General features: G+C 41.5%; 56 protein-coding genes, 5 tRNA genes, 1 pseudogene and 1 other annotated feature (1 of these 63 running past the window's edge). Of the genes and pseudogenes, 17 read left to right on the top strand and 45 right to left on the bottom strand.

All coding sequences use genetic code 11. The annotated features are described in order from the left end of the window. Window positions 1–326: 326 nt before the first annotated feature. The 3 genes from QT711_RS08875 to QT711_RS08885 all read right to left on the bottom strand — a co-directional run bounded on the left by QT711_RS08875 (window position 327) and on the right by QT711_RS08885 (window position 3,405). Window positions 327–1,523, bottom strand: a complete 1,197-nt coding sequence (locus QT711_RS08875) for a class I SAM-dependent rRNA methyltransferase (RefSeq protein ID WP_317943564.1) — start codon at window positions 1,521–1,523, stop codon at window positions 327–329. A 205-nt stretch (window positions 1,524–1,728) separates the two neighbouring features. Further along, window positions 1,729–2,325 (bottom strand): hypothetical protein, encoded by a 597-nt coding sequence (locus tag QT711_RS08880; RefSeq protein ID WP_317943566.1) that lies wholly within the window; start codon window positions 2,323–2,325, stop codon window positions 1,729–1,731. A 354-nt stretch (window positions 2,326–2,679) separates the two neighbouring features. Next, window positions 2,680–3,405 carry a MerR family transcriptional regulator gene (locus tag QT711_RS08885; RefSeq protein WP_317943568.1) on the bottom strand — a complete coding sequence of 242 codons (726 nt, stop codon included), beginning with the start codon at window positions 3,403–3,405 and terminating at the stop codon, window positions 2,680–2,682. Between the two features lie 134 nt (window positions 3,406–3,539). On the opposite strand from QT711_RS08885, the gene QT711_RS08890 reads away from it, so the two are divergent. Together QT711_RS08890 and QT711_RS08895 are read left to right on the top strand one after the other, a co-directional pair. Further along, complete coding sequence (locus QT711_RS08890) at window positions 3,540–3,920, top strand: BlaI/MecI/CopY family transcriptional regulator (protein WP_317943569.1); 381 nt, start codon at window positions 3,540–3,542, stop codon at window positions 3,918–3,920. Next, window positions 3,917–5,536 carry a M56 family metallopeptidase gene (locus QT711_RS08895; protein ID WP_317943570.1) on the top strand — a complete coding sequence of 540 codons (1,620 nt, stop codon included), beginning with the start codon at window positions 3,917–3,919 and terminating at the stop codon, window positions 5,534–5,536. Before QT711_RS08890 ends, QT711_RS08895 begins: the two co-directional genes overlap by 4 nt. A gap of 71 nt (window positions 5,537–5,607) precedes the next feature. Here the strand turns inward: QT711_RS08895 and QT711_RS08900 are convergent, their stop codons facing one another. Beyond that, the gene (locus QT711_RS08900; RefSeq protein ID WP_317943572.1) at window positions 5,608–6,414 is read right to left on the bottom strand and encodes a hypothetical protein; all 807 of its coding nucleotides are present in this window, start codon (window positions 6,412–6,414) and stop codon (window positions 5,608–5,610) included. Window positions 6,415–6,514: 100 nt separating this feature from the next. Beyond that, complete coding sequence (locus QT711_RS08905; RefSeq protein ID WP_317943574.1) at window positions 6,515–6,937, bottom strand: GyrI-like domain-containing protein; 423 nt, start codon at window positions 6,935–6,937, stop codon at window positions 6,515–6,517. A 115-nt stretch (window positions 6,938–7,052) separates the two neighbouring features. Here QT711_RS08905 and QT711_RS08910 point away from each other — a divergent pair, with 115 nt between their 5' ends. Both QT711_RS08910 and QT711_RS08915 read left to right on the top strand, forming a co-directional pair. Then, the gene (locus tag QT711_RS08910; RefSeq protein ID WP_317943575.1) at window positions 7,053–7,376 is read left to right on the top strand and encodes a YbjQ family protein; all 324 of its coding nucleotides are present in this window, start codon (window positions 7,053–7,055) and stop codon (window positions 7,374–7,376) included. Between the two features lie 60 nt (window positions 7,377–7,436). After that, window positions 7,437–7,718, top strand: coding sequence for a hypothetical protein (locus tag QT711_RS08915; protein ID WP_317943577.1), 282 nt, complete (start codon window positions 7,437–7,439; stop codon window positions 7,716–7,718). Between the two features lie 42 nt (window positions 7,719–7,760). Here the strand turns inward: QT711_RS08915 and QT711_RS08920 are convergent, their stop codons facing one another. Both QT711_RS08920 and QT711_RS08925 read right to left on the bottom strand, forming a co-directional pair. Continuing rightward, window positions 7,761–8,504 carry a GyrI-like domain-containing protein gene (locus QT711_RS08920; protein ID WP_317943579.1) on the bottom strand — a complete coding sequence of 248 codons (744 nt, stop codon included), beginning with the start codon at window positions 8,502–8,504 and terminating at the stop codon, window positions 7,761–7,763. A 105-nt stretch (window positions 8,505–8,609) separates the two neighbouring features. After that, a complete protein-coding gene (locus QT711_RS08925; protein ID WP_317943581.1) occupies window positions 8,610–9,491 on the bottom strand; it encodes a DMT family transporter in 882 nt (293 codons plus the stop codon). 758 nt (window positions 9,492–10,249) lie between these two features. Here QT711_RS08925 and QT711_RS08930 point away from each other — a divergent pair. Beyond that, window positions 10,250–10,996, top strand: coding sequence for a DUF3888 domain-containing protein (locus QT711_RS08930; RefSeq protein ID WP_317943583.1), 747 nt, complete (start codon window positions 10,250–10,252; stop codon window positions 10,994–10,996). 38 nt (window positions 10,997–11,034) lie between these two features. Here QT711_RS08930 and QT711_RS08935 read toward each other — a convergent pair whose 3' ends face one another. The 7 genes and pseudogenes from QT711_RS08935 to QT711_RS08970 all read right to left on the bottom strand — a co-directional run bounded on the left by QT711_RS08935 (window position 11,035) and on the right by QT711_RS08970 (window position 18,945). After that, complete coding sequence (locus tag QT711_RS08935; RefSeq protein ID WP_317943584.1) at window positions 11,035–12,492, bottom strand: carbon starvation CstA family protein; 1,458 nt, start codon at window positions 12,490–12,492, stop codon at window positions 11,035–11,037. Window positions 12,493–12,625: 133 nt separating this feature from the next. After that, a complete protein-coding gene (locus QT711_RS08940; protein WP_317943586.1) occupies window positions 12,626–13,357 on the bottom strand; it encodes a LytR/AlgR family response regulator transcription factor in 732 nt (243 codons plus the stop codon). After that, window positions 13,354–15,099, bottom strand: a complete 1,746-nt coding sequence (locus QT711_RS08945) for a sensor histidine kinase (RefSeq protein ID WP_317943588.1) — start codon at window positions 15,097–15,099, stop codon at window positions 13,354–13,356. Before QT711_RS08945 ends, QT711_RS08940 begins: the two co-directional genes overlap by 4 nt. 145 nt (window positions 15,100–15,244) lie before the next feature. Further along, complete coding sequence (locus QT711_RS08950) at window positions 15,245–16,252, bottom strand: NAD(P)H-dependent flavin oxidoreductase (protein WP_317943590.1); 1,008 nt, start codon at window positions 16,250–16,252, stop codon at window positions 15,245–15,247. Between the two features lie 18 nt (window positions 16,253–16,270). Next, window positions 16,271–16,638: pseudogene (locus QT711_RS19590) on the bottom strand (DUF5412 family protein). A 9-nt stretch (window positions 16,639–16,647) separates the two neighbouring features. Then, entirely contained in the window at window positions 16,648–17,796 is a 1,149-nt protein-coding gene (locus QT711_RS08965) for a PstS family phosphate ABC transporter substrate-binding protein (RefSeq protein ID WP_317943596.1), read from the bottom strand. Window positions 17,797–17,967: 171 nt separating this feature from the next. Continuing rightward, window positions 17,968–18,945 (bottom strand): aromatic ring-hydroxylating dioxygenase subunit alpha, encoded by a 978-nt coding sequence (locus QT711_RS08970; protein WP_317943791.1) that lies wholly within the window; start codon window positions 18,943–18,945, stop codon window positions 17,968–17,970. Window positions 18,946–19,132: 187 nt separating this feature from the next. Between QT711_RS08970 and QT711_RS08975 the strand changes: the two genes are divergently transcribed. Beyond that, the gene (locus QT711_RS08975; RefSeq protein ID WP_317943598.1) at window positions 19,133–20,470 is read left to right on the top strand and encodes a uracil-xanthine permease family protein; all 1,338 of its coding nucleotides are present in this window, start codon (window positions 19,133–19,135) and stop codon (window positions 20,468–20,470) included. Between the two features lie 260 nt (window positions 20,471–20,730). Here the strand turns inward: QT711_RS08975 and QT711_RS08980 are convergent, their stop codons facing one another. Beyond that, entirely contained in the window at window positions 20,731–20,925 is a 195-nt protein-coding gene (locus tag QT711_RS08980; RefSeq protein WP_317943600.1) for a YwbE family protein, read from the bottom strand. Next, on the bottom strand, window positions 20,925–21,533 hold the full coding sequence (locus QT711_RS08985) for a class I SAM-dependent methyltransferase (protein WP_317943602.1): 609 nt from the start codon (window positions 21,531–21,533) through the stop codon (window positions 20,925–20,927). Before QT711_RS08985 ends, QT711_RS08980 begins: the two co-directional genes overlap by 1 nt. 157 nt (window positions 21,534–21,690) lie before the next feature. Between QT711_RS08985 and QT711_RS08990 the strand changes: the two genes are divergently transcribed. The 3 genes from QT711_RS08990 (at window position 21,691) to QT711_RS09000 (ending at window position 24,617) form a co-directional block, all read left to right on the top strand. Beyond that, the gene (locus QT711_RS08990) at window positions 21,691–22,161 is read left to right on the top strand and encodes a hypothetical protein (protein ID WP_317943604.1); all 471 of its coding nucleotides are present in this window, start codon (window positions 21,691–21,693) and stop codon (window positions 22,159–22,161) included. A gap of 301 nt (window positions 22,162–22,462) precedes the next feature. Continuing rightward, window positions 22,463–23,029, top strand: a complete 567-nt coding sequence (locus tag QT711_RS08995) for an RNA polymerase sigma factor (protein WP_317943605.1) — start codon at window positions 22,463–22,465, stop codon at window positions 23,027–23,029. Further along, complete coding sequence (locus QT711_RS09000) at window positions 23,007–24,617, top strand: DUF4179 domain-containing protein (RefSeq protein ID WP_317943607.1); 1,611 nt, start codon at window positions 23,007–23,009, stop codon at window positions 24,615–24,617. The genes QT711_RS08995 and QT711_RS09000 overlap by 23 nt, the downstream gene beginning before the upstream one ends. A 95-nt stretch (window positions 24,618–24,712) precedes the next feature. On the opposite strand, the gene QT711_RS09005 is transcribed toward QT711_RS09000, so the two are convergent. The 6 genes from QT711_RS09005 to QT711_RS09030 all read right to left on the bottom strand — a co-directional run bounded on the left by QT711_RS09005 (window position 24,713) and on the right by QT711_RS09030 (window position 29,864). Continuing rightward, window positions 24,713–25,111 (bottom strand): hypothetical protein, encoded by a 399-nt coding sequence (locus QT711_RS09005; protein WP_317943609.1) that lies wholly within the window; start codon window positions 25,109–25,111, stop codon window positions 24,713–24,715. A 170-nt stretch (window positions 25,112–25,281) separates the two neighbouring features. Beyond that, window positions 25,282–26,175 carry a S16 family serine protease gene (locus QT711_RS09010; protein ID WP_317943610.1) on the bottom strand — a complete coding sequence of 298 codons (894 nt, stop codon included), beginning with the start codon at window positions 26,173–26,175 and terminating at the stop codon, window positions 25,282–25,284. A gap of 105 nt (window positions 26,176–26,280) precedes the next feature. Next, window positions 26,281–26,604 (bottom strand): RNHCP domain-containing protein, encoded by a 324-nt coding sequence (locus QT711_RS09015; protein ID WP_317943611.1) that lies wholly within the window; start codon window positions 26,602–26,604, stop codon window positions 26,281–26,283. Window positions 26,605–26,685: 81 nt separating this feature from the next. Further along, window positions 26,686–26,859, bottom strand: a sequence feature (16S ribosomal RNA rRNA prediction is too short). Window positions 26,860–26,967: 108 nt separating this feature from the next. Then, complete coding sequence (locus tag QT711_RS09020; RefSeq protein WP_317943613.1) at window positions 26,968–27,123, bottom strand: hypothetical protein; 156 nt, start codon at window positions 27,121–27,123, stop codon at window positions 26,968–26,970. Between the two features lie 99 nt (window positions 27,124–27,222). Beyond that, window positions 27,223–28,248, bottom strand: coding sequence for a hypothetical protein (locus tag QT711_RS09025; protein WP_317943615.1), 1,026 nt, complete (start codon window positions 28,246–28,248; stop codon window positions 27,223–27,225). 41 nt (window positions 28,249–28,289) lie between these two features. Further along, the gene (locus tag QT711_RS09030) at window positions 28,290–29,864 is read right to left on the bottom strand and encodes an amidohydrolase (RefSeq protein WP_317943616.1); all 1,575 of its coding nucleotides are present in this window, start codon (window positions 29,862–29,864) and stop codon (window positions 28,290–28,292) included. A gap of 109 nt (window positions 29,865–29,973) precedes the next feature. Here QT711_RS09030 and QT711_RS09035 point away from each other — a divergent pair, with 109 nt between their 5' ends. From QT711_RS09035 to pstA, 5 genes are all read left to right on the top strand, one after another. Then, window positions 29,974–30,414: a YtoQ family protein gene (locus QT711_RS09035; protein WP_317943618.1), complete on the top strand. Its 441-nt coding sequence runs from the start codon at window positions 29,974–29,976 to the stop codon at window positions 30,412–30,414. A 1,203-nt stretch (window positions 30,415–31,617) separates the two neighbouring features. Next, window positions 31,618–32,427: a phosphate ABC transporter ATP-binding protein PstB gene (gene pstB / locus QT711_RS09040; RefSeq protein ID WP_317943793.1), complete on the top strand. Its 810-nt coding sequence runs from the start codon at window positions 31,618–31,620 to the stop codon at window positions 32,425–32,427. A 252-nt stretch (window positions 32,428–32,679) separates the two neighbouring features. Further along, window positions 32,680–33,687, top strand: coding sequence for a PstS family phosphate ABC transporter substrate-binding protein (locus tag QT711_RS09045; RefSeq protein ID WP_317943619.1), 1,008 nt, complete (start codon window positions 32,680–32,682; stop codon window positions 33,685–33,687). Between the two features lie 75 nt (window positions 33,688–33,762). Then, window positions 33,763–34,713 carry a phosphate ABC transporter permease subunit PstC gene (gene pstC / locus QT711_RS09050; protein WP_317943795.1) on the top strand — a complete coding sequence of 317 codons (951 nt, stop codon included), beginning with the start codon at window positions 33,763–33,765 and terminating at the stop codon, window positions 34,711–34,713. A gap of 1 nt (window position 34,714) precedes the next feature. Continuing rightward, on the top strand, window positions 34,715–35,599 hold the full coding sequence (gene pstA / locus QT711_RS09055) for a phosphate ABC transporter permease PstA (protein WP_317943620.1): 885 nt from the start codon (window positions 34,715–34,717) through the stop codon (window positions 35,597–35,599). 102 nt (window positions 35,600–35,701) lie between these two features. On the opposite strand, the gene glmM is transcribed toward pstA, so the two are convergent. From glmM to QT711_RS09115, 12 genes are all read right to left on the bottom strand, one after another. Continuing rightward, window positions 35,702–37,054 (bottom strand): phosphoglucosamine mutase, encoded by a 1,353-nt coding sequence (gene glmM, locus QT711_RS09060; protein ID WP_317943621.1) that lies wholly within the window; start codon window positions 37,052–37,054, stop codon window positions 35,702–35,704. Between the two features lie 44 nt (window positions 37,055–37,098). Beyond that, window positions 37,099–38,370: a CdaR family protein gene (locus tag QT711_RS09065; RefSeq protein ID WP_317943622.1), complete on the bottom strand. Its 1,272-nt coding sequence runs from the start codon at window positions 38,368–38,370 to the stop codon at window positions 37,099–37,101. Further along, window positions 38,360–39,196 carry a diadenylate cyclase CdaA gene (gene cdaA / locus QT711_RS09070; RefSeq protein WP_317943624.1) on the bottom strand — a complete coding sequence of 279 codons (837 nt, stop codon included), beginning with the start codon at window positions 39,194–39,196 and terminating at the stop codon, window positions 38,360–38,362. The genes QT711_RS09065 and cdaA overlap by 11 nt, the downstream gene beginning before the upstream one ends. 213 nt (window positions 39,197–39,409) lie before the next feature. Then, the gene (locus tag QT711_RS09075; RefSeq protein ID WP_317943625.1) at window positions 39,410–40,042 is read right to left on the bottom strand and encodes an anti-sigma factor; all 633 of its coding nucleotides are present in this window, start codon (window positions 40,040–40,042) and stop codon (window positions 39,410–39,412) included. 13 nt (window positions 40,043–40,055) lie between these two features. After that, window positions 40,056–40,619, bottom strand: coding sequence for an RNA polymerase sigma factor SigW (sigW, locus tag QT711_RS09080; protein WP_317943626.1), 564 nt, complete (start codon window positions 40,617–40,619; stop codon window positions 40,056–40,058). A gap of 639 nt (window positions 40,620–41,258) precedes the next feature. Then, complete coding sequence (rocF, locus tag QT711_RS09085; protein ID WP_317943628.1) at window positions 41,259–42,164, bottom strand: arginase; 906 nt, start codon at window positions 42,162–42,164, stop codon at window positions 41,259–41,261. A gap of 75 nt (window positions 42,165–42,239) precedes the next feature. Next, a complete protein-coding gene (locus tag QT711_RS09090) occupies window positions 42,240–44,339 on the bottom strand; it encodes a sensor domain-containing protein (RefSeq protein ID WP_317943629.1) in 2,100 nt (699 codons plus the stop codon). Window positions 44,340–44,992: 653 nt separating this feature from the next. Further along, window positions 44,993–45,067, bottom strand: a tRNA-Gln gene (locus tag QT711_RS09095). A gap of 54 nt (window positions 45,068–45,121) precedes the next feature. Then, window positions 45,122–45,206, bottom strand: a tRNA-Tyr gene (locus QT711_RS09100). Between the two features lie 122 nt (window positions 45,207–45,328). Then, a tRNA-Glu gene (locus tag QT711_RS09105) sits at window positions 45,329–45,403 on the bottom strand. Window positions 45,404–45,521: 118 nt separating this feature from the next. Then, window positions 45,522–45,594: transfer RNA gene (locus tag QT711_RS09110), tRNA-Thr, on the bottom strand. A gap of 9 nt (window positions 45,595–45,603) precedes the next feature. Beyond that, window positions 45,604–45,678: transfer RNA gene (locus tag QT711_RS09115), tRNA-Asn, on the bottom strand. Between the two features lie 190 nt (window positions 45,679–45,868). Here QT711_RS09115 and QT711_RS09120 point away from each other — a divergent pair. Next, window positions 45,869–46,534, top strand: coding sequence for a polysaccharide deacetylase family protein (locus QT711_RS09120; protein WP_317943630.1), 666 nt, complete (start codon window positions 45,869–45,871; stop codon window positions 46,532–46,534). Window positions 46,535–46,790: 256 nt separating this feature from the next. Here the strand turns inward: QT711_RS09120 and QT711_RS09125 are convergent, their stop codons facing one another. Then, complete coding sequence (locus tag QT711_RS09125) at window positions 46,791–47,471, bottom strand: KinB-signaling pathway activation protein (protein WP_317943631.1); 681 nt, start codon at window positions 47,469–47,471, stop codon at window positions 46,791–46,793. A gap of 110 nt (window positions 47,472–47,581) precedes the next feature. Here QT711_RS09125 and gerD point away from each other — a divergent pair, with 110 nt between their 5' ends. Then, window positions 47,582–48,217, top strand: a complete 636-nt coding sequence (gene gerD, locus QT711_RS09130; RefSeq protein WP_317943633.1) for a spore germination lipoprotein GerD — start codon at window positions 47,582–47,584, stop codon at window positions 48,215–48,217. A gap of 19 nt (window positions 48,218–48,236) precedes the next feature. Here gerD and QT711_RS09135 read toward each other — a convergent pair whose 3' ends face one another. The 6 genes from QT711_RS09135 to QT711_RS09160 form a co-directional block, all read right to left on the bottom strand. Then, a complete protein-coding gene (locus QT711_RS09135) occupies window positions 48,237–49,298 on the bottom strand; it encodes a P-loop NTPase (protein ID WP_317943635.1) in 1,062 nt (353 codons plus the stop codon). Between the two features lie 75 nt (window positions 49,299–49,373). Next, window positions 49,374–50,087: an N-acetylmuramoyl-L-alanine amidase gene (locus QT711_RS09140; RefSeq protein ID WP_317943637.1), complete on the bottom strand. Its 714-nt coding sequence runs from the start codon at window positions 50,085–50,087 to the stop codon at window positions 49,374–49,376. A 282-nt stretch (window positions 50,088–50,369) separates the two neighbouring features. Then, window positions 50,370–50,666 carry a rhodanese-like domain-containing protein gene (locus QT711_RS09145; protein WP_317943639.1) on the bottom strand — a complete coding sequence of 99 codons (297 nt, stop codon included), beginning with the start codon at window positions 50,664–50,666 and terminating at the stop codon, window positions 50,370–50,372. 295 nt (window positions 50,667–50,961) lie between these two features. Then, window positions 50,962–52,017, bottom strand: coding sequence for an LLM class flavin-dependent oxidoreductase (locus QT711_RS09150; protein WP_317943641.1), 1,056 nt, complete (start codon window positions 52,015–52,017; stop codon window positions 50,962–50,964). Window positions 52,018–52,019: 2 nt separating this feature from the next. Then, window positions 52,020–52,964, bottom strand: a complete 945-nt coding sequence (locus QT711_RS09155; protein ID WP_317943643.1) for a ring-cleaving dioxygenase — start codon at window positions 52,962–52,964, stop codon at window positions 52,020–52,022. A 52-nt stretch (window positions 52,965–53,016) separates the two neighbouring features. Next, window positions 53,017–53,457, bottom strand: coding sequence for a MarR family winged helix-turn-helix transcriptional regulator (locus QT711_RS09160; protein ID WP_317943645.1), 441 nt, complete (start codon window positions 53,455–53,457; stop codon window positions 53,017–53,019). A 587-nt stretch (window positions 53,458–54,044) separates the two neighbouring features. Here QT711_RS09160 and QT711_RS09165 point away from each other — a divergent pair. Beyond that, window positions 54,045–54,905: a nuclease-related domain-containing protein gene (locus tag QT711_RS09165; protein WP_317943647.1), complete on the top strand. Its 861-nt coding sequence runs from the start codon at window positions 54,045–54,047 to the stop codon at window positions 54,903–54,905. A gap of 426 nt (window positions 54,906–55,331) precedes the next feature. Here QT711_RS09165 and rpsI read toward each other — a convergent pair whose 3' ends face one another. From rpsI to QT711_RS09185, 4 genes are all read right to left on the bottom strand, one after another. After that, window positions 55,332–55,724, bottom strand: a complete 393-nt coding sequence (gene rpsI / locus QT711_RS09170; protein WP_317943648.1) for a 30S ribosomal protein S9 — start codon at window positions 55,722–55,724, stop codon at window positions 55,332–55,334. A gap of 19 nt (window positions 55,725–55,743) precedes the next feature. Then, window positions 55,744–56,181, bottom strand: coding sequence for a 50S ribosomal protein L13 (gene rplM, locus QT711_RS09175; protein ID WP_317943650.1), 438 nt, complete (start codon window positions 56,179–56,181; stop codon window positions 55,744–55,746). A 169-nt stretch (window positions 56,182–56,350) separates the two neighbouring features. Beyond that, window positions 56,351–57,097 (bottom strand): tRNA pseudouridine(38-40) synthase TruA, encoded by a 747-nt coding sequence (gene truA / locus QT711_RS09180; protein WP_317943651.1) that lies wholly within the window; start codon window positions 57,095–57,097, stop codon window positions 56,351–56,353. Further along, on the bottom strand, window positions 57,098–57,671 hold the 3' portion of the coding sequence (locus QT711_RS09185) for an energy-coupling factor transporter transmembrane component T family protein (RefSeq protein ID WP_317943653.1). 230 nt of this gene lie beyond the right edge of the window; the window shows 574 of its 804 coding nt (coding positions 231–804); its start codon lies beyond the right edge, outside the window — the gene reads right to left on this strand; its stop codon occupies window positions 57,098–57,100.

Raw genomic sequence — 57,671 nt, forward strand, 5'->3', positions numbered from 1 at the left:
GTCAGTAATTTTATTCGTACCATTCATTAAAGGACAAGCTAAAATACTATCTGGTAAATTGGATAAGAGTTGACGAAAGACTAAATTAGGGTTTACACTTTTCATGGCTTACTCCTTTTTGTAATGTAAGGGAACTGATTTAGTCGTCGCTTCCTTACCTACATTAGGAGTTTTTTTGTCGTTCTTCAAGTCTTTTATTCTATTTTTTATATAAATCATCTATTTTTTTACTGTGATGCAACGCTAGTGGGCACCCAAACAAATGGCACCCAAACACAAAAAAAGCCACCTCCTCGGATAGTGTCCGTTGGAGGTGGCTTTTGTTTTTATTTCAATTTCTGTAAGATGACGACTTTTAAGTAGTTGAATTCAGGGAAGTCGCGATTTGTACGAAAATCCTTTGGTAGCGATGATTCTTCAAGAATTTTATAGCGTGCACCTGCATCTTCGAATCCTTTGGCAATGAATGTCTTGAATTTCTTCATGCTGAAGCTTGCATTATTCGTGGATGCAATGATGATGCCATTTTTCTCTGTAATCGCAATTGCGTCAGCGATTAACGCTGGATAATCCTTCGCTGTACTGAATGTATATTTTTTAGAGCGCGCAAAACTTGGCGGATCTAGTACGACAACGTCAAATTTTAACGCATGGCGTTTTGCGTACTTGAAGTATTCAAACACGTCCATCACTTTAATGGTTTGTGCTTCATAGTCAATTCCATTCACACTGAACTGCTCTATGGTCTTCGGCAAACTCCGTTTCGCTAAATCGACACTTGTCGTCTCACGTGCACCGCCGAGAGCGGCCGCTACAGAAAAGGCACCCGTATACGAAAATGTGTTTAATACATGTTTACCTTCCGAATACTTGTCCCTCAACGCTTTACGCACATCACGTTGATCGAGGAAAATTCCTGTCATCGCACCGTCATTCAAATCGACGGCAAAATTCATACCGTTCTCTTTCACGATTATCGGGAAATCTCCTGGCTCGCCTTTAACAAAATCATCCTGTTCAATATACTGACCTTTCGTGTCAAAACGCTTCTTCTCATAAATGGCTTTATAATCCATAAGCTTATCCAACACACCATATACATGATGTTTCATTGAATAAATGCCTTCGCTGTACCAACTAACCATCACATACCCGTCAAAAAAGTCAATTGTCAATCCACCGATTCCGTCACCTTCACCATTGAACAGACGGAAAGCGGTCGTTTCTTCATCCTCAAAGAACGACTCACGTCTAGATAAAGCAGCAGCAATTTTCCCTTCAAAGAAAGCAAAATCGATTTCCTCCTGATCATCTCTTGTGAGTACCCAGCCAATTCCTTTGTTTTGATTGCCATAATAGCCTTTCGCAACAAATTTACGGTATTTATCAACTAAACGAATGATTGTCCCTTCTTCATGCAATACTTCAGGGTTCATCACTGCATCTTTTAATATTAAGGGATAGCCCTTTTTAAAGGCTGCTATACTTTGTGCGTTCACTTGCACATCAATTGTTTTTGTCATCGTGTCATCCTTTTTCCTTCATTTTGTTCATTATCGCACGGAATTGTACAAAAGCGAAGAACAACCGCTTCAGCAGGTAAAAATTCTACTCTCCCGAACTTCAATTCATCTGTCGACTTGGACTAAGTGTTCCAAGCACAGAGCTCTTATCCGTTCATAATAAAAAAGCTCCCCCAACAAATGAGAAGCTCCCTTCCTCACCTATTTATGCTAACAAGCGAAATGCTAAACTTTTCAACAAGCCCATCCGAATCGGCCGTTGCATTTGCTGACCTCTTACAGTTTGCAAATAACCGTGCAAGTCCCCTTCATAGACAAGTTGCATATGTGGTAAAAATGCCAAATGATGCGGCATTGTTAAACAAGGATTCGTCATCATCCGATGCGCTTCGCTTTCCTGCATAACGGTCGCCACGAATTGAGAACAGAAAAAAGCCCGTTTCCGTCGAATTTCCTTATTCAGCGCTACGCCGAACAAACCGATGAAGTTGTATTTGTAGTCGTTTTGATTTCTCTCAAACTGAACGATTTTCTGCCGGATTCGCATATATGCTTCCGCGGACACTTCACATCGATAAATAGCGCAAGCAGCATCTTGAAAAATCCCTTCCGCCACATTTTCGCGGACGAAACCTCCTAAAAACGGATTATACTGCTGTTTCCGTCCAAAGCTATAGATCTCCGTCAATTGCTCATCAAATGCAATCGATGCATGATTTAAATCTCTCTGTGTATACATACCGATTGCTTTCGATAGCAATGTCCCCGTATCAGTAAGAACAATATAAATTGTTTTCCCCATAATTCCCAACCCCTAACTCTTCTCTCTACAAGTATGTACGATTTACATCGCGCGCTAAACCGTCTGCAGATTGAAAATGACTAAGCCTTAAGTTGTAGCTGCGCTATTCGTTGTAGACAGTTCGAGCTTTTCTATATATCTATTATACGTGTCAACGTCATATGAAGTTTCATTCGAATGAAAATTTCATAATCTACAAACCGATAGTATCGTGTAACTATAAGCGAGTTAACAGAAACTCATGCAACAGAAGTTTACGATCATCTACTCCAAAAAATACGTGAAAAAGCCGGTGACAGGAATTCTTTCTTCTGCACCGACCCACCTTCAATTATTTACATTTTCTACAGAGCATCATTCACCTTTTTCTGCGTACACCTTCATCGCATCCCGCATGAAAACCGCCAAGCCCTCGCCAAACTTGTCAATGTTCTTCATAAATCGCTCATCTGCGACATACATTTCCCCTAATCCTGCAAACGCCTCTAAAGAGTAATCGCCAATTTTATTTAAGAACGTATACCATTCACCAATCGCCTTTTGCGCTTCTTCACTAGCTGGATCTTTATCTCTAAGCGCAGCCAGTTTGAAATAGATCTCGTTCATCTCATCTTGTGCACCCTTCCCAAACGTACGTACTTTTTCATTCGCTCGATCAACAACCGCATTCCCCCAACGCTCTCTAGCTTCCTGTTCGAATGGATTTGCACCAAAATCGAACCCTTTGAACTTTTCTTCATTCGTCATTGTAATTTCCCCTCTCTCAGATTGGACTGTTTTGTCGAGTGTCTCAATCATCCTATCCAGTTGCGTCCGTTTAGCAATCAGCATTTCTCGTTGCAACTCAAACGCCTCTTTCCGGTTGAATGAAGGACTGCTCAACAATTCACTAATTTTTTTTAAAGGAAAGCCGAGTTCACGGAAGAACAATATTTGTTGGAGCGTTGCTACATTTTCATCTGAATAAACCCTGTAACCCGCCTCCGTTACAGTATCCGGTACGAGTAAACCAATGTCATCATAATGGTGAAGCGTCCGCACACTCACACCCGATAATGCTGCTACTTCCTTTACTTTCATCGTTCCAGCCTCCCTTCACTATGTACTTTAAAGTATGACGTAACGTGAGAGTCAAGAAAAGAATTGACTTTTTCTTCTACAAGTGTAGAATAAAAGATATAACGTTCTACACTTGTAGAAGAAAGGAGATTCTTATGAAAAGATTACCTGATGCGGAACTCGAAATTATGTTAATCATATGGAATGCAAACGAAGCGGTCACCCGAAGTTGGATTCAAGAACAATTGGAAGAAACAAAGACCCTAGCTCCAACGACCATTCTTTCGTTTCTATCAAGACTGACCACCAAAGGGTTTTTAAAAATTGTAAAGGAAGGAAAAACAAACTATTATACCCCCCTTATTAGTCAAGAAGACTATGCACATCGAGAAAGTAAGACGATGCTGGAAAAATTCTTTGGAAACTCCGTACGAAACTTTGTCGCCCAGTTAAATGATAGTAAAGCGGTAGATGAAACAGAAATCCAAGAATTGAGAGATTTTCTGGATAGCCTGTCTTCGGAGGAAAAGAAATGATGATGCAAACCATGTTCTCGCATATGTTGGAAACTTCAATAATCATGTCAGTACTCATTGTCATCGTATGGTTATGCTCACCACTGCTTGAAAGAAAATATAGCCCACGTTTACTCTATGTTGTTTGGTTAGCAATCACGATAAGGCTTTTACTTCCTTTTCCAGTTACGCTTTCGGAGGCGCCTATTCACATCCAAGCCGGAGCTTTACAAGAATCGACTGTTTGGAAAGCACCTCTTGTACAGGACGTCTTCCCGATTACTAATGTACATAGCCAAGCGCAAGTTCACTCAAATGAACAAGCTGTCTTCTGGTCGAAAACCTTCATATTGAAGGTTTTACAAAATATCTGGATTGCTGGAACGCTTCTTTTTGTACTGTATCACCTATTAAGCTACTTCCAATTCATCAGACATGCTAATCGATGGTCCATTGACGCAACACCCGAACAAAATGCGCTATTTGAAACTGTTCAAAGAGAATTAAGGATAAAGAAAAACGTAACGCTGCGAAAATCAATATTCATTACGAGTCCGATGTTGTATGGAATTGTCAAACCAACTGTTGTCCTACCTGCAATCGACTATCCATCCAGTGACCTGCACCTTATTTTCAAACATGAACTGACTCACTTAAAACGGCACGATCTTGTCATAAAAATAGTAGTGTTCGTCGTACAGGCGCTTTACTGGTTTAACCCTTTTGTACATCTCCTTGCAAAAAAGTTTAACGAAACAATGGAATTGATTTGTGATGAACATGTCGTTAACGGACAAGATCAGCAGTATAAAATACGCTACATGGAAACCATTTTGCAGTCAGTGGAACAACAATCGCAGCGTTCGGCTTCATTCACATCAAATTATAACGGAGGGATTAAAACGGTGAAAAAGAGATTCAAGAACATTTCATGGAACGGGACGAAAAAGAAAGGCTTTGTAGCACTTGGAGCATTTATTGTCATTTTTGCAGTTTCTAGCTCACTCATCGCATTTGGTCCACAAGGCAACGAAACAAAAAAAGTGGAAGCCGCACAACCGACAAAAAATGAAACAGGTGATACAGAAAATACATCTGCGCAAGACACCGATGCGATTGTTGAAAAAGCCCCTATCACTGGTGTGTATGCCGAGACAAGTAGACATGCAGCACTTGAAAGATTAATTATTGATTACTTCGACATACCAGAAGAAGACTTAGGGACGACAAAATACTATTATAACTACGTAGACGTAGATGCTGATGGGGCAGAAGAGATTTTCACTGTTGTCATGGGACCGTATTCAAGCGGTTCTGGGGGTAGCACAGCTCTACTCGTAAAGGAAAATGGTTCAGGGGAAGTACACTTACAACAAGCTCTGACACTCATTCAATCGCCAGTCATCATAAGTGACCAAATTACGAATGGGTACAAAGAAATTGTCGTCATGTATAGCGGTGGTGGAGCTTCTGGTTCATACGTTGCACTTACTGCAAACAACGGAAAATACACGCCAGTGAATGATGGAAGAACCCTCGAAGGGCTTGAAGGAATTACAGGACAAGCAATTATTAGTAATGACATTGCGAAAGATATGGAAGAGGGCAAAGCGATGTATTTGTCTCAAGGTGAATAATGAAAGACTGTTTAGATAGCAAGTTAGAAAAAGGACCGTAATTTGGTCCTTTTTGCTTTCCTATCCACCTGTCAATTTTCCAAACCAAGCCAAAAGAAAAAAATCATAGTGTACGCAAGTTTTTCATCTGAAGAAATATGTGAACCAAATCGGACATAATCGTGATGCGCCGTACTGACGAAAGCAGGATGTGTTGCATACGGAAATCGTCCGTATCGATAGGTAGCAGTCATACGACCCTGCTCATCCGTCACATCAATATCACCAGTCATATTCTTCGCTTCAAGTTGACGCCAAATTGAACCATTTGAGCCGTAAAGCGTTCCCCGATTAACGAGAACGGATTTCGCTAATTGTTGTATGTAAGTCCCAATCAACAAGCCTTCTGAACTCCAAAGTGATAACGTTACTTGCTTCACAGTATTTTTTATGCGAAACGTCGCAATTGGAGACCCATTCATGTCACAAATCGTATAGGAGACAGGGAAAATAAGCCCTTTTTCAAACAACTTTAACACCATAAAAGGACGAGCCCAATTTCTATTCGGTACGATCATGAATTGCGGTTGTCCAAAAGAATCGACATGGACAATTTTAGGTATGAGAGCTGGTACTCTTTTCAGCGTCAGCTCTGTCACTTCCTCAAAATGGAATACGTCAGTTGAAGTTTCATCAGCAGTTTTTAGCTTGTGAAAAGCATGCCGAAAATAAAAACCTGAACCAATTGCAGCGATAGCCGCAATTCCTAATTCGACTAACAGAGCTCCATTCACCACAAATTGATCATGCCAAATAAAATAGTAGACAACGGATAAAACCGCAAGTACACAACCACCGCTAAAACTAAAAATGTATAACTTCCGATAAATGTTCTTCATTCCAACGTCCCCCCTTTACGTTTCCTAGATCCGGGAGAGTAATAGTCAACACAAAAAACTACTATAACCAACAATTTCTAATTTCCGCTATGAAAGAGTTTTACTCAATCGCAACCCAAACTTCTGTCTCGTACCCTTCTGACCCCTCTGGATGAAGATACTTCTCGAATCCATAGCTGTGTCGAAGATTAATACCTGGCATTTGCATCAGCGCACCAAATACTGCAGGAATTTGATCCAATCCCCCGTCAACTTTTGCAACAATAAAATTACCACTTGGAACGACCACTTCTTTCGAATCTACCATTCCTTCTGCAAATTCTTTCCGTACACCCGCTATATAATGAAAGTTCCCATTCTCCATTGCTAACGTAATCCCGTACGATTCTTCCGACTTGGAGGCTCCACTTTCACAAAGCGCTCCATTCAGCTTGTCCCAAAGAGCAGGAATTTGTGAGACATCACCTTTCATTTCAAACCCTTTCACAATAAAACTCTCCACTTTTTCAATACGTGTATTCATCTACATCACTCCTTTCATTAACTATAATCCAATCAAACTACTACTTGTCAATATTTTTCTAAATAATGAAACTAAAAGTAGTTTTTATCGTATAAAAGTAAAAGGAGGAATGGCAATGTTACAAACAACAACAAACACGTTACAAGGGAAAAAGATTTTGGCTTATCACGGTATAGTGAGTGGAGAAGCGATTATGGGGGCAAATATCGTTCGTGATCTATTTGCATCGGTGACCGATATTGTCGGTGGAAGAAGTGCTGCGTATGAGGATAAATTGGCTGAAGGCCGGCAAATAGCGCTGAATGAAATGACAGAACGGGCTAGAAGTTTAGGTGCGAATGGAGTAATCGGCGTCGATCTTGATTTTGAAACCGTTCGTGAGGGCATGATGATGTGTATTGCGACCGGTACAGCAATTACTTACGAGGAAGAAGTATAAAAAACAAATAAGCGGATCACCTCAATTTCTTGATCCGCTTATCCATTGAAGGAGAATCTTATGATTTATATTGTTATGGCTGCTCTACTATTACCGTTACTGCTAATGCTCGTTATCACCTATTTAAGTGATCCTGTACTGCGACGTTTCTGGCTTGGTTGGACGCTAGTCGTTCTTAGCATTGTGTGTTTCATCGCAGCATGGGCCATGTATTATGACATGTACCACAGACCAAAAGTAGGTGTTTTAGGGTCCCGTCTTTTAGAACGGACTTTTTGGGAAGCCCAAAGTGGTTCCATTGTTATCGCGGTTGTCTCATTCATACAAGGAATGTATTCATAAGTATTGGCCGGTATGAAGCTTCTAAAAAAAAACGCAAGCACGTTACACGATCGGCATCCAAATCTCAATGATGTCTTCTGTCGAACCTTCGGGATGGACATAACGTTCAAAGTCATAGCACTCCCTCAGTTGAATGCCCTCCATTTGAATGATGTAGTCATAGGCTGCCGGAATGCCAGGGATGCCACCTTCAACTGTTGCAACAATGAATCTTCCGGGCGGAATGATTACTTCATCTTTTCCAGGAAGTTGCTCCGCCAACTCTGACTTTAATCCAGCGATATACTGAATCACATCCCCTTCCATCTTTAAGCAAACACCAAACGATTCTTCCACGACAAGCCCTTTTTCGTGAATATCACCGTTTAAGATTGCCCACTTAGCAGGAATATCCGCTACTGGCCCTTTCATTTCGTACCCACGTACAATAAACCCTTCGCTCTCTACAATTCTCGTTTGCATTTGTTTTTCCCCCTGTTCAAGTAATTGTTGAATTGCAAGCTTAGCCCCATGCAATTCCTTCATTTCCCCGTCGATTTCTTCAATGCGTTTGCGCAATAATGTCTCCATCTGTTCATCTCCTGCTTGCAAGATGGCTGAAAGAGATACTCCAAATTGCCTTAATGTCTTAATCCGCAGAAGTTGCTGTTGCTCCTTTTGAGCATAATAGCGATAACCTGATTCAGGATTCACATATGATGGACAGACCAGACCAATGTCCTCATAATGTTTAATTGCCTTAACAGTCATCCCGACAAGACGTGCCGTTTTTCCGATTGATAGCATATGTTTCCTCCTTCTACTCTCACTGTAAACGTGCCCGTTAGGTACGAGTCAACTAGATAATAGAAGTTTTTTTAGGATGAACATGCATACAAATCCACTCCCTTGTCACGTCACTCGCTTCGACCGTTTTTTTGCCATAAAACTCAATTTCGTTTCCGATAAAATAATAGCTCCAAGTATTAAAACAGCACCGATGCCCATTTTAATTGTAAGCACTTCACTTAATAAAATGACGGAAAACACCATTCCCCACAATGACTCTGTCGATAAAATAATGGCCGCTTTCGTTTCGGTAATAAATTTTTGAGCCACAGTTTGCAATAAAAATGCAATGGTCGTTGAGAAAATTCCTAAGTACAATAAAGACGACAATCCACCGGGTTCCATACTGAATGCCATTTCCCCTTTAAGCAGAACTACAACAAAACCGATAACTGTTGCAGCTGCCATCTGAACAATCGTCAACACAATCGGATCTTCATTCTTAACAAATTGAGACGTGTAAAAAATATGGAACGCAAATGCAATGGCACAACAGAACGATAAAAAATCACCAATATTTACCCCAGCTGACCATTGTAATGACAAGATTGCGACACCAAACATGGCTAAAAATGCGCCCATCACTTCAAATATGTCAAGTTTTCGTTTATATAACGCCAAGCCGATAAACGGTACAATCACCACGTTGACAGCTGTCAAAAAAGCATTCTTTGAAGGCGTTGTAAATTGTAATCCGACCGTTTGCAATGCAAATGCTATGTATAAAAACACACCTAAGATTGTCCCTTTCAGTAACACACTTTTTGTCATGAACTTCAATTTTTTATAGAAAACCGCACATAATAAAAGCGCACCAATTAAAAATCTCCCTGCTAAAATTTGATACGGTGTGTACGTTTCCAACGCCATCGCACTACCGACAAATCCGCTTCCCCAAATGATGGCCGTAATGATCAAACCAATTTCACCTATATATTTTTTCATATGTCCCTCCGTATGCACTTGATGACTTTAGACAATTATAGCGTAAACTTTACCAAATCGGTCGAGTATTTTTAAATAGAGAATGTAAGACAGGAATGTATAATTATGCAATCAACTGTTCAAAAACACGGTAGAGACGCTCATTGAACACACCTGTTGGAACTTTTCGCAGAGAGCTTATTTTGATTTCGGTTTTCATTGTCGCGATGCATGTAATTGGCCAATTATGGTGTCGTTTGAATAGAATGCGTCGTTTAAGGCGATTATGCCGCGTTTTGTAAAAGTTTGCTGTGTTTTGTGGGATTATGCCGGGTTTGAAAGAATTTTGCGGGGTTTGACGAGGTTATGCCGCATTCGGAAAAAGTTTGCGGCGTTTCGTGGAATTATGCGGCATTACGAAGAAGTTTGCGGTACTTAAGGATATCATGAGCAGTTACAGAGAAATTTCTCTGCTTTAATTACTTGTGAGCGCGGTTTTTTTTGTTGGTGGAGTTGGTGTCGCGCTAAATGCATTTTACAAATTAAGGGTTTTATTTTAATGAGACTGGCTATGCGGCGTTTTGCGGGATTATGCCGTGTTTTGTAGAAGTTTGCTGTTTTTAAAGGAATTATGCCGCGTTTGGATAAAGTTTGCGGCATTACAGGATTTTATGCGGCGTTCCACGTAAACGTTGGCCATGGCCATATTTTTCAGTTACGTATTGATTCTCACCTACAGGTAATCCTAACTGCAAAGTCTGATGAGGAGGTGTTTAACATTGAGAAAATTACTGTCCGCCTTTGCTATTCTTATTTTCTTTTCGTCGTTTAATTTGCACTCCGGTCAAGCCAGCACAACAATTGAACAGCAATCCGTCAAAGATGCACTTCTGACCACACTTGATCCTGTTATTAGGCAAGCAGTTGTCGCACATTATGGCTACGACAAATCGTATGGTCTGTTTGATGCTGACATTTTAAAGATTGAACGAGAAGAGGTCGGAGAATTTACATTCATTGTCGATGTACAAGTTCAAACATTTGAAAATGCACACAATCCGCCAATAGGTAAGGAAACTATACAATTCCGAGTAAGTCTTCAAGGCGTTGAACAACTGAGCTTTGCACATGAAGGCGATGACGAAGAAAAAAAGATGAAGCAGTTTTACAAAGATGTGTTGATTGATATCAAAAAGACTTTTCATCTGAACTTATTGCCTTATGAACGCTATGATTACAAACAATTACGCTATAAAGCAGAAAAGCATGATGCGTATAATTCACTTGTGGCGATCGCTGAAGAAATTGTTATCAATATTTTAAGTCCTGAAATTCAACCACCCTTTAAGAACGTCATTGACCCGGTTACTTTTGTAAAAGACGACGAAGGTTTCATTCTCTTTAAAAAATCTGATGGGTCGAACGTGTACTATCAAGTGCAAAGGGAAAATGGCATGTGGAAGGTTGTTGAGCAAGAGAGCAAAGCAGGTAAAAAGATGAAATATGATTTGCTTTGGTATATGTAAAAAGAGGCGACCGAATTGGCCAGCCTCTTTTTAGTTCATCAGTTGATCGTTGCACCTTTCCAGTTTGTAATGTCTTCTTCCAAAGGAATTTGCGCAGCCCGTGCTTTTACTGCTGCGAAGAAGAACAAGACAACAAGGAAGATGGAAATAACAGTTGCTCCAATATACGCCACGTTCATTGGTAAACCGAATCCGATCGTCGCATTTAAAATGTACGTCGTCGTCGCCATGAGCATGAATGTGCCTGGAATCAATGCAACCCAATAATTTTTTCTGGCAATGAACAAATACATTGCGCCTACAAATAATGCAATAACTGCAGTCGATTGGTTTGCCCATGAGAAGTAGCGCCATAAGATATTGAAATCGACTTGCGTTAAAATGATGGAAACGACAAACAACGGTACAGCAATCCACAAACGGCTCGCCATTTTAGCTTGTGGGAATTTCAAATAATCAGCAATGATCATACGTGCACTTCGGAATGCTGTATCACCTGAAGTGATTGGAAGAACGATAACCCCTAATACTGCCAATGTTCCACCAACAGCTCCTAACATCATCGTTGACGCTTCGCTGACGATTAGTGCTGGTCCACCAGCTGCAAGCATTTCACTCAAGCCGCCATATCCATTGAATAACGCCATTCCAGCTGCTGCCCAAATCATCGCGATAATTGCTTCGGCAATCATCATACCGTAGAAAATCTTACGTCCTTGACTTTCTTTTTTTGTCGTACGTGAAATGATTGGTGATTGTGTCGCATGGAAACCAGACAATGCACCACAAGAGATGGTTAAGAATAACAATGGGAAAATCGGTAAATTGTCAGGATGGAAATTCGTTAGTGATAGCTCAGGAATCGAAACGCCTTTGATCACCATCATTCCACCCACACCAACAGCACTAATAATGAGTAGTGCACCAAAGATTGGATAGAAACGCCCGATGATTTTATCGATTGGTAACAATGTCGCGATAATATAGTAGATAAAAATCAATGCAACGATAATGCCCATCGCCATCCAACCGTTCATCAAATTGTATAACAATCCAGCTGGTGCAGAAACGAATACCGTTCCTACTAATAAAAGAAGCAATACCGCAAATGCATTTACAATATGCTTCATGAACTTTCCTAAAAACTTGCCCGCAAGCTCAGGTAAATGTGCTCCACGGTTACGGATCGAAATCATGCCTGTTAAATAGTCATGTACAGCCCCTGCAAAAATAGCACCGACCACAATCCAGATAAAAGCGACTGGACCATAAAGTGCACCCATAATCGGCCCGAAAATAGGACCTACACCTGCAATGTTCAACAATTGTATTAAAGAGTTTTTCTTTGTGCTCATTGGCACATAGTCCACTCCATCCCCGCTCGTATAAGCAGGTGTTGCGCGGTCTTCCTTTACGCCAAACATCTTTTCGATGAATTTACCGTACGTGAAATAACCGACAATCAGTAAAACTACCCCAAATAAAAACGTAATCACTAGAACTTCCCCCTTTTGAATGATAGCGGTTTCATTCAGTTTAGAGGAAATGTTCTAAAAACGGAGGTTTTTGTCGCAACATGTCAAAAATGAAGAATAAAACGTATGAATGGCGGATTATTGTGCAAGCATCTTATACTTCCAACTGTTGACGTAGATCACGTACATAATTTCTGCTCACTGATAACTTTTCACTGCGTCCTTCGAGCTCTAACTGATACGCCCCATTGAACCACGGAGTCAATTTTTTCACGTGCAGTAAATTGACGATGTAGCCTTTGTGAATCCGAAAAAAAGATAAAGGCGTTAACTTGCTTTCCAACTCTTTCAAGGAAGTTCGTAAATCATATTCCTGCTTTGCGGTAATCACCTTCGTCACTTTTTCATCACGATACATATAAAAGATATCTCGAATTGGTATGTACTCAATTTCTCCGTCCATTTCGATCGCTAATTTTCCTAAACGACTAATGGTTTCTAAGTTCTCTTTCGGTAAAAGTTTGTCCTGGATTCGAATAATCGTTTGCTTTACTTGTTCTTCATCGTACGGCTTCAGTAAATAATCAACTGCATTAATGCGGAATGCTTCTGCTGCAAATTGCGGATAAGCTGTCGCAAAAACGATCAATGGAACCTTTTTTAGCTCCATTAACGCTTTGGCAGCTTCCATACCATTCAACTTCGGCATTTCCACATCTAAAAACAAGACATCGGGTTGTAGTTGGATTGCTTTCATAATGGCGGACTCCCCTGAATCCGCCTCCCCTACAACATCAATTCCAGTATGTTGTTCTAGCAAATACGTCAATTCTTCCCGTGCATAGCGTTCATCATCCACTACGACAACTTTTATCATCCGATTCATACAACCACTCCCATTTTCGGAATTTGGAATGATATTTCCGTCCCTGTTCCTTGCTCCCTACAACTGGCAATATGCAATGCTGACTGGTGCCCAAACGTCATTGTCAAGCGGCGATTCACATTATAGAGCCCCATTCCAGTCCCCGTTTCTGATTCAATTACTTTCTCACAAAGAAGCGGTAATCGCTCTTTTGTAATGCCCGAACCATTGTCTTGGATGAGTATATCAATCGCATCACCACTGTCTCGGATAATAATCTGAATGACACTGTTCTTCTCCATCTCTTTAATGCCATGTTTGACGGCATTCTCGACAAGCGGCTGTAACGTAAGTGGCGGAATGAACTCTTGCAAAATCGTATGATCCACATCAATACACACTTTCAATTTATCAATGAACCTTGCTTCTTCAATTTTTAAATACGCTTCCACGTGTGCAAGCTCTTGCTCCAACGTTACTTTCTCCGCTGTCGTCCCTTCCAAGTTTTGACGCAGGAAGTATGAGAGAGAGGTCAAAAGTCTGCGTGCTTCGTCAGGATTCGTCCGAATTAACGACACAATAATATTCATTGAGTTAAACAGGAAATGTGGACTGATCTGCGCTTGCAACGCCTTAATTTCAGCGTCTTTTGCTAACTGGTACGCCCGATCGGCTTCTGCAATTTCAAGTTGATTACTTAACAATGAACTAAGACCAGCAATCAACTCAATTGTCACATTCGTAATCGCTTTTTCGGATGGATAGTACAGCTTTAGCGTACCAATTGTTTCGTCTCGCAATTTCAAAGGAGCTATGACGGCTGCCCCTAACGGACAATTATCTTGTACACAATGGATCGTTTGTTCACCCGCAACGACTAGCTCCCCATTTTGCAACACATCTTTCGTCACGAGTGTTTGGAGCGGACTGTTCGCCTGATGATGGTCATCAGCAATCCCGACGTGAGCAAGAATTTCCGTTTTGTTTGTCATGGCGACTGCACTTGGTTGCAATTCACGGAACAGGATGTTGCACACAGCAGACGCCGTCACAGTATTCATTCCTTTTCTTAAATGACCTAGTGTTTGGTCTGCAATTCGCAATGTTTTTTGTGCTTGTAGGGCTGTCGCTTTTTCTTGGTCGCTAATAACGTTATACACAATGAGCATGAAAATAGCTGTCCCAATTCCGTTGGCAAGAATCATCGGCAATCCGATTGTCTGGACTAATGACCATGCCTTTTCAAACGGTTGCGATATTAGAAGAATGAGACCCATTTGCATCGTTTCTGCAAACGCGCCGATTGCAAATGCAGTTAACGGCTTTACATGCTTGCCACGTTTATAAAATGCAGCAGCCAAAAGACCCGATATAATTGTTGAAACACCACAAGAAATCGCAGTGAATCCGCCAAGCGTCATCCGATGAATACCCGCTATTAACCCTGCCCCGATTCCTACTCTATAACCACCTAGCAAACCCGCTACGACAATACCAATCACTCGAGAGTTAGCAATTGCTTCATCTGTCGTCAATTCGATGGCAACGCTATTGAAATTCAACGTCTGCGTATTAAATGCCACACCAAAATATGTACCAATAATTCCAAAGAAGCCAAAAAACAAAATAGCGGTCATTTCCTGTTTCCGATCTAACGAATCTTGGTGCACCATATTTTTAAAAAAGCGGAAGCGTGTCAAAATGAACGCTACCGCCACAATTGTTCCTACCCGTTCAAGCATGATCACAAGTAAATCCAACATATCCATTCCCCCAGCTACTTGCGAAGTTTGTACATAAGTATACTGCATTTGAGGAGTGTTATAAATTATTATTTTCACGCAATGGTTAATCGTTACACATTAGCATGCACGGTAGCATCGGAAAATTCTGTTCTTCGACTTTGAACTAAAAGAAACTTTTAACAACCTTTTCCACTGATCCACCCTCCGTTTCATGCACACGTTCCCCTGCCCACATCGACATGAATTCCGGACGGTTTTGTGCAGCTGCTTCACTTCGAATCTTTTTCGTCAAATCGTTTTGAATCGGATAAGGAGCGATTGGCTTATCTTCTTTCATTTCTATCATGAATTGATTGCGAATGCCTCTTGCGGATTTCCCCGAGAATGCTTTCGTCAATTCTGTACATCCTTCACTTGCTTGTAATACCGACTGTTTATAGAGCGGATGCGCACCACTCTCTTTCGTAGCGAGTAATGCTGTCCCGATTTGTACCGCTTGTGCCCCTAAATCGATCATGCTTTTCATCTGCTCTTTATCGGCAATTCCGCCAGCTGCAATAACTGGGATTTGAACTTGTTCAACTACATCCGTGACCAATTCTTTAAGAGGGATGAGCGCTTCCCCGATGAATGAACCACGATGCCCACCGGCTTCTTTGCCCTGGACGACAACCGCATCCATCCCGCACTTTTCAGCGAGAACCGCTTCTTCGACAGACGTAGCGGTGCCAATCAGAAACACATGATTCGCTTTCAATTTTAGGACATTATCATCACTCGGTAGACCAAACGTGAACGAACAGACCGGAACGCCTTCTTCAATAACGACTTGGACTTGCTCGTTAAAACACGGTGCAGAAAACGGCGTCTCCCAAGAGGGCATACCGAGCTGCTCTCCAATTGGTTGCAACTGTTCATATGCTCGACGTACAAGTTTTTCATCCATATTCATTTCTTCAGGTACAAATAAATTCACAGCGAACGGTTTATCTGTCAGTTTCCTAACGTGTTGAATAAACTCTCTCGTAGCTTCTGCTGATAAATAACCCGCACCAATAGAACCTAAAACTCCTGCATTCGCACTGGCCGCCACAAATTCAGGTGTCGTCACACCCGCCATCGGTGCTTGGATGATGGGGTGGTCGAACTGAACACTTTCTGTAAATTTCATCGGATAAGCCTCCTTCGTTCATTTATTCTTTCGCCAATCATAGGAGTCGTTTCTAACGTCTAGTTGAATCCCATTGATACATACAATAAAGTCATCTAACCACTCGACATCCGCATCTTCTTCACGATTGGCTTTATAAATCGTTTTCTTCTTGTCTTTATTCGTATGATCAATGACTTCTCCACGAAGCGAATTCGCTACTGTCGCATTCCCTCTTATAACATACATGTCACTGTGTAATCTCCAGTCGGCGAAACCGTTTCTTTCAACAGTTCTCCTTTTGGCTCGTGTTGATAAATAAAGTAATTCAATATCAAAAACAGAGTAATGACAATTGCTACTACAATACCAACTAAAATCGCTGTTACTTTAAAACAGTATTTCACCCTTTTACCTCACTTCTTAATCGGTACATATCCTGTTTTTTCGATAATTTCCTGTCCTTGCTCAGACAAGACCCATTCTAAGAATGCTTTGACGTGAGGATTTTCACTACCTGCAGTGACCGCATAAAACTCGTTTGTTATTGGATAGTCACCTGACCGGATCGTGTCAACAGTCGGTTCAATACCGTTAACATGCAGCAGGCGAATGTTATTGTTCTTCACCATTTGGGTGGAGTAATACCTGAACGTGTAGCCAATCGCATTATTGTGATTTTTATAGTCAGCCACTTCCCCAATAACCGTTCCCATCAGCGAGGCAATATTCTCAGTTGGAGGATCCATAATTGGCGTTGTGCCCATAAAATTCTGAAGTGCTGTTTGACTCCCACTGTTTTCAGGTCTCTGGAATGCGCGAATTTCATCATTTTCCCCACCAACCTCTTGCCAATTTGTGATTTCTCCAGCATAGATTCCTTTGATATCATCTACTGTTAATGATGTAACCGGGTTTTTCGCATTTACAAAGAACACAAAGGCTTCCTTCCCAATTGGCGTCAACGTTAATTCTTTTCCACTATTCTCAGCCTGCTTTAGTTGTTCCGCAGACGGACCGAGGACGAAAATGATATCTGCCGTCCCATTGATCAGATTCGTGTAAGCTTGTCCCGTCCTGTTTGACATCACTTCACTGCCATGTACTGCATAATCCTTTTCTGGATAAACTGCCTGTGCAAATGCGGAATAGATTGGGTACAGGGCCGTTGCACCATCTATGACCGGTAAATCATCCTCAATCTTTAATGTTGCAGGTTCAGCAAGTGCCACTGCTTTTGTCTTTTTTTGAAATGGCTTATACTCCTCCACTTCAAGCGAACCGTCGCCAATGACTTGCCGCGTTTTGTCGTAAATATCTGGTGTAGCAAACAGCAATGCAACAACAAAGACAGCTCCAGCACCGTTGAAAAAATATTTCTTGAATCGGTGCAACTCAAAACGAGCCATGACAAGGAAGCCACCGAGTGATATATATGCAGCTATCACCAAAGGAAATAAATAGCGAGCTTCTGAAAGATAGGTGATGAATACAATAATAGCAACTAGTGGGAATACGATTGCCATGATGAATGCAACTGATAAGATTGCCCAAAAGGTTTTCAATCTCTAGCCTCCCTGTAGTAATGTTCTTTCTATTAGAATAGCACATTTTTGAATATTTGTTTTTATCAGCAAGAATAATATAGGACATATAAAATACGTGTGATCGCTTTGAATGAATATAAAAAAACGGCACCGAACAGCTTGTCGCTGAACGATACCGTAACGATTAATTTATGCCGTTCCCATTTTCACACCAAGTTCTTTTAAATATTGTCTATAAGCAATACTCATACGATCGCAAACAAGTGACAATTCAACTTGCAAATCAAGTGGTAGTTCTTCCGGTTTTTGATTTTCAACAATTGGCTTATCTTGTGCAAAGATTTCATCTTGGAATGCAATGATTGCTTCGTCCGTTAAGCCTGTTTCATAATTGAATGATAATATTCCGTACGCGACAGAACGCTCGTCGTCTATTGGACGAACCGTTAATAAAATCGTCATTAATGTATCATTTTCTTTATCCCTTTTCGTAAAGCTAACTGTGAAAGGGCTGTGAATTTCATACGTATAGTACACATATTTCGGAATGCCCGAACCATCTGGATCCGGTTGGAAAATCGCAATCTCATCAGAAAAGATGCGCTTTCCTTCTTTATTTACTTTGTAGTCCATTACTTCTCGATGCGATTCTGTACCTAAGTACCCTTCATGCACGACTGCAAGATGACCAACATCTAGGAAGTTTTCAATGATTCGAGGTGGCTTGGCAAACACTTCTTGTGGGCCCCAGATGACATTACGATATTCAGCATTAGCCATCGGTTTGTAATCAAAAATAGCAGGTTCATTCCCAGCAAAGTTCACCCAAATCAGTCCGTATTTTTCCACACAGCTGTATGATGATGCTTTTGCTTTCTTAGGAATCGCTCGTCCTTCTGGCAATTGTGGAATGTGGACACACTTGCCTTCATCGTCATATTCCCATGCATGATAAGGACAAACAAGACAATCGTTTTTCACTTCACCTAACGACAACGCAGCCCCTCTATGGATACATAAGTCCCTGAAAGCATGAACGCCTTTACTGTTGCGGAAAATCGCAAGGCGTTCCCCCATTAACTTCACTTGAATCGGTTTATCTTTCACATCTTCGGAACGGCAAGCAACGAGCCAGTCTTCCAACAATACGTGATCCTCTATCATGATGTCATTTCCTCCTGACGTGTATTCCTTGTTCTTAGTTTACCGAATAACATATACGACCGTCAACCCGAAAACACGAACGAATGATTTTTTTCTAAGTTAATTATTCGGTTTTTATATACAAACGAGCGTTTATTATATATAATCCAATTGAAAAGTAACAAATCCACGAAGAAGCGGGGAAATCGTTGTGAATAAGAACAAAGCAAACGGCATTATCATTGGTGTGAATGAAAAAGTGAGTCCACCAAAAGCGTTTATTCTCGGATTACAGCACGTGTTGGCAATGGACCTTTATATTGCGCCAATTATCATTGCAGGACTTCTTTCATTAACCGTCGAAAACACAGCATTTTTTATTCAAATGTGCTTTTTAGCAACAGGTATCGCAACACTTATTCAAACGGGTGCAGGAATCAAGATGCCGGTCGTACAAGGGCCATCTTACGTACCTGTCGGAGCGATCGCCGCGATTGGAGGAAAACTTGGACTGGGCGCGATTGCAGGAAGTCTTATTCCCGGAGCGATATTAATTGCCTTACTCGGATATCCATTAAAATGGTTTGCCAAAGCAGTTCGAAGAGTCATTCCACCATTGGTCGGTGGAACAGTTATCATCATTGTTGGAATTGCATTAATGCCGATTGGCTTGAACAATATTTTTATCGCTGAAGGAAATATTGGGGACAACATTATTATTGCATCTGTGTCTGCAAGTATTGTCATCGTTTGTATGTTGCTTGGTCGTAGGCTCGGTGCAGTCGGTACCTTTTTCCGTATTGTTTCTGTTATTCTTGCAATTATTGGCGGCATTATTACCGCGATGTTTTTTGGTACAGTCGATTTTAGTCCGGTAAAAGATGCTGCGTGGTTCTCTTTACCAACGTTGCTACCTTTCGGAAAACCGGTCTTTGACATGGGTGCCATCATTTCAATGATCTTTGTCTATTTAATTATTTTAATAGAAACGACAGGTACTTGGTTTGTCGTTTCCTCTGTAACTGGTGAGGAATTAGATGAGAAACGGTTAAACCGTGCATCTGTTGGAGAAGGACTCGGTTGTTTCGCCGGAGCACTTGTTGGAAGTACACCAATGACTGGCTATTCTTCAAACGCAGGGTTGCTTGCGATTACCGGCGTTGCCAGCAGGTCCGTTATCATGGTAAGTGGCGGGATTCTCGTATGTCTTGGCCTTGTACCGAAGTTATCTACACTCATTACTTGCATACCTGAACCGGTCATTAACGGGATTTTCGGTATCGTCTGTGTGGCGATTGTAACAAACGGCATGAAAGTCATTCAGCCGATTATTATTGACGACCGCAACATGATGGTCATCGGGATTCCGATTTTGTTGACAATTGCTGTTACTGTACTTCCGAAAGAAGTGCTCGCTACTGTTCCAGATTGGGCAAACTACATTCTTTCTTCAGGAATTACAGTTGGTGCAATTGCGACAGTTCTGTTGAATTTGCTGATACCAGCGAATAAAGAGATTGCCGATAATTCGGAAGTGACTTCTGGGTAAGTGTATGATAATTGTTAACCGGTGAGGGCAATGCCCTCGCCGGTTTTTAGGTTTAAATGGCGATAGTCTGTATTTCGGAGCGGGCGGCTCATCTTTGAGCGGGAAGGGGCTTGTTTATTGCGAAAGTCTTATGCGATGAACCAACTCTGTTTTCTTAGCGACTACATGTATTTGCGTAAGCATGAACGCAGGCTTATCGCTATTCTAGAGTGGCAATGCCTGAACGCGATTTAACGAACAGGCACTTGCACCTCTCGAACTTACTTCAAGATTTCACACACTCTGCCGACTTGTCCGTCTTCGAGTCGTACTTTAATGCCATGTGGATGGTAGCTGGAGTTTGTGAGTAAATCTTTCACGATGCCTTCCGTTTTTACACCTGTCCGTTGGTCTTTTTTCAGGATGACGTTTACTTTTACGCCTGGTTGTACGTCACTTCGATTTCTTCCGTCCATTAGTTGTCTTCCTCTCTCTTTTGAAAAATACATTGCACGACGTGGGCGATGCCTGTGTGCAGTTGTCCTTCTTCTCGATTCAATTCGCCGACAAAAAAGTGCTTTGTAAAATAGTTATTGAACTGGTTGAGAAGTTCTACAGGTTCCACAAGCATTGTCTCATCTTTCGGGCCGCCTGTTTGATAGCATAGCTGTTCTTTCGTGTATAACTCGCTTATATAATAGCCGCCACGTTTAAGTGATTTTTGGATTCCTTTTATCGTCCGATCCATCACATCTTTTGGCAAGTGGCCGAATACGTGGACGATAGCATCCCATTGTTCTGCCTCCCACTCCACATCTGCTAAATCGCGAAGTTCGGTTTGGACGGATACCCCTTTTTCATTCGCCAAACGTTCGGTTTTATCCAGGCCCGCCTGTGCGTAATCCCATGTAGTTACGTCGTGGCCGAGGGATGCCAAGTAAACTGCGTTTCGCCCTTCCCCTTCTGCGATACAAAGCACTTTTCCCTGTTGCAAGATGTGCGCGGCCCCCGCAATGAATTCATTTGGCTCTTTGCCATAGATGTATTCCTCTCCTGAAAAACGTTCATGCCATGTGTTTGTCATGCGTCATCTACTCCTTTCAGCCATTTTCCATAAGTTTATCATATTGAAGTTAGATGCTAAGGCGTCAACGATTTTCATTGGACAATCTACACTTGCAACAATCCTATGATTTTCATGTACGAGGGGTCCTGCTGTTTCACCTTTTGTAGATCTGGGAATGAAAAGACAAAACGCCTTGAAAGGAGATGAATGGATGAAGACATTTTTACAATTAATCTGGATAGGAATTGTAAGCGGTGCAGTTTTAGCGATGATTATGCAACTCATATATTCTCTAACTGGAAATGAAGCGTACATTTTACTCTATAACGTAGAGTACTTCCCTATTATTCATGTATTCAAAGACAGCTACTTATTCGGGATCGCCTTTCATTTTGTCTTTTGTATCGCTAGCGTGGTCGGCCTCTATTCCATTTTATCCTTTTGGGGCAAGCAATATAGTAGTTGGCCCTACGTGACCGTTTATACAGCGGGCAGTGGTATCCTGTATTTCTTGACACTTTTTACGGACCGGCCTCCTGCTGCAAATGATGGTATGGCGTGGTTCTATTGGACAGCCAGTCATTTGGTATTCAGCCTGACGGTTGCCTGGATGATACGTCGATTCATTAAACTGAATTCAGTATAATACTAAGAAGGCTTCCTATAACTTGCCTAGCTTGTCGAATGCTTGGAAGTTGGATGTAAGCTTTGACGCACATACAAACAGAGTCCGTAGTCTGAGTTATCGACTATGGGCTCTGTTTGTCTAAACGAATACCCCTCCGGTCAAGACCCTTCTTTCTTCCTAAACACCTTTAACTATCCAATTGCTCAACAAATCCACCGATAAAATTCTGTTACATGAAATTATTCCTCCACTCAACCCGTTATACTGAATGAAAGACAAAACGACACATGCGCATGTTCGTTTCAGCAAGGAGGTCACTATGGACGAGGAACAGTTGTGGATCCAACAAGTGTTGACTGGTGATAAAGAAGCCTATACACACATTATTAACAAATATAAAAATCAATTGTACGCAACCGTATTACGGATGACGAGAAATCCACAAGATGCACAAGATTTTGTGCAAGATGCGTTCATAAAAGTGTATCGCAATCTCGACAAATACAAAGCAGATGGTCCATTTGCAAGCTGGCTCTATCGGGTTGCTATCAACCACTGTATGGATGCATTTCGTAAGAAGCAGTATTCCACAGTGCAAGTTGAAGTAGACGAAGAGAAAGTGGTCAATCCAAATCATCCGGAAATCATTTTCTTGAAAAACGAGAAAAGCCGGCAGTTAGAGCGATTGGTTGCTACTTTACCTGATGATGAACGTCTAATCATTCTTCTTCGGTATGTAAATGAAATGAACTACGAGGAAATTAGTGAGATTATGAACGTTCCCCTGTCAACCGTACGTAATAAATTACATCGAGCAAAGAAAAAAATGAGAGAAACCGTAAAACGTGAAGGAGGCTATTTTCATGAACTGTCCAACGGTGGATAAAATTTCTCAATACGTGGATAATTTGTTAACAAATGATGAGCAAGTTGAAATAGAAAGACATATTCAATCATGTGTTGCATGTGCAGAAGTTGCTAAGGCCTTCAAAAAAGAACAGGTATTCATCAAAGATACATTGCAAATGCCTACCTTGCCAGACAATTTCAATTCACTTGTCTTGGATGAGCTTGAGCCGTATCCAAAACAGCAGAAACCTCGCCGTTCCACACCATGGAAACGTGTCATGCTGACCGCTGCAGGAATCGTTTTTGCCGTCGGACTCAGTGCGACTTTCAATCCAAGTTTCGCTCAACTCATCGGAGGCATGTTCTCGTCGAACCAAGTAGATGAAGGTTTACAAGTTGCCGCAGAGGCTGGACTGACAAAACGGGTTGACTTAGCAGTCGAGGACCAAGGACTCACCTTAAAAGTGGAAGATGTCATTGCCGATTCTTCCAGAGTAACGCTTTCATACCAAGTGTTGAAGGATGGCAAGCCCCAGGATACGTATTTGGAATTAGCTGAATCGGACAATGCGATTACAGCAGTTGACCAACAGGGGAAAACTCTCAACCGCTTAGGTACTGGATGGCAAGAAGGCAGCGATTACGGCATTGTTGAGTTTTCATTACGTGGACAAGAGGATTTGGAGAAGCTAACGATTTCGTTTGACCTCGTCGAGTTGAATGGCGTCAAAGGGAACTGGCAGCTAGAAGTACCTGTTGATTTGCAAGAAACCCAAAAGCTGACGAAAACTGTGGATTTGAATGAATCGATCCCTAGCCATCATGGTGTTGTGATCGATCTGAAAAAGCTTCAGATTGCACCTTCCTCCACTGAATTTATGTACGAAACCTCTTTTACACAAGAAGAACTGGCAATTGCTGAGCAAACTCGAAACCAATTTGAAAAAGATTTTGGCGCAAAACATTTGGATTCTCTCGTCTATGGTGTTGACAGTGCCATTGCGTACCATGTTGAAAACGCTGATGGTCAAACAATCTATGCCACAAGTAACCCGATGGGTGCAGACACAATTGGTATGCTACAAAGTTCTGGTGAAGACACGGCAGAGATTGGCAAGACTGTATGGAATGATTCATTTGTTCCAAGTAAAGAAGACAACTTATCCTTTGTACTGGATGGTGTTTATAAAAAAGAACCTGCAAATTTCTCACTGACGGTTCGACCGAGTGAATTAAAAAAACAACCGATATCATTTGACTATAAAGGGAATCACTTGACGATTACGAAGGTCAAAAAGAAGAATGCGTATTCCTTCAAAAAGTCGCTTAATCCAATCCAAAAGGAGACCTCTGTCGTCATTTCATTGGAAGGCGGCAAAGATGCTCAATCCTCCGACCTCGGCAGTTGGTTAGTGGTTGATGAAAAAGGGAACGTCTACCCAGGCAATCCGAGTGGCTCCGTTTTGAATAAAACAGATAAGAACGGCCGCTTCATAACAACGATTGAGTTGGAACTGGAAGGATTAGAAGAAGTTCCTGAGCAATTGACGTTACATCTTGTTTCCACGACCCAATATTATCCGGTTAAAAATGCAACGAAGGTTCCGTTGCTGGAACAAAATTAAAAACAGAGCAAGTAGCAATTTAATTAGGCTACTTGCTCTGTTTGTATTACCAGAAGGCTGAATATATACTGTCTTTTCATACAGGTACTAACTGTCTACCAATCTGGACCATCATTTGAATCACCAATTTTTAATGTAAACGAATTGACGTCTAAGTCACTATTTTCAACTGCCTCGAAAAATATTGATTGTATTTCTTGCTGGGCATTTTCCGTAGCCTCTTGATTCTCCAAGACAAATTTCACTTGAATATCCTTTTCCGAAAAAACAGCAACTAACAATTGAAAGGCATATCCTTTTTCCTCTAACTTCTTGTTTACTTGTTCGACTAAACCTCCATCTTGTTGCAGTAAGATTGACATTTTTTCAATCTCTTCTTGCTTTACTAGCTCAAGATTGGCTGAAGGTTTGACTACAGATGCTACACCCTTGGAAGAGAAATTGTTAATAATAAATAACGTAGCGAAGGCTATCAACACAATCGTTCCAATCAAAACGATTTTACTCTTGCGCGCGCTGTACACCCCCTCTTTTATCATGTTATGAGTGTACAAAACGATGTATGACATCATAACTCAGTTGTTAATTTGTCTTCAGAAATCAGCCGATCTCATTTTCTTTGGTAGATTATAGATGTCCACTCCAAATATTGTTGATGCTAAAACTACTGAGCGGCCTTGTGTTTCAAATTTAATTCTTCAATTTTCCTTTGAGCTTCCTTTACATCAGAAACATAAAATATAGAAACCTTTGACTTCATTTCCTTCCGAAGTTTCTCTGCCTCTCTCTTGTTTTTAGTGGGCAACAAAGCAATGGAAATTTCGGCTTTATCAATTATTTGAAGTTTCTCTTTGATACCTCCCACTTTAGTTACTTTTCCATCCTTATTGATGCCACCTGTTACGGCAATGGGTATATGATTCTCAAAATCTCCTCTATTGTAAAGCCCTGATAATGCTAAGCTGAGACCTGCACTATGGCCACTAATTCCTTCTTTATCCCAATTCAATACCCAATCCATTTCATTTCCTAAATAATCTTGCACTGTTTCCACCATTTCCTTTGATGAATATTCTTTTCTGAGATGTAACCAGCTCAATAATTGTCTATTTTTAGCACCATAAATCATCATGTTGTCAATTTTAGTAATTGAAAGTACGTCCACACCTTGCTCAGTCAGTACTTTATGGATCAACTCTTTACTATCTTTTTTATCATAATCAATCTCACCTATACCGACCGAATAAATTCCAGATCCAGCGATTGACTCATGTGGCGGGATGTAATTCTTTACAGAATAAGCTGGTGCGGATGTATCAAAGAGTAGCAGAAACTCATAGGCAAACAATATACTTAACAGCACAATAGAAGCACCGAATGATTTCTTCAAGCTGGAATTTTTAAGGAAAACCAGAAAAAGTACACCTACTATTATGATGCCGTACAACAAGAATACTAAGAAAACAAGTGACCAAATAACATCAAAAAGGTAGAGTAACAATAAAATCGAGTAATAGACAAGCACGGATATAATTGTTAAAAGAATACTTTTTAACACAACTTCTTCCTCTCCTATTCGTTATTCACATTATTCCAGTTATCTTTTTTCCTATTCATACAAGAAGCCTCCACAGTCTTAAAAAACCGGGAGGCTGAGAAACATCTAGTTGAGTGAGTATGCTGTTGTAGTCATTAAGCTCAAAATGTTATCTTCTTGAACTGTATCACGAGCAACCTTGTTTCTTTGTAATTTACCACATTTCAAGCATTCATGGACAATTTGATAACCTTTTTTACCTGAATAATCTAACCTAATCGGTCTCATCAATCCGCTGCAAATGCTTGATCGATCACCTGGATGATCATCCAAGTGCTTTGAAAAGAGACAAAATGGACAGTGATTACGAAAGCTTCCATTTGTCAAAGGCATGACTCTTGCTCCACAATTCTCACATTGAAAAGCAGTGTTTTCTGTTAATCTACTCAATGTACTCTTCCTCCAAGACGATTTTTTTCATCTTTGGAGAAAGGGTTCTGTTTGTTTTCCTATTGTACATAGTTTCAGGCTTTTAAGGTGATTTTACAGATTCACCGCTTCGTTCTACAAAGCGATTACTTCTAGTTCCTGCTTCACAAGAGCTTATTGCATCTCCTGATCCGAACCACGATTGACTTTATTGATTTGTATCAACCACTGTAAGACAGACTTCTCCATCTTCCACTAGTAAGTGTTCATCCCTAATCACTGACATCGGCATCATCCCCTAGAAGACACGTTTGAGTTTAAAAAAACATTCAATCGATCACCCCGTTTATAGAAACTATAAATTATTCATAGAACCGGTCCCTCTCAAAACCGGTCATCCATTTCCCTTTCTACCTTCTGATTCCCATACTTCTTTATAATCAACTTCCCCACCTCAGACTTGTCGATTCCATCCTTTACCGCAAAATAGATGACGAAATATAAAATTAGCATACTAAAAATCCATAATAGGACAGCCATGAAACCCCTCCAATCTTTACTTGAAGATACTTCACACATGATATAGATATGATCTGTAGCTACAGCAGAAAAACTGTCCACATCACATATCACAAGATCTTACGCATCGAAGTCTATTTCCTTAAGCTTTTCCATCACCTTGGGATTAATCTGATTCTCTTCTTTATTAATCCATTTCTCATTCCTAATATCCTTGAACACATCACCAATTGACTTTAACTGATCCATTTGCTCAGCTGTAGGAGGATTGGTAACCATTTGATACAGCAAGGCCGTCGCGTTATCTACAGAAACAGTTAACTTAGGATTCAGCTCCCTAACTATATCGAACAAACGCTGAGCATTTTCCACGTCTATTAAGATTGGCTCAAGGACTGAACTTCTCTTCTGCGAATCCTGAAGGCCATTCACACCGATTTCCAACGCTACTTCCAACTTAGTTGTAAAAGCAGTACTCATCAACTCGTGTGCATCCTCGAAAAAAGCATAGGACGCAGGCTGATTATAGTGATCCTCCATATTCTCTTTTTTATAAAAGGTTGCTTTCTGATATCCCTCTTCTTTTTTATCGAATATGAATTTCTGGAAATATCGATTTGCATGCTCCCCCATGAACATAACAACTCCCGGTTTCCCATCAAAAGTTGCCGTACTGAAATCGATCGAACCTAACTGAACATACTCATCAAAAAGCGGATAGGTTTTTTCCCCGTCTTTCACTACGAGCAACCAGTTCTGTCCATCATCCCAGGCAAATTGGCCATTCTCCATTTTTCCTGCATTCACATACAGTTCGATAATTTCTTCCTCACCATCCCTATCGATGTCAAGGGTCATTTCTTTATAGAGAGTTTGTGGATACTTTTCAATTTTTGTTGCTTTAATCAAAGCAGAACCATTATTTGCATCACTTGGGGGCTCCACTTCCGTTGATTCGAGCGCTTTTTTCTGCTCCTCAACGGTCTTTAATAGCTCTTCATTTTCCAAGTTAATTTGCTCGATATGCTTCTTCAGTTCCTTAATCTCTTCCGTATGATTTTCATTTGACTGATTTGCATTCGATTTTTCAATACATCCTCCTAGAATTACTGCTACACACACAGTTCCTAGTAAAAGTCTCTTCATTTACTAACCTCCTCCTATGCATAGAATCAGTAGAACTGGCATTACCCACGGGAATTATACATAACATCCCCTGCTACAATCGTCATGACAACAGTAATATCGAGCATCTCTTCTTCATCCACTTTAAACAAGTCCTTATCTAAAACAGTAAAATCCGCATCAAAACCGACTGCTAGCTTCCCACGGGAATGTTCTTTTCCGATGGTCGCAGCACTTCCCGTTGTGAATAAACCGACCGCTTCAAATCGACTTAACTTCTCTTTCGGCAAATAGCCTTCGTGCGTTTGTCCAGGCTTTCTTCGCGTTACAGCTGCGTAAATGCCTAGTAGCGGGTCAACTTCCTCAATCGGTGCATCCGACCCCGCTCCGCAAATGAACCCTTCATCTAATAGCCGTTTCCATGCATACGCCCATTCATGAAGGTTCTCTGGTAAGCAATCCATTACCCACGGGAAATCCGACGGGACAAATGCCGGCTGAATATCGAGAACAACAGGAAGTTTCTTCATCCGCTCTACCAAATCATCACGCAACACATTCACATGAATGAGTCGATCACGTTTCCCTTCAGGCACAGGATACTTTTCAATCGCGTCCAACGCTTTTTCAACAGCTTTATCACCAATCAAATGAATGGCTACAGCTTCTCCATACTTTCTTGCAGTCGCAACCAGCGCATCAATTTCCTCATCTGTCACGACTGCATTGCCTGACGTTTCAGGTGCATCGGCATATGGTTCACTCAATAATGCCGTCCGTGCTCCGAGCGATCCGTCAATGAAGAATTTCATTTCTCCCGGATCGATCCATGGCTCATTATATGTCGCATGTTCCTCCATCAACCTTGAAAAAACCGTCGACCTTCTTAATAAATGCGCACGGAATTTCTTTTGTTCTCCAATTACGTTTTTAAACGCTTGTAATGGATTGTAGTAATCTCCATAATATCCCAAATCATCCGTTACAGCCCCTGTCAAACCTAGTGACAACAAGTCATCGACAGATTTCGCCAATGCTTCTGTCAGCATTCCTTCAGACGGCTGTGGAATTAATTGCAACAATCGATCCATTGGCCCTTCCTTTAAAAACCCAGTCGGTTCACCATTTTCGTCACGCTCAACAACGCCATCTTCAGGATCAGGCGAGTCTTTCGTAATCCCGGCCAATGCTAACGCTCTTGAATTGGCAAGTGCCGCATGCCGGCATGTCCGTTTCAACACCATCGGCGATTTCGTCACCTTGTCCAATTCCCATCGCGTAAAAATCTTTTGGTCAGCGAAATTGTTTTCATTCCACCCTTCACCAATGAACCACTCATCCTCGCTCAACTGTGGATATGCCTTCATTAACATATCCATCATCTCTTCTGAAGACGTGGCTTTCGACAAATCCAAGCTCAGTAATTTTTGTCCATGCCCAATCATATGCATATGATTGTCAATGAATCCTGGGTACAAGACTGCCCCTTTAAGATCGACAGTCTCATCTGCTTGGTCCTTCAATTGTTCATATGTACCAACTGCTAGTATTTTACCTTCTTCTGTTAGCAACGCTTCAGCTGTATCGCCTTCTCTTTCCATTGTATAAAGCGTGCCATTATGCCACATTGTCTTCATGTAAACGCCTCCTCTTCTCATCTTTTATTCTAAACTTTCATGCAACATTGAGCAATCCTACTGAATATCGATGTTATAATGAAGTTATCTAATTGAGGAGGGATTTTTTATGAGACTAACTGTTTACCTTGCAGGCGAAATCCATACGGCTTGGCGAGAAGAAGTAAAACAAAAAGTTGCCGTATTGAAATTGCCCATCGACTTCGTCGGCCCAATGGAAGACCACGATCGTTCCGATAATATCGGAGAAGAAATTCTCGGCAAACAACCGAATGCCATCTTCAAAGACGCAGCCGCATCAAGCTTCAATAACTTACGAACCGAACTGCTCATGAAAAAAGCGGATCTTGTCATCGCCCTATTTGGCGAGCAATACAAGCAGTGGAACACCGCGATGGATGCAAGTGCCGCCGTTGCATACGGCAAGCCACTCATCCTCATCCGTTCCGAACAACATCATCACCCATTAAAAGAATTATCCCGTAAAGCCCACGCCACCGTCGAAACAGTGGATCAAGCCGTCAAAGCACTACATTATATTTTCGAATGAAAAACAAGGCTCTCCCCTAATCGGGACAGCCTTGTTTTCATTTCTGCTAGCTATTTCTTCATCTAGCAACTATAAATTCCGCATTCTATCCTGCACTACTGCTGACTAAATCGGGGGGCGTATGTCAATAAGTGACGTTTATCGACGCGTTTGACTGTAAAACCGGGGCACGCGCGTCATTAAGTGATGTTTATCGACGCGTTAGACTGTAAAACCGGGGCGCACTCGTCATTAAGTAATGTTTAACGACGCGTTAGACTGCAAAACCGGGGCGCACGCGTCTTTAAGTGATGTTTATCGACGGGTTAGACTGCAAAACCAGGGGGCGCGCGTCATTAAGTGATGTTTATCGACGCGTTAGACAGTAAATCCGGTGATCGCGCGTCATTAAGTGATGTTTAACGACGCGTTAGACTGCAAATTCGGTGATCGCGCGTCATTAAGTAATGTTTATCGACGCGTTTGACTGCAAATTCGGTGATCGCGCGTCATTAAGTAATGTTTATCGACGCGTTTGACTGCAAAACCGGGGCGCACGCGTCATTAAGTGATCTTTATCGACGCGTTAGGCTGCAAATCCGGTGATCGCGCGTCAATAAATACGTTTATCGACGCGTTTGACTGCAAATCCAGTGCTTGCGCGTCAATAAATACGTTTATCCCTGAACATCTCGGCATTTTATCTTCTAACACCGCATAAACTCCATCTACCATCACATTTCCCCAAAATCCAACCAAAACCTTAATTTGTCAAAACCCATTTAGCGCGACCACCCCGTCACCAACTCCTACCACCCGCGGATTTAAAGATCTCTTACATCGAATGATCTAAAGTGCTTTCTTTTTAATTACTCTCTTGCATCTTACGTAACAAACAAGCTTCGAGCCAAATTGCGGCATAAACTCTTATAACTCAGCATTCTTCCTCTAAACGCCGCATAAACTCCCATAACTCCGCATACTCCTCACAAACGCCGCATAAACTCCGATAACTCCGCATACTTCTCACAAACGCAGCATATCAACATCAAACACCGCATATATTCATCAAACGCGGCAAATCCTCCAATAACTCAGCATATCCCCAAAAGCCCCCCGCCCAAATTTACAAACTCTTTACACATCCTTCACACTCCCTCAACAATCCACCCCTATACTAAAGGAAAGCCTCAAAACAATTAGGAGGATTTCTAAATGACACTAATGCACGAACGTATAAAAGAAAACCCACTGTCTGTCGTCCGTAATGAAAACTGGAAAAAGCCAATTTACGAAACGAATGGACTTAACCTTTGGTATGGAACATCACACGCACTCAAAAACATTGAGTTGTCCATTAATGAAAAAGAAGTAACGGCTATCATCGGACCATCTGGGTGTGGAAAATCTACATTCCTTAAAACACTTAACCGTATGGTGGAAACGACAGCGGACGTGACAATCTCTGGGAACGTCACCTTTAAAGGAAACAATATTCTAGGCAAAGCTATGCCCGTTGAAATTCTCCGTTCCAAAGTAGGAATGGTATTCCAAAAGCCAAATCCGTTTCCGAAATCAATTTTTGAGAATGTTGCATACGGCCCAAAAGTCCATGGCATTCGCAACAAAGCGATGCTGGAAACCATTGTTGAGGAAAGCTTGAAAAAAGCAGCTCTATGGGATGAAGTGAAAGATCGCTTGCATAAGAGTGCATACAGCTTATCTGGCGGTCAGCAACAACGTCTCTGTATCGCTCGTTGTCTAGCAGTCGATCCGGAAGTCATTTTAATGGATGAGCCGACTTCTGCACTTGACCCCGTTTCAACGCATAAAATCGAAGAATTGATTCGTTCCATTAAAAATGACGTGACGATCGCGATTGTTACACATAACATGCAGCAAGCTTCTCGTATTTCAGATCGTACTGCTTTCTTCTTAAACGGTGAAATCATTGAAGAGAACAAAACATCGACGATCTTCAATAATCCTACTGATACGTTAACTGACGACTACGTGAATGGGCGCTTTGGTTAATAGGTGTTGAACAAAATATTCAATTGTCTTTTCCAGCTCTACATTTCTTGACTTATTCCCCTATACAGCTTTACCTGAAAGTGTTCTATGACCCCCTCATAGAACACTTTTTCTATTAAAATAACATTCACATTTACAAAACCTTTACACTTTTACAATACTCACTTAACAATCAACCGTTATGCTGTAATTGTGAGAGGGAAACCCCCCTCATACTAAAACAGATCATTTACTTAGGGGAGGACTAGTTACATGAAGTTCAACAAGGTACTTTTATTTATGATCATTGCAGCATTCACCGTCATTATCGCAGCATGCGGATCCGAATCGGATGACAACAAGACAGATGCTGAAGCAGGCAATTCCTCAGAAAAGAATTCAGCATCAGCGAAAGAACCGGAAGCAGAAGAGCTTGAAGGAAGTGTTGTAATCGATGGATCAGGTACTGTGTATCCTTTAATGGCACGTTTAGCTGAAGAATATATGATAAACGAACAAGAAAATGTATCCGTAGAAGTTAGCCGTGCAGGTACGAGCGCAGGTTTCAAAAAATTCTTAGTAGAAAACGGTACAGACTTTAACGATGCTTCTCGCCAAATCAAAGACGAAGAAGCAGCTGAAGCAGACAAACTTGGTATTGAAGTGAAAGAATTAAAAGTAGCTTTGGATGGTCTGACATTTGTTATTAATAAAGACAATGACTGGGCTGATGAAATGACACCTGAACAATTGGTTAGTATCTTCCTTGCAGATGGCAACGTTAAAAAGTGGTCAGACATTAATCCAGAATGGCCAGATGAGAAAATCAATGCAATGGGGCCTAACGAAAACCACGGAACATATGAGTTCTTCTATGAAAAAATTCTAGATAAACAAGATATGGCGAGTGATGTAAACTTGCAACAAGAATACTCAACACTCGTAAACTTAGTATCTGAAGACAAAAACGGAATTGCGTTCTTTGGATTTGGCTACTACGTAAACAACCAAGACAAATTGCAAGCTGTATCCGTTGATTTCGGTAACGGTCCAGTAGAACCAGCTTTAGATACAATTTCTGAAGACGGTGCTTATGCAGACTTCACACGTCCTGTGTTCACGTACTTAAACGTGAACCACGCGAAAGAAAAGCCACAAGTGAAAGATTATGCAATCTATGTCATGAACAATATTAATAAATTTGCTGGTGAAACAGGCTTTGCACCAATTCCTGAAGCAGAAGTGAAAGAAACAATCAGCTTCTTGGAAGGTCTGAAATAACCATTAGTACTTGAGGATGGGGGCTACTTCTGGCCCTCATCTTCTTGCAACTTTGCGGAAGGGGTTCCTCTTATGATGAACAGCGAATTTACAAAAACAAAATCGGTCAGCATTCGAGATATGATAGACCAAAATCAACGGAGTAATTCCTTACGCCGGAAAATTGAACGGCTCATACCTGTCTTTCTACTCGTTCTCGCCTCCCTCTCGATTCTCACTACACTTGGTATCATTTGGACACTGTTGGCTGAAACGATCGAGTTCTTTAAACGTGTTCCAATTGTAGACTTCTTTACTGGAACCGTACTGAAACCTTTAAGTCAAACGCCTGAGTTTGGCGTGCTTCCTTTATTAATGGGAACGATCACTTCTTCACTGATTGCGATGGCGGTTGCAGCTCCAATTGGTTTAATGGCTGCCATTTACTTAAGTGAATATGCATCACCAAAAGTGCGTAAAGTCGTCAAACCATTATTAGAGCTACTGGCAGGTGTTCCGACAATTGTTTATGGATTCTTCGCTTTTACGTTCGTGACACCGTTATTGCGTGAATTCATTCCAAGCCTTCAAGCGACGAATATTTTAAGTCCCGGAATCGTCATGGGCGTCATGATCATCCCGATGATCGCCTCGTTATCTGAAGATGCGATGAGTTCCGTACCTCGGTCTATGCGCGAAGGAGCTTATGGCTTAGGCTCTACAAAACTTGAAGTAACACGAAGAGTAGTCATTCCGGCGGCTTTATCGGGCATTATTGCATCCTTCGTACTTGGGATCTCACGTGCGATCGGAGAAACGATGATCGTGACGATCGCAAGTGGTAGTACAAAGAATTTCACATTTGATATTACACAATCGATGCAGACGATGACGGCCTATATCGTCGAGGTAACTGGAGGAGACGCAGCTTCCGGATCTACCGTCTATTACAGTTTGTATGCAGTTGCCATGACCTTGTTTGTTTTCACATTGCTTATGAATCTACTTGCAAGAGCTGTTTCTAAGAAGTTCAGGGAGGAATATTAAGATGCACCAACAGAGCGAAACAACACTTATGAGACGCATGAAATTCCGTTTACTGCTTAACCAGATCTCAAAATTCATATTCATGCTCTCCGCATTTTTTGGACTGTTCTTCCTCGTCGTTTTACTTGTACGCGTTGTGTCAGAAGGTATCGGGGCAATTAACATCGACTTCCTTACCGGTAAACTTTCCACACAACCAGAACGAGCAGGCATTATGGGTGCGATCCTCGGTACGTTTTGGCTAATGCTTGTTGTCGCTCCTGTAACGATGTTCCTAGGAGTTGGTACGGCTATTTACTTGGAGATGTATGCGAAGAAAGGGAAATTGGTCGGTTTTATTCAAACAAACATTTCAAACTTAGCGGGTGTACCTTCCATCGTGTATGGAATTCTTGGTCTGACTGTTTTTGTCCGTGTACTAGACTTAGGTAGTGTCGTTCTTGCTGGTGGATTGACGATGTCTCTTCTAATCTTGCCGATTGTCATCGTTGCAAGTCAGGAAGCAATTCGAGCCATTCCGTTCCAATTAAGTGAAGCTTCATATGGATTAGGAGCGACAAAATGGCAAACAATCCAACGCATCATCTTACCTGCTGCACTGCCTGGCATTTTGACAGGAGCAATCCTTTCATTATCAAGAGCAATCGGGGAGACTGCCCCATTAGTCGTCATCGGTATTCCAGCGCTACTCATCCCCTTCCCGGGCGGTATAATGGATCGTTTCACTGTATTGCCAATGCAAATTTACTACTGGACGCTAGACGCTTCACTCGTTGCAGAATATGCAAATCTCGCAGCAGCTACAATCATTGTCCTGTTGGTTGCATTATTCGTCTTGAACTCAACGGCGATCATTATTCGCAATAAGTTTCAACGCGTTTTTTAATCAACCTAAACAACAAGGAAGAAGAGATCCCCCCTCTTCTCTCCCTCCTATAATTAAAAAGACTGGAAACCTCTCAACAGAGAAGTTTCCAGTCTTTTTTACTTATCCTTCTAATCCCATTTCTTGTCGTACTGCATCTGCGATTTTATTCACATACCGCTCACATGCATCGTGATCTGGCGCTTCCACCATTACACGTACAAGTGGCTCAGTTCCTGACGGACGAACGAGCACTCTTCCGTTGCCAGCCATCTCCTCTTCAACTTCTTTAATGACAGCTGCAACTTTTTCGTTTTCAGTCACTTTATGTTTATCTGTTACGCGAACATTGACAAGTTCTTGCGGGTAAATTGTCATTTCACTTGCTAGTTCCGATAACTTCTTACCGGTTTTCTTCATAATGTTCACAAGTTGTAAAGCGGTTAACAACCCATCACCCGTCGTGTTGTAATCAAGGAAAATAATGTGGCCGGATTGCTCTCCACCAAGATTATAATTTCCTTTTTTCATTTCTTCGACGACATAGCGATCTCCAACCGCTGTTTTCACACTTGTCATACCATGCGTATCTAACGCCTTGTAGAAACCAAGATTACTCATGATCGTTGAAACAATCGTGTTTGACTTTAGACGACCTTTTGAATGCAAGTGCTGACCGATAATAAACATGATCTGATCTCCATCGACCACTCGTCCAAGTTCATCTACTGCAATGAGTCGATCTCCATCGCCGTCAAACGCTAGACCAACGTCTGCATTCTTTTCAACGACTAGCTTACAAAGTCCTTCCGGATGAGTAGAACCTACTCCGTCGTTAATATTTAATCCATTTGGTGATGCGCCAATTGTTGATAAGTCGGCATCCAAATCAGCAAATACGTGTGTTGCTAATGTTGAAGTTGCACCATGTGCGCAGTCCAATGCAATATGAAGGTCTGTGAATTCTTCATCCACTGTCTGTTTCAAGTATTGGATGTATTTATGGCCACCTTCAAAGTAATCCGTTACTGTTCCAACATCCGCGCCAGTCGGTCGAGGTAAGTTATCCGTTTCAGCGTTTAAGAGTGTTTCAAATTCTTCCTCCTGCTCATCTGTCAGCTTAAAGCCATCTGCACCAAAAAACTTGATGCCGTTATCTTCCACTGGATTGTGAGATGCGGAAATCATTACACCTGCATCAGCATTCATCGCACGAGTCAAATAAGCAACACCAGGTGTACTGATCACACCAAGTCTCATCACTTCCACGCCAGTAGATAAAAGCCCTGCAATTAGTGCATTCTCAAGCATATTGCCTGAAATTCTTGTATCGCGACCAACAAGCACTTGAGCCGTTTCATGCGAATCTTTTGTTAACACATGCCCACCAATTCTTCCTAATTTAAATGCAAGCTCTGGTGTCAATTCTGTATTTGCCACTCCACGGACTCCATCTGTTCCAAAATACTTCGTCATCATTCATTCTCCCTTTCAATGCTGATTCATCAGCTTGTTCATCATCAAGCGAGCTTGATCTCAACTGTCACTTCTTCTGTAGAAAGTTCCCAAGCGACCTGATTTGGCGCTTGTACATTCAGTGGATAGACATGTTGCCCTTCACTAGCAGTCTCAGAAGCATCCACCGTTATTATAAAATCAGTTATGTCCAGCTCATTGAGTACTTCTTCTTTCGCAGTGACCGTCAGATCGACAACCCCTGACTCAGGTTTAATAAAAGTGCTCGTAAATTTTTCATCGAGCTTGTTTACAATGATCGGGATACCTTTAAATTCTCTCGTGACATCCTCTTCTTCAGGTTGTATGGAAACGTCGGTCGTCTCTTCTTCAGGTTTTACACTCGCTTCAACATTTACAGTAATCTTGCTTTCCGATAGACTTGATACGCCCTTCGGCTTCTTGAGCGTCAACTCCATAGAGCCTGATTCTTCTACTTTAGATACATCAACATCCACGCGTATTTCTTTAATCGAATCAAGGATACTCTTCGGTCCGTATAATCTTACCGTTCTTGTTTCAGTCTTCAACGCATCAATCGTTATATTGTCAGCAGGTGTTCCACGTTGACGAAGCACGATTGGTACTTCTTTATTGTTTTCTTCCACGTCAACTTTCACTACGACATCAGCAGGTTCGATCGTTACATTCAACTTATTTAACTCACGGTCAAGCACACGGACTCTCGCTTTTTGCTCAAACGATTTATTTATACCTGGATCACCTGTTGCTGAAACCTTCACAAAGCTAATTGATTCAATTACACTTTTCGCACCGGTTACTTGAACGGAGGAAGGTTCCACTTCCATATTTGCAACATAGAAATCGTCAGCGAGGAGTCTTTCATTCAATTCAGCATCTACCTTGAACGACTGTGTAATTTTTTCTTCAATGACAACATCGACAGTTGCCGGGTCTAACCGTACGTCTAACTTCTCCGATACATTTTCAGTTAGAATCTTCACTTTATGTCGACCATTAGGCAAACTTCTCAAATCGACTTTTAACGTGAAATCTTTCAGTAGTTTTGTTGTTTTCACTAAATTGGCTGGTCCATCAATTGTCATATTGACGGTCTCTGGGACGCCTGTGACGACTAAGTTTTCATTATCATAATACACTTCTACAGGAACATCATTAATAATATCTTGCATATCCCCGACAGCGTTTTTGTTTGTTTTGTCATCCTCCGCTTTGACAGAAAAGAATAGGACAATGGCAAGTGCCAAAGCTGTAAAACGAAGAAACCATGGGGAATCCATGAACTTATCCGTCATTCCGCTTCCCCCTTTTCCAGAATGAAGTAGAAGTTACCTGTTCTTCTCCACCAAACCAAACTTTCCGTAGTTGCTTTTCGAATTCTTCCATTGACAGATTACGGTTAATATCACCATTTGCTGTAATACTGACGGCACCTGTCTCTTCTGAAACAATGATTGTTATTGCATCCGTAACTTCACTAATGCCTAATGCGGCCCGATGGCGTGTACCCAGTTCTTTAGAGATAAACGGATTTTCAGAAAGTGGCAAATAGCAACCGGCTGCAGCAATACGATTTTTTTGTAAAATAACCGCTCCATCATGTAACGGTGTGTTCGGGATGAAAATATTAATGAGCAACTCGGAAGTTACGTTGGAGTTCATCTGGATGCCTGTTTCAATATATTCACTTAGACCCGTTTCTCTTTCTATGGAAATAAGCGCGCCAATCCGACGTTTTGCCATATAACTGACAGACTTATTGAACGCTTCTATCAAACGGTCTCGTTCCTCTTCTTCCTGCATGGCCGAACGTGCAAACAATCGGCCGCGGCCCAATTGCTCCAAAGCTCGCCTCAATTCAGGTTGGAAAATGATGATTACCACTAGAAAACCGTATGTAAGGACTTGCTCCATCATCCAATTCAACGTATCAAGACCTAAGTATCTGGTCAAAATATTGGCGAATAGGATCACAAATATCCCTTTTAGTAATTGAACTGCCTTCGTTCCTTTGACGATTGTAATCAGTTTATAGAAAACAAACCAAACGAGAAGCACATCCACGATATTTTTCAGTATTTCTACTGGACTTGAACTTGTAATTGACTCCCACACAGGCATGTGCTTCCCTCACTTTCATCCCAAATTCTTAATTACTAGTATAGCATACAGCTGTCCGCCAATGCTTCTGAAACGTCAATGCATAGCGCGTGCTACGGGAGGAGTCTTTCGCTGTCATCGGTACAGAAAGACTGCAGAATAACTCTCTACTTCCCTTTCGCAACATAAAACGATCGGACGCTTTTATGAAACGTAACCGATCGTTTTTCCTTGCTATTCTTCTACAGGTTCACTTTTTGATGAAGGTACAACTTCTTTGAAAACTTCTTTGATTTTATACCATAGCCAATCAAATACTTTATCAATTTCTTCGATGTTTCCTGTAACGACAGCAGTCGATGCCATATATTTAGAGCCGTGGATAACAGTTACATTACCGTCAACTTCTCCTTCAATACGAATGTCGCCATTTTTCACGACAAGATCTCCTTTTACAACTTCACCAGCTGGAACTACGACAGTTTCGCCTTCAATGACCAGGTTCGGTTGCTTTGTGAAGGAGAATTGCTGATTGTTGTTGAAATTGGAAAAGAGCGTTGCACTCATTAATATGAAAAATAGTGCAGCGGCTGCTACTAATGGATGCCTTCTTAACAGACGCTGAAATCCTGCTTGCGATTTTTCTTTCGGGAGACGTGTCATGACGTCTGAGACAAATCCTTCCGGTGCTTGAACGGGCTCTGCACGTTGAAGGAATAGAGCCGACATTTTAAATTCTTCCATCATGTCTCTGCATTTCGGACATGCAGCTAAATGCTCTTGTAACATTTGCTCTTCTTCACGGCTAATGTCTCCGTCTAAATACGCGTGCATTAAGTGGATCACTGGTTCCTGACACGTATTCATACTTAGTTCCCTCCTACATATTACCCATTTGTTTCCGGAGTGCTTCCCGACCACGGTGACCGCGGGTCTTTACGGTACCTAATGGTAATTCTAAAATATCACTGATCTCTTGTAACGGCAATTCTTCCAAGTAACGAAGAATAATGACGGTTCGGTATTTGTCGGGGAGTCTACTGATTTCGTACTGTACGCGGTCTTGCGTCTCCATACGTTCCACTTCTTCCTCCGGCAAATCACCCGCCGCGGCAATCTGGGAGTACATATCGAGCCCATCCGTCCCCGGTACGGTCGCATCTAGATAATAATCCGGTTTCTTTTTCCGAATCCGATCGATGCATAAATTTGTAGCAATCCGATACAACCATGTCGAAAATTTTCGCTTCTGATCATACGTATGAATATTGACGTACGCTCTGACAAAAGCTTCTTGGGCAATATCTTCTGCTTCTTGAGCATTTCCTAACATTCGATAACAAACTTGATACAGCCGGTGTTGATAATACGTTACGATGTCTTCGAATGCTTCTTGATTGCCTTTGATCACTTGATTTATTCGTTTATTGATCAATTCATCCAATGAATCTCATCCTCCGCTCTATGCGGCTGTTCCTTCTATACGTTCGAAGGGTGCAACAGGTTTCATTTTTTATGTATCTTTTTTATTTTACCAAACTTTGAAAACTATTTCCTTACTTTACAATATTTTAAGAGAATAAAATAGAGACTGGGACAAAACTCTACATAGACCGTTCCTCTGCGCTCCAAAAGGCACGCTTTCCGCGGGGCGCGCTTGAGCCAATCGAACAACGAAGAGTTCGATTTGCCGTATTTCTGCGTACTTTGCTTAAATTAAGGCATCCTTGCTCCCAACGCTGCGCTTTTGCTCGCAAAAGCCGTTCTACGTGACGGCTTTTCCTGTGGGGTCTCAACATTCGCGCTACAATCCCGCAGGACATTGAATAGGCTTCCCTCGAATAAGCATCGCACGAAGGAAATGCGTTAGCATTTTCGAGGAGTCGGCCTTTTTCCGCTCCAATCCACTCATGAATATGAAAAAGAAACATTGTAAAAGCATAAAAAATGCATGCCGGCGAACTTTGCCTTTCATGCATTTCTTATGTTTTGTCCCAGCCTCACAGAGTGAAGACAAAGTCGATTTTTACTTTGTCTTCACTTATTTAATGAAATTTTGTAATGCATAGAAAGTTCTTGTTTATTAAAGAAGCTTTTCACCGAACAACGAGCCCATTAAACCGACTGCGACATCCGCTGTTTTATTCTTTTCATCCAAAATCGGATTCACTTCAACAAATTCTGCAGATGTGATCATGTTGGAATCCTCAAGCATTTCCATCGCAAGGTGACTTTCACGATAGCTGATGCCGCCTTGAACTGGCGTACCTACACCTGGCGTATACAGTGGATCTAATCCATCAAGATCCAATGACAAATGAACGCCATCCAAGTTTTTTGATTGTAAATAAGTAATGGCATCCTTCATAACTGCTGTCATCCCATCACGATCAATTTCGTGCATGGAATATACTTTTACGCCTTTTTCTTTAATCAATTCACGTTCACCAGGGTCAACGGAACGAGCTCCGATAATGACAATGTTTTCAGGCTTCACTTTTTGACCATCTTTAAAGATATTTACTAATTTTTCATGACCTAGCCCCATCGTCACTGCTAAAGGCATTCCATGAATGTTGCCTGATGGTGATGTGTCTGCCGTATTCATATCAGCGTGTGCATCATACCAAATGACACCTAAATTGTTATATTTCGCTGTTAAGCCTGCAATTGTTCCGATCGCGATGCTATGATCGCCACCGAGTACAAGCGGGAAATGCCCTTTTTCAACAACTTCAGCTACTTTATTTGCAAGCTTGCTCGTTGCTTGGACAACTTCCTCCAAGTTTTTCAAATTTGTCTCTTCACGGTCTCTTCGTTCAATCGCACTAACTTGTATATCCCCTTCGTCAGTCAGCGAATGGCCGATTGCTTCCAACCGTTTAATTGCGCCTGCATAACGTATAGCGCTAGGTCCCATATCCACCCCTCTACGGCTTTGCCCATAGTCGAGTGGTACACCTATCAATGCAATGTCTAGTTTTTTCATTTTCGCCAACCTCCCTTACGCTTACTATTGTAAAACGTTATTGAAAATGGCTCAACTTGACAAGTTTTCGGATATTTATTCATATTCCACTGTTTTAGGAATCATGTATTCACACTCATCCGCCGGAACTGGTTTACTGTAGAAGTATCCTTGCCCTTCTTTACAACCTAATGTAAGGAGCAGTTTTGCCTGCTCTTCCGTCTCAATCCCTTCAGCAATCACACGCAATCCTGCAGTGTCAGCTAGCGTAACAATCGCTTTTACGATTGCTCTACTTTGTTCATTCACATCGATGTCCTGAATAAAAGACATATCAATTTTTAACGTATCTGCAGGCAATTCTTTTATATAGCTAAACGTGCTGTATCCCGTCCCAAAATCGTCTATGGCTACAGTAATTCCTATCTCCCGAATGGCTTGTATGGTATGGCGCATTTCCTCACGATCAGCAAACGAAGATTCTGTCAGCTCAATTTCAATAAATTCTGGAGTTACGTCTTCTTCATGTAGAACGCGCTTAATAGTAGACACAATATCCGGTTCTTCAAGCTGAACCGTTGACATGTTGACGGCAATTCGAAACGGCTTGAACCCTTGTTTTCTCCATTGCCACGCCTGCTTGCAAGCTTGGCGTAAAATCCATTCACCTAACGGCACAATAATTTTTGTCTCTTCCGCAAGGGGAATGAAAGTATCAGGAGGGATACGGCCTAAGTCAGGATGATTCCAACGTACCAGCGCTTCTACGCCACTTAGTTCACCTAGTTCCAAATTCATTTTGGGTTGATATTCTAACGTAAAATGCCCCTTTTGGACACTCTTCCTCAACTCGTTCTCAAGCAATATCCGTTCCAACGTTTTCTGTGCAGTGCCCGGCTCGTACATCATCAGACTGCCGCCGCCATGTTCCTTGACAACATGCAAGGCTTTCTCAGCTTTCATAAATAAATCAGAAGGGGTACGGCCATGCTGCGGAAACATTACAATCCCACAGCTAGTTGATACTACGTACAAATCACTTCCAATCAATATCGGTTGCGCCAGTTGATTTTGTATACGTTCTGTCAAAAGGAATGCATCTTTTTCATCGTAAGCTTGTGGAAGAATGAATGCAAACTCATCACCAGAAATTCGACCTAGCATAGCCTCTCTCCCGAGCGCTTTTTTTAAGCGTTCTGCAACGACCGACAAAACATAATCCCCTGTTTCTTGACCAAAGGAATCATTTATGTGTCGAAACCGATCAATGTTCATATAGACAAGGCCGAAAGAAGAGCTTTCCCGCTCAAGCTTGGTATATAGTTTTTGGCCGAACGCATGTCGATTCAACAAAGTTGTCAACTGGTCATAGCAAGCCAAATCCTGAATGCGTAATTCTGATTCTTTTTGAGCCGTAATATCATGCATGGAAACAACAAGATTGTGGAGGTATTCACCGGTTTGTCGAATGCGTTTTAAACTTGCCTCCATTGTACGAATGGATTTTAATTGATCAATGATCCGAAACTCTACTGTTACCGATTCATGCGTATTCCCTGCCATTGCGATCGCATTATGAACTACCTCATGATCTTCTTCAATAATTAGCGCGAATAGATTGTTTGTAGTGCATGTGTCATTGCAACCACGCAACTGTTCATAAGTAGGAGAGATATATTGAAACTCCCCCGATGTGTCAATGACGGAAATGAAGTCGATGGCATTCTCCGTGATTAGCTGATACACTTCCGCATCTTTCCGAATTTGTTGCTCCATCAGCTTCCTCTCCGTAATGTCATACCGAAGCGAGATATACCGATTGGGAATTCCCAACTCATTCATGAATGGGACAATTTTCGTATCCACCCAGTAGAAACTACCATCCTTTGCACGGTTACGTATTTCACCATGCCATATCTCCCCTTTACCAATTGCAGCCCACATTTCTTTAAAAAACGATTTTGGGTGGTAGCCGGAATTAACGACTGCATGCGTTCGTCCAATTAACTCTTCCGCACTGTATTGCGATGTTTTAACGAATAAATCATTCACGTATGTAATTTTCCCGGTTCTATCCGTGATGGCAACAATGACGGATTGGTCGAGCGCATAAGCAATATCAGCCAACATTTCTTCCACTTCTTGTTTATTCGTTCTGCCCGTCATCTCATGCATCATTTCTATGTATTTCTCCATAAACTCTACACACTCACTTTTCCTCTCCTAATGTATCCGTATAAATGGGATATGTATAAAAGGACTGATTTACCTAATATGCAACACTACTTTTCTATCATACTTCCTTCGTCGTTATAATAGTAAACGGGAGTATGAACTTTTTACGAAATTGCAGTTAGTTGCGCTTTGTTTGCATGGATGTTTTAGACTAGTGAATTCGGTAATGTGACTAGATGTTGAATACTGACGAGATTGAATTATGCTGTTTCGGTAGATTGAGGATAAAATTTGTAAATAGAGATTGAAAAAGTGGAGTCAATTTCCTACTTTCACAGCAATGAAATGGGCAGTGTTGTTTCATTAAACATGAAAAAAACTGCTCTCCAATGTTAGGACGCAGTTTTAAATAAAGTATGTTTTCAATAGAGAGACGGCGTGTCTACTATATGAAGAAAAGTTCATGAATCGTTTTTTTAGGCAAAATAAAAAACCCTACAGGTATAAGGATTTTGGTGGTTAGTGTTGTATTTAATTTAGTTAGATTGATCTTTAAACCCATTTGCTCCTAGTACCTTTCGGTATTACTCGCAATTAATTCTCAAACCCATTTGCTCCTAATACCTTTCGGTATTACTCGCAAATTTTTCAAAACGTGGAGCGTTTTGAAAAATTGGCTGGGGTAGCTGGATTCGAACCAACGAATGACGGAGTCAAAGTCCGTTGCCTTACCGCTTGGCTATACCCCAACGTTATACTTGGTGATATGCTGCGTATCCCAAACTGCTACAAAAGAAAAAAAATGGTGGTGGGGGACGGATTCGAACCGCCGAACCCTGAGGGAGCGGATTTACAGTCCGCCGCGTTTAGCCACTTCGCTACCCCACCAGGTAAAAAAATAATAAGCTGCGCATCTCTTTGCCAGCTTTTTTTGGTTTTGTTGTTTATGTACTATTGTACATATCCATTGTTTCCAATATAGATACCTCTTTATTTAAGAGGAACAAACATGGTGACCCCTACGGGATTCGAACCCGTGTTACCGCCGTGAAAGGGCGGTGTCTTAACCGCTTGACCAAGGGGCCTTCATCATAAGTAAGTCGTTGTTATGAATCGCACAAGTGTTATAGTAACAAATTTGTTTAGTCTACGCAAGCCCATTTTTAAATTTTCTTTAGAAGGTTTCACCAAGATACTTCCAGAAGCTTCCAACCGGATTCGAACCGGTGACCTCTTCCTTACCATGGAAGCACTCTACCTACTGAGCTATGGAAGCATAAAAAAATGGCTCCGCAGGTAGGACTCGAACCTACGACCGATCGGTTAACAGCCGATTGCTCTACCACTGAGCTACTGCGGAATCGTACTAAATTTTTATTCTCCAACGACAAGATTTAGTATATCCAAAAGTCATTAAGAATGCAACTGTTTTTTTAGAAAAAGTTTTTCAACCTTCCGTTACAACTTTTTTATCGTAGCATGGTGTACTCATAATGGTCAAGCTTGCCTCATAAAGTACTCTATATGATTCGTAGCAAAGGAGATGTAACATGAAAACAAAAATAGTAATTCTTCTACTCGTAGTAAGTGTCGTTGTTCTATTTTTCCCTAATATGCCTGGCTCTGATTCATTAAAAACTGTATTTCGATTAACGGATGAGCCCGCTGAAGTAATTGTGCGAGGCATGTCCGGATCAGCATTAACAATTAATATTTCTTTTGGTGATGAAGAAGTAGAACAATTGGTCAGCGAATTGAAAGCTCCTTACCCGTTATTGTTATTAGACATGGATTGGGTAGAACGGTTTCCGGATATAGTGGAATTAATTGAAGAAAAAAATATTCCCATTGGTTTATTAGGACATGCCGGTGATTCGTACGAACAAAATACGGCATTGTTAGCAGAGCAATTGCAACTGTATGAGAAACACTTTGGCACAAAGCCTCTATGGTTCCGGACTTCTGATGAAGTGTTCCCTCTTTCTTTGCGTACAGCCCTGTGGGACAGTGAAGTGAATCCAATTGGTTCCACTGTGAAATGGTACGAAGGAGAGCCGCCACCTGTTCTAGAAGGAGAGATTATTTCCATTCCCCATTATAGAGAGAAGCGGATTAGTATGGCTGCATTTAAGAAACTGAATGAAACTCGAGAATATAAATCGCTGGAAGGTGTACTGTTTAATATGTCAATTAAGACAAAGAGAATACCGGAGTGATAGAAAACTGATCTTCTTTGTAGGTATGCTTCGTTAGATGAAAGTATGAGGCGTTTTTCTTTCGTATGCGGTGTTATCGGGCTAGTTTGCTGCGTTTTACGAGTTTATGCTGTGTTCTTGGATAGTTTGCTGCGTTTTACGAGTTATGCCGCGTTTGAGGCATGTATAAAGTGTTATTTGCAAGTTGTGCGCCGTAACGCATGTTTTTACAACAGAAAAAACACAACATCCTTAGTAGGCGTTGTGCTTTTTTCTGTTATTTCTTTTTTGTTGTGTTTTTGCTTGCTTTGCGTGCCTCTCTGCGGGCATCTAGACGTGCTTTATCGACGTCCGATTGGCGGTTATACTTCGGAAGCATAAGCAACTGGTACGCATTTACCGCTAAAAGTGGGAATAATAATATGGTGACCCAAGAATCGATGTTTCCTGAGCGGACCATAAGAGCTGGTAACCATTCGAGCGTTGTGATGACAATCATGAAGAATAGTGCAGATATGAGTGCGTGCTTTTTTGTCCACTTCGCTTTGAAATATGCTGTCACAATAGATACCGAAAGTAGTGAAAACAATAACGTAATGTATAACAGCGTACGGCCTGTGTCGCCTTCTGTCAGCTTGAATCTAAAGAAGACTAAATCGAAAAGGACGACAGCGATAATTAATAGCTGAACCCAATTCCATAGCGTCAACGATTTAAACATATTTACGCCAAACTGATGGACTGTCAAATACGCGAAGAAGCCCATTTGCGCAACGACACTCATCGTAAATCCAAGAAAGATCATCCATATGAATGCGCTAATAAAGTCAAAGTATTCTCCATTTGATAGAAATTCCGAGAAAAACTCCCACCTTACAATTAGTCCCGCGATTGCTGTGACGATTCCACCTATTAGTAATGCATTAAAAAAGAATTTAACCCAATTTCGTATGGTCACGATTGTGTTCCCCCGTTTTCAATTGCTTCCATTAGTGTAACAACGTTTTGCCGAAAAATCTATTTCATTGTACGTTTCATGCATATTCCCCTTTATATTGTGAACAATAAATGAAAAAGCAATCGGAAGGGATTTTGATTTCCATGATGAAAAAATGGGTTCATTACCTACTCCTCGTCCTCCTTATCGCAGGCTGTAGTCAGCAACAGCAAAGTCCCAATTATGATGAAATGAAGAAAATGATGACGGACGCTTTACAAACGGAAGAAGGGAAAAAGGCTATACGTAAAATGATGGCAGATCCCGAATTCCGAGAATTAATCGTTTTAGAGCAACCAGAAGTGAAAAAATCGATTGAGGAAACATTGCTCTCTAAAAAAGGTGAGGACTTTTGGAAACAGGCTTTTGAAGATCCGAAATTTGCCGAGTCCATTGCCAAAAGCATGAAAGAGCAACAACAGGATGTTATGTCCAAGTTGATGAATGATTCTTCGTTTCAAAAAGAGATGGAAGAGTTTTTCGGTCAGCCTGACATGCAAAAACAACTCGAAACGATTTTATCGTCCGCCAACATGAAGAAACAAATCGAGAAATCTGTAGAGGAAACAATTAACAACCCACTGATGAAAGCAAAGTGGCAAGAACTTATTTTGAAGGCCGGCGAAGTGGCACCTACTGAAAAAGGTGGCGAATCTGAGGGCGGTGGAGATTCTGGCGGAGAAGAAAAAGGCGGCGGAGGTGAATAACCTCCCCGCTCATTTTATATTATGCTTTTTTCGTTTTCCCAATAATCGTTTCTGCAATCATTGCATACGTTTGCCCAATTGGATGATCTTCTGCATAGACAGAAGGCGCAAATTCTGTTTCATTCCAATCCGGTTGTCCGAGCGGAATTTGGCCTAATAGTTCCGTACGTAATTCCTCTGCGAGACGCGGACCTCCACCTTGACCAAATACATATTCCTTTTCTCCAGTCGATGGAGATTGGAACCAAGCCATGTTCTCGATTACACCTAAAATCGTATGCTCCGTTTGTAGAGCCATTGCACCGGCGCGCGCTGCAACGAATGCCGCAGTTGGATGTGGCGTTGTAACAACGATTTCTTTGGACGCAGGAATCATTTGGTGAATATCAAGCGCAACGTCACCAGTTCCAGGTGGCAAATCAAGAATTAAGTAATCTAAATCTCCCCAATCGACATCGCGGAAAAATTGATCGAGGACTTTTCCTAGCATAGGTCCTCTCCATACAACTGGTGCATTATCCTCCACGAAGAATCCCATGGAGATAACTTTCACACCAAATCGTTCGACAGGAATGATGCGATCTTGACGAATAACCGGCAACTCCGTGATTCCCATCATATCTGGAACACTGAAGCCGTAAATATCCGCATCAATCAGGCCGACTTTTTTGCCTAATCGTGCAAGGCCCACAGCCAGGTTGACAGAAACAGTAGATTTACCGACGCCCCCTTTACCTGAAGCAATCGAAATGAATTCAATGTCATTTAGTGGAGATAATAAATCTTGTGCTTCTGCTTCGGTTGCAGTTCCACGGAATTTTTCAAGTGTTTCGGGTGGCAATTCTTCAAATCGAATACCAACCGAGTCAGCTCCTGCTGCTTTAATGACTTCTACAACTTTCATTTGCAAGTTCATTTGCTCCGCCGTGTTGATTTTAGCGATGGCCAATTTTACACTGACATGCTGTTTTTCAGGCTTCACCGATATGTTTACAATTCCATCGGTTTCAGCTAGTGTTTTATGTAAAAACGGATCCTTTAGCTCGCCCACAACTTCACGGATAATTTGTTCGTTAATCAATTCGGCCACTCCTTAGAAGTTTATTCAATCTATTCTAAGTATAACATAGTGGCACTTTATTAAATGGCGTAATGCTTAATTTCCCTCTCCCGTATGAAATTGAATGATCCCTTCTACAATGGCATCCGCTACTTTCGCATGGTAGGACGGATTCGTCAGTAATTGACGTTCTTCAGGATTTGAAATGAAGCCGGTCTCAATTAAGACGGAAGGCATTGGTACTTTTTTCAGTAGATAGACGCCTTTAATCGCCATCGCTTCCCGATCGGTGTTCTGCAAATTATCACGGAAAGAACTTTGAATGGACTTAGCGAGCATTTCGCCACCTTCATGACCTTCCGCATGATAAAACACTTGTGACCCACGCCATCTCTCATCCGGTATGGCATTAACATGTACACTTAAAAACATATCGGGTTCTTCTTCAATCGCTATGCTTTCTCGCAATTTCAAATCGGCCATTTTCCGCTGCCGCGTCGTGCCAAACTTCTCCTTTGGTGCATGTTCCGCGATGGCATCTCCATCCTTTTCACGCGTCATCACGATAATTGCGCCTTCCTTCTCAAGCTTCTTTTTCAATTCATGTGCAATGCTTAACGTAATGTCACGCTCGACGACCTCTCCAACCGATGCACCACCATCTAATCCCCCATGCCCTGGATCAATGACAATTTTCACTCCTCCTAGCTGCTCTGGCATGAAAAAACCTCGATCTGAAGCCTGTACGCCATAAAAAACAACAAGTAAAGAAGTTGCAAACAACAAACCCATGACCAGCCATCGTTTCAACATTCACACCGCCTTTTTCCTCCACTATACGCAAAAGATGGTCAAGATATAACCACTAAAGCGAAGTGCGCTTGAACAGCTCCGACAAGTGCTGGAAAGATTGAAAAAAGGCGCTCTTTGCCATTTCTTTCAAGATCGAAGCGATTCGAGGGCTAATGCTTGTAGCTGGATGAACACTAAAGCGAAGAGCGCTTGAATAACCCCGACAAGCGATGGAGAGTTTGCATTTCAAAAGCAGTTTAAAAACAAAAAAGAAGCCCTATCGGCTCCTCTCTTCCACAATTATTTAACCTCGCCAGACCACTCTAACATGCCGCCAACCATATTGGTTACATCAAAACCATGTCCTGTCAAAAACTCTGTAGCACGTCCACTACGCCCACCTGAACGGCAAATCATAATGTACGGTTGTGATGCATCGAGTTCATTCATACGGTCTGGAATTTCACCTAATGGAATATGGATTGCGCCTTCAATCATTCCTTCAGCCACTTCGTCCGCTTCACGAACATCAATCATATTTAGGGTTGCTCCGCTCTCTAACTGTTGTTGCAATTCGCTTGTTGTAATTTCTTTCATGTCAAAACCTCCTGAATAGGCATATGTCTTACCAATATCATATACACCCGGCGGTATCGAGTCCATCACTATGCTCTGCAAAAACAAATTGCTAGTCCAAAAACATTTTCTTATTTCCACCATTCTTTATGCATCTTAGCTCTTATCCTGCTCCGGAACAATAGCTTTATTCAATTTCAGAAACAAATTCAGCAACAGGTTTCCAATATCCTCTAGGTCTTCTACTCGCAATTTACCGTTTTATCTCCCGTTACGATACTAACGGCGGATGAAGTAAGTCCTTTGTATTGACCATTTACTTTGCTGTGTATTTTTTGATAGCCGGTATAATATCATTCCCGATAATCTCGATGTTTTTCATAAGCTTTTTAAGAGGTACTCCACCAAAGTCAATTTGAGCCATAAAACGTTGCATATCGTAAAGCTCGTGTTGGTAAAGCATTTTTTCGATAATCTCTTCTTTGCTCCCAACCATTAATGCATCACGGGTATCAAGCGCTTGCGCGAATTGATGTTCGGGATAGCCTCCACCACGAATAGCTTGGAAACCGCCGTTAATATGTGGGTACATGCCTTGTAAAGCTTCTTTAGACGTATCAGCAACATATAATAGACTTGTTGTCGCAATAGGCAATGATTTCGGATCGAAGCCACTTTGTGTAGCCGCCTCTCTATAAGCATCAACGGAATGCTTAAAGTTAATGGCTGGCCCACCTAGCGTTGTCAGCATCATTGGAATCCCCATATATCCAGCTTTAATGGCACTTGCAGGGGGCCCTCCGACTGCACGCCAAATAGGAAGTGAGCCATTTTTCGGCTGTGGTAAAATTTGAGCTTTTTGTAATGGAGCTCGAAACTGCCCTTGCCATGTGATCAGTTCTTCTTCGTTTATTTTCATGAGAAGTTCTAATTTCTCTTCGAAAATTTCCTCATAGTCCTGTAAATCAACACCTAGCAATTGGTACGCACCTACACGGGAACCTCGACCAGCAACAATTTCTGCACGACCATCTGAAATTAAATCAATTGTGGCAAAGTCTTCGTACACGCGTACAGGGTCTGAAACACTAAGAACCGTTGCGGAACTTGTAATTTTAATCTTTTCTGTAGCTTGAGCAATCGCACCTAGTACGACCGTATGAGCTTGTGTTGTAAAGTACTTCTGATGACTTTCACCTACTCCAAACACATCAATTCCTGCTTGTTCCGCTAATTTACTTAGCTCGATTAATTCTTTTATACGCTGTTGAGCTGAAATGGTCTCTCCAGTTAGCGGATTGGGAATGTGGTCCCCAAGTGAATACAGTCCAAACTCGATTCCTTTTGATGGATCGATACGATATTGTTCCATTGTTATTCCTCCTCTAGTGGTTGTAGCTTTTCTTCAATTTCAGCTCGACGGGTTTCTAAAAATGGCGGCAAGTCCAGTTTTTCACCAAGTGTTTCTATATCACCGTCAATTGTGAAACCTGGTCCATCTGTTGCAATTTCAAATAAAATCCCATTTGACTCACGGAAATATAAGCTTTTAAAGTAGAAACGATCAACAATTCCAGTGGAAGCAAATCCGAACGACCGGACTTGTTTATCCCAGTAAGCAAGTTCCTCATCGTTTTTAACGCGGATTGCTAAATGATGAATACTACCACGACCAGGCTTTTCAGTTGGTCCGGCGATCTTTTTCACAATGATTTCTCCAAATACTTCTCCCTGAACTGATTGGAAGACCGCTTCATCATCTGTACGTGATACTTCTACATAACCAAACATCTCTGTTAATGTTCTTGCTAATTTATCGAGTCTGCGCACGGATATTTCCACAGAACCCATGCCTTGAATCTGGTGCTCTACAGGCACATTGGATTTTACCCATGATTCCCAGTGGTCTACTTTCGCGCCATTAGAAACGAGAAGTACCATGCGTAACCCTTCAGAATCCTCAAAATGCAGCGCAGGTCGATTGACGTAATTTGTAATGTCACCATGCTGTACACCATATTCTTCAAATCGCGCTTTCCAATACAACAAGCTCTCTTCGGTTGGTACAAGTAGACCTATTTGGGTAATAGCATTGGTACCTCTGTAAGTCCGTCCAACCATTGGAATTTCAAAGAACGATAATTCTGTGCCTGCACTTCCTGTTTGATCTCCGTAAAACAAGTGATACATCGACGGATCATCTTGGTTGACTGTTTTTTTCACTCGGCGTAAGCCAAGCACTTCGCGATAAAAATAATTGTTTGTTTTTGCGTCTTTTGTAATCATTGAAATGTGGTGATGTCCAGGAATTGTGTACATTATTGTTCCTCCTTATTTTCATTTGACTAATCAAGTGATGGGGCAAAAAAAATTATTCTCCCCCCATTTTCTTTTCACTATTTTTCTGCACACGCGACATAAGCATATATAACGTTTTTTGTTCATCCTCAGTTAAACACTCATCAAAAAAAGACGATTGAAATGCAAGTTGATCCTCAAAGGCGTGATTGAGTTTATCACTACCTTTCTTTGTTAATGAAATAGATTTCGTTTTCCAATCTTGCTTGCGTTCAATGAGTCCATCTTTTTCAAGACGAGCGAGCATACGAGAAATTCCACCTTGTGTAACTGTAACTTTTTTCGCTAACTCATTTTGTGTTAATGGCTCGTAATTTGAAATTTGCATTAACACATCAAATTGCGCGGTAGTCAGATCGAATTTCTTTAAGAATTCATTTGAAAGCAAGTTACTTTGATTCGTGAAACGAGTTAGCCGTAGCCAAATTAACGAACCTCGAGTATTCTTTTTCAACTAGTTCGACCTCCCTCTTATACTTATCACTTTACTACTCAATTGATAGTTCTGCAAGGATTATATCTCGAATTCGAGATATATCCTCAATAAGTATTGAAGAATGCATGAATACCCGTCATTAAATATGGATGCAGTTTATTATGCTTATCTTATTTCACACTTTTTCGCACGATATTAAATTGTATTTCCGCTTTATAGGGATTGCGGAAACATCAGGTTTGACCCATTTTTAATAATTCATTTATTAATTCAGCAACAGCCGTTTTCATTCCTCATCAATAGTCATTATCTGCGTAACTTGTAACTTGTTTGTTGACAGTTTAACATTTCTTAATTTCCTTTTCGGATTCAATATGTATTTTGAATTAGCAGGTATTTTCACTTCGATGTCGAACATGAGAGATAAGATAGTCCCCCATAAATGCTATCACCATAATCTCCCTAGCATACTTTTCTCTCCTTAACACTTTTATCCATTTAAATAAATGAACAGGAGCTGTTGGACGTTGACATATGTTATAAAGGCGCGTTCATCGGCAACCGAGTTGAGCATACTGCGCTCACTCCATAGCCGTGTTGCGTTAGTGGAAAATGAGTTTAAGCGCTTTGTGAACTTGTCGAAAGGATTAGAAGGAGAAGATCAATTTATACATCTTATCGAATCCTTGCAATCAGATACCTACCTATTGCATGACATCTGTTTCGAGCACAACCATTCTGTTTTTCAAATTGATACAATGCTAATTTCGGAAAAGGAGATATTGCTCTTTGAGGTAAAGAATTACGAAGGAGAATTTGTGTACGATGCAGGCACGTTCCGCCTAGTTTCCAATAACCAGGAAATTATAAATCCTTTGCATCAGCTGAATCGGAGTATCGCTCTTCTGCGATCCATGCTAAAAAGTAGCAACTTGTCAATCAAAGGCTATCTCGCTTTTATCAACCCAGAATTTACGCTCCTGCAAGCACCAGTGGATACGCCAATCATTTTACCAACTCAGTTAAAGCGATTCATGAAGCGTCTGGAACAAGTTCCTTCTTCCTTGAGCGCAAAACATCTCCAGCTTGCTGAAGGATTACTGAAGCTTCATCTGCCAAAATCACCGTATGTTCGAGTTCCGCATTATGCGTATGAAGAATTGAAGAAAGGCATCCTCTGCAGCTCTTGCTTTACTTTTATGGAACAGAAGGATAGTCGTTTCATGAGTTGTAAAAATTGCGGGTTGTCCGAAGTTGTGGATGACAGCATTATGCGCAGTATTGAGGAATTACGGTTACTGTTCCCGGATAGGATGATCACTACGAGGCAAGTGTGGGATTGGTGCGGGAGTGATGTTTCAATTAAGACGATAAGAAGAGTGCTCGGCCAAAACTACACACCCAAGGGATTGAGGAGACATAGATATTTTGTTGATAAAATTCTAATAGACTCTACAACTAACTAAATTTGACTATATCTCAGGTTTAATTGACCGATAGCAACTATTCTCAGCTCTAACAGGCATTTAGAGTACTTCTATTTGACCGTGAGCTGCGGTTTTCACCGCTAACGGGCATTTAGATTACTTCTATTTGACCCCGAGCTGCGGTTTTCAACTCTAACGGGCATTTAGAACACTTCTATTTGACCGCGAGCTGCGGTTTTCTGCGCTCACGGGCATTTAGAACACTTCTATTTGACCGCGAGCTGCGGTTTTCAGCACACACGGGCATTTAAAACACTTCTATTTAACCCGTAACCTTCTTTTCATGACGAATTCACATTTTACAAGCAATACTTCCTAAATCAATAACGACCATAAACTATATACAAACGCCAAAAAAAGCCCTTTCCCAACAAAGTCGGGAAAGGGCTCTGCAATAATACAAGATTAACGTTTCGAGAACTGAGGAGCTCTACGTGCGCCTTTAAGACCGTATTTTTTACGTTCTTTCATACGTGGGTCACGTGTAAGCAATCCTGCTGATTTCAAAGCGCCACGGAAGTCAGGGTCTACAGTAAGTAGAGCGCGTGCTACGCCGTGACGGATAGCGCCTGCTTGTCCAGTGTATCCGCCGCCATTGACGTTTACATGGATATCATAGCTGCCAAGAGTTTGTGTAGCGACAAGTGGTTGCTTGATCACTTCACGAAGTGTTTCGAATGGTACGTAGTCTTCTACGTCACGGTTGTTGACGACAATTTTTCCTTCGCCAGGAACGAGACGTACACGAGCTACTGAGCTTTTACGACGGCCAGTGCCGATATATTGTACTTGTGCCAAAGGTGTTTCCTCCTCTTAATTATCCACGAAGCTCGTATGCTTCTGGTTTTTGTGCCGCATGTGGATGCTCTGCTCCAGCATAGACATGAAGTTTTTTGATTGTTTGACGACCTAGAGGGCCTTTTGGAAGCATCCCTTTAATCGCAAGTTCCAACATTTTAGTTGAATAGTTTGTACGCATTTCTAGAGCTGTACGTTGTTTGATGCTACCAGTGTAGCCAGAGTGGCGGTAGTAGATCTTATCTTTTAATTTATTCCCAGTCAATTGAATCTTCTCAGCGTTGATGATGATTACGTGATCGCCAGTGTCAACGTGTGGTGTGAACGTAGGTTTATGTTTGCCGCGCAAAATTGATGCAACTTCAGAAGCAAGACGTCCAAGCGTCTGTCCTTCAGCGTCGACAACGAGCCATTTACGCTCTACTTCGTGACCTTTAGCCATGAATGTTGTACGCATGTATTGTTTCCTCCTAAAAATATCAATCTGTTCCGTTGTTTTCTCTATCCCTAAACACAAATAAACTTTCCGGGGCTTATTGTGGGGTTATTGAAATACCATTTATCATCTTATATTGAATTCAGTAATAAGTCAAGTGTTTTGTGAGAAAACACCTGGAAAAGTTGACTCAGTCATCGTAGGTGACACTCATCAAGTACAAACCGTGTGCTGGTGCGGTTTTTCCGGCCTTTTTCCGGTCTTTTGCTTCAAGGATTTCCTTCATGTCCGATGGCTCGTTCCAACCGATGCCGACCGCAAAAAGCATGCCTGCAATTGTACGAACCATATTGTACAAAAATCCGTCGCCTTCGATTGTCATGAGCAACTCTTCACCTTGTTTTTCAAGCGTTAATTCTCGTACAGTCCGCACTTTGTTTTCCGTAGCCGTTTTTGATGAACAAAAACTTGTGAAATCATGTGTACCAATGACATACTGTGCAGCTGCCCGCATCCGTTCGATGTCAGGCGTCCATTTGCCTAAGTGCACTGCATAATTGCGTTCAAACGGACTTTGTATTCGACTTAACGACCACTTGTACAAATACGTTTTGCCGGTTGCGGAATAGCGTGCATGAAAGTCATCACTGACAAATTCGGTGTCAACGATGCGTACATCTTTTGGCAATAAAACATTCAATGCCATCTGCCATCGATCTAGCGGCAGGTTAAGAGGTGTATCGAAGTGAATCACTTGGCCCCAAGCATGAACGCCTGCATCCGTTCGACCACTTGCAACCGAATAGATCGATGTGTCCTTATGCAGTTTGACAAGTGCTTTATCGATGACCGATTGAACGGTGCGCATATTCGGTTGATATTGGTACCCCGCGTAACCTGTTCCATCATATGCGACTGTAGCTTTTACACGTTTCATTTAACTGCCTCCTCTTAACAGGAAGAGTGCTGCAACAAGCAAGACAAACACGAGCATAGTAAACGTGTCGCGACCTTGCCAATTCAATTGTCGATAACGTGTCCTTCCTTCTCCGCCCCGATACCCTCTCACTTCCATGGCGATGGCCAGATCCTCTGCACGCTTGAATGCACTGACGAATAACGGCACAAGTAGTGGAACGACAGCTCGTATACGTTCTTTAATGGTACCGCTCGTCAAATCTGATCCTCGAGCAAGCTGAGCTTTTAGTATTTTATCCGTTTCATCCATTAAGGTTGGAATGAAACGAAGAGAAATTGACATCATCAATGCCAACTCATGGACAGGTAACTTCAATTTCTTAAAAGGATTCAATAGTGTCTCCATACCATCTGTGATTGAGATTGGAGAGGTTGTAAGTGTCAAAATGGTCGTCATTAACACGAGGACGAGGAAACGGACAGAAATGTAAATCCCTTGTCGAATCCCTTCTTCGTAAATTTTTATGAACTTCCATTCAAACAGCAATGCGCCTTCCTTTGTGAAAATGAAGTGCATGAGCAACGTAAAAATG

This window comes from Sporosarcina saromensis (genome assembly GCF_033253735.1).
Lineage (GTDB): Bacteria > Bacillota > Bacilli > Bacillales_A > Planococcaceae > Sporosarcina > Sporosarcina saromensis.

Excerpts from the sequence above, each read along its gene's own strand:
- QT711_RS08875 (WP_317943564.1), bottom strand. The coding sequence starts at position 1,523 with ATGACAAAAACAATTGATGTGCAAGTGAACGCACAAAGTATAGCAGCC.
- QT711_RS08880 (WP_317943566.1), bottom strand. The coding sequence starts at position 2,325 with ATGGGGAAAACAATTTATATTGTTCTTACTGATACGGGGACATTGCTA.
- QT711_RS08885 (WP_317943568.1), bottom strand. The coding sequence starts at position 3,405 with ATGAAAGTAAAGGAAGTAGCAGCATTATCGGGTGTGAGTGTGCGGACG.
- QT711_RS08890 (WP_317943569.1), top strand. The coding sequence starts at position 3,540 with ATGAAAAGATTACCTGATGCGGAACTCGAAATTATGTTAATCATATGG.
- QT711_RS08895 (WP_317943570.1), top strand. The coding sequence starts at position 3,917 with ATGATGATGCAAACCATGTTCTCGCATATGTTGGAAACTTCAATAATC.
- QT711_RS08900 (WP_317943572.1), bottom strand. The coding sequence starts at position 6,414 with ATGAAGAACATTTATCGGAAGTTATACATTTTTAGTTTTAGCGGTGGT.
- QT711_RS08905 (WP_317943574.1), bottom strand. The coding sequence starts at position 6,937 with ATGAATACACGTATTGAAAAAGTGGAGAGTTTTATTGTGAAAGGGTTT.
- QT711_RS08910 (WP_317943575.1), top strand. The coding sequence starts at position 7,053 with ATGTTACAAACAACAACAAACACGTTACAAGGGAAAAAGATTTTGGCT.
- QT711_RS08915 (WP_317943577.1), top strand. The coding sequence starts at position 7,437 with ATGATTTATATTGTTATGGCTGCTCTACTATTACCGTTACTGCTAATG.
- QT711_RS08920 (WP_317943579.1), bottom strand. The coding sequence starts at position 8,504 with ATGCTATCAATCGGAAAAACGGCACGTCTTGTCGGGATGACTGTTAAG.
- QT711_RS08925 (WP_317943581.1), bottom strand. The coding sequence starts at position 9,491 with ATGAAAAAATATATAGGTGAAATTGGTTTGATCATTACGGCCATCATT.
- QT711_RS08940 (WP_317943586.1), bottom strand. The coding sequence starts at position 13,357 with ATGAATCGGATGATAAAAGTTGTCGTAGTGGATGATGAACGCTATGCA.
- QT711_RS08945 (WP_317943588.1), bottom strand. The coding sequence starts at position 15,099 with ATGTTGGATTTACTTGTGATCATGCTTGAACGGGTAGGAACAATTGTG.
- QT711_RS08950 (WP_317943590.1), bottom strand. The coding sequence starts at position 16,252 with ATGAAATTTACAGAAAGTGTTCAGTTCGACCACCCCATCATCCAAGCA.
- QT711_RS08980 (WP_317943600.1), bottom strand. The coding sequence starts at position 20,925 with ATGGACGGAAGAAATCGAAGTGACGTACAACCAGGCGTAAAAGTAAAC.
- QT711_RS08985 (WP_317943602.1), bottom strand. The coding sequence starts at position 21,533 with ATGACAAACACATGGCATGAACGTTTTTCAGGAGAGGAATACATCTAT.
- QT711_RS08990 (WP_317943604.1), top strand. The coding sequence starts at position 21,691 with ATGAAAAGACAAAACGCCTTGAAAGGAGATGAATGGATGAAGACATTT.
- QT711_RS08995 (WP_317943605.1), top strand. The coding sequence starts at position 22,463 with ATGGACGAGGAACAGTTGTGGATCCAACAAGTGTTGACTGGTGATAAA.
- QT711_RS09000 (WP_317943607.1), top strand. The coding sequence starts at position 23,007 with ATGAACTGTCCAACGGTGGATAAAATTTCTCAATACGTGGATAATTTG.
- QT711_RS09020 (WP_317943613.1), bottom strand. The coding sequence starts at position 27,123 with ATGGCTGTCCTATTATGGATTTTTAGTATGCTAATTTTATATTTCGTC.
- QT711_RS09025 (WP_317943615.1), bottom strand. The coding sequence starts at position 28,248 with ATGAAGAGACTTTTACTAGGAACTGTGTGTGTAGCAGTAATTCTAGGA.
- QT711_RS09030 (WP_317943616.1), bottom strand. The coding sequence starts at position 29,864 with ATGAAGACAATGTGGCATAATGGCACGCTTTATACAATGGAAAGAGAA.
- QT711_RS09035 (WP_317943618.1), top strand. The coding sequence starts at position 29,974 with ATGAGACTAACTGTTTACCTTGCAGGCGAAATCCATACGGCTTGGCGA.
- pstB (WP_317943793.1), top strand. The coding sequence starts at position 31,618 with ATGCACGAACGTATAAAAGAAAACCCACTGTCTGTCGTCCGTAATGAA.
- QT711_RS09045 (WP_317943619.1), top strand. The coding sequence starts at position 32,680 with ATGAAGTTCAACAAGGTACTTTTATTTATGATCATTGCAGCATTCACC.
- pstC (WP_317943795.1), top strand. The coding sequence starts at position 33,763 with ATGAACAGCGAATTTACAAAAACAAAATCGGTCAGCATTCGAGATATG.
- pstA (WP_317943620.1), top strand. The coding sequence starts at position 34,715 with ATGCACCAACAGAGCGAAACAACACTTATGAGACGCATGAAATTCCGT.
- glmM (WP_317943621.1), bottom strand. The coding sequence starts at position 37,054 with ATGACGAAGTATTTTGGAACAGATGGAGTCCGTGGAGTGGCAAATACA.
- QT711_RS09065 (WP_317943622.1), bottom strand. The coding sequence starts at position 38,370 with ATGACGGATAAGTTCATGGATTCCCCATGGTTTCTTCGTTTTACAGCT.
- cdaA (WP_317943624.1), bottom strand. The coding sequence starts at position 39,196 with ATGCCTGTGTGGGAGTCAATTACAAGTTCAAGTCCAGTAGAAATACTG.
- QT711_RS09075 (WP_317943625.1), bottom strand. The coding sequence starts at position 40,042 with ATGAATACGTGTCAGGAACCAGTGATCCACTTAATGCACGCGTATTTA.
- rocF (WP_317943628.1), bottom strand. The coding sequence starts at position 42,164 with ATGAAAAAACTAGACATTGCATTGATAGGTGTACCACTCGACTATGGG.
- QT711_RS09090 (WP_317943629.1), bottom strand. The coding sequence starts at position 44,339 with ATGGAGAAATACATAGAAATGATGCATGAGATGACGGGCAGAACGAAT.
- QT711_RS09120 (WP_317943630.1), top strand. The coding sequence starts at position 45,869 with ATGAAAACAAAAATAGTAATTCTTCTACTCGTAGTAAGTGTCGTTGTT.
- gerD (WP_317943633.1), top strand. The coding sequence starts at position 47,582 with ATGAAAAAGCAATCGGAAGGGATTTTGATTTCCATGATGAAAAAATGG.
- QT711_RS09145 (WP_317943639.1), bottom strand. The coding sequence starts at position 50,666 with ATGAAAGAAATTACAACAAGCGAATTGCAACAACAGTTAGAGAGCGGA.
- QT711_RS09150 (WP_317943641.1), bottom strand. The coding sequence starts at position 52,017 with ATGGAACAATATCGTATCGATCCATCAAAAGGAATCGAGTTTGGACTG.
- QT711_RS09155 (WP_317943643.1), bottom strand. The coding sequence starts at position 52,964 with ATGTACACAATTCCTGGACATCACCACATTTCAATGATTACAAAAGAC.
- rplM (WP_317943650.1), bottom strand. The coding sequence starts at position 56,181 with ATGCGTACAACATTCATGGCTAAAGGTCACGAAGTAGAGCGTAAATGG.
- truA (WP_317943651.1), bottom strand. The coding sequence starts at position 57,097 with ATGAAACGTGTAAAAGCTACAGTCGCATATGATGGAACAGGTTACGCG.